The sequence below is a fragment of the Enterobacter sp. ECC-019 genome, assembly GCF_043974075.1.
GTDB classification, from domain to species: domain Bacteria; phylum Pseudomonadota; class Gammaproteobacteria; order Enterobacterales; family Enterobacteriaceae; genus Enterobacter; species Enterobacter asburiae_D.
The window spans coordinates 283,550-339,230 of record NZ_CP143759.1 but is presented as its reverse complement, the minus strand read 5'-3'; the positions used below and the strand labels follow the sequence as shown (position 1 = coordinate 339,230).

Here is a 55,681-nt window from a genome sequence, read left to right as displayed (position 1 = left end):
CCGTGCGTGAGGGCGACGGCCATGGAAACAAGGACATTGACCCGGAAGCTGTGAATGTCAGGTAAAGACGCGGAGAAAAATTTCTGGCAGACTGTCTGTAAAGGCACGATGAGGTCTCTTCTGATTTGTTAGCGCAACCAGTAGATCACACTTCATCGTGCTTTTCATTTTTTTGGGGAACCCTCAGCCCACCGGGAGAGGGTTAGGGCATCAGCCCGCACCCTACTTAAACAGGCATCGCCTCACGCGGAATAATCGCCCCGCGATACTGAATCACCGTGCTGGCCGTCAGGTGCCCACGCTGTGCCGCCGCTTCCGGCGTTCCACCCGTCAGACGTACCGCCAGATAGCCCGCGCTGAATGAATCGCCTGCCGCCGTGGTATCAATCACTTTCTCTTTGGCAAGCTTCACCGCCGGGACGTCAACCAGCGCTTCACCCGACACTGCGACCAGGCAAGAATCCGCACCGCGCTTAATCACCACTTCGCTCACGCCTGACGCCTGCGTGCGTGCAATCACGTCCTCTACCGGTTTCTCACCCCACAGGGCGTCTTCATCGTCGAGCGTCAGGAAGGCGATGTCGGTGCATTGCAGCATCTGTTGGTAGACCTGCTGCGTCTCTTCGCGGCTGGCCCACAGGCGCGGGCGGTAGTTGTTATCGAAAATAACCTTCCCGCCGTTTGCACGGCAGTCGCGCAGCAGCGAGAGCAGCTTTTCTCGGCTGGCGGGGCTTAAAATCGCCAGGCTAATGCCGCTCAGATAGAGATAGTCAAATGTCGCCAGCTCTTCGCAGATGGCCGCGGCCGCGTCGCTCTCCAGCCAGAATTTGGCCGCGGCTTCGTTACGCCAGTAATAAAACGTGCGTTCGCCGGTGCTGTCGGTTTCGATGTAATAAAGCCCCGGGAGGCGGTTTTCCATACGCTGAATCAGCGACGTTTCAACATGTTCACTCTGCCAGGCCTCCAGCATTTGCTGGCTGAAGCTGTCCGTGCCCAGGGCGGTAACGTAGTTCACGGTAAGCGCATCAGGCGCGACCTGACGGGCAATGTAAACCGAGGTGTTTAACGTATCGCCACCAAATCCGCGGCTGACTTCCGCGCCTTTTTGTGACAGCTCAATCATGCATTCGCCAATCACGGCAATTTTTTTGGACATAGTCGTGAACCTGAACAGAAGAATTATCAGCAGTGTGCGCTGAGTGAATTAACCGGTCAACTATATTAAAACAACGTTCCATTCTTTTGTTTGAGCCAGCGCGTGTTCCCGCGCATTTCTGTCATCTTAATTTCATCTTCCCGGTGAATTGAACATAAAGTTCTCAATTGTCGCGCCGATAATCCTGTGACGAGTCCAGAAAGGCTATCCCAACAACAGGACATCTGAAATGAAGTCAGAGCAGGTTATCCAGCGGCTGAGCACTACGCCTGAGGCAAGTATTGAGAACTTGCAGGAGCATCGCTACTGGCTGCAATGTGAGCGTGCGTACACCTATCAGCCGATCTACCGAACAGATGGTCGACTGATGGCAATTGAAATTTTGACCGTCGTTACGCACCCCTCAAACCCGACTCAGCGCATCGCGCCGGACCGCTATTTTGCCGAAGTTGCCGTTCGCCAGCGTCTGGACGTGCTGGAAGAGCAGCTTCGTATGCTGGCGACGAAGCAGTCCTTTTTCGAACGGCACGATATCCTCGCCTCGGTGAATGTCGATGGCCCAACCCTGCTGGCGCTGCGCCAGAATGCGAAATTGCAGGAGCTGATCGCCACTCTTCCGTGGATGCGTTTTGAGCTGGTGGAGCATGTCCGTCTGCCGCAGGATTCCTCGTTTGCGTCGATATGCGAATACGGCCCGCTGTGGCTGGATGACTTTGGCACCGGCATGGCGAATTTTTCCGCACTGAGTGAAGTGCGCTACGACTACATTAAAGTGGCCCGCGATCTGTTCATCATGCTGCGTCAGACCCAGGAAGGGCGGAATCTGTTTACGCTGTTGTTACAGCTGATGAACCGCTATTGCCAGGGCGTGATTGTTGAAGGTGTGGAAACACTGGAAGAGTGGCGCGATGTGCAAAACTCTCCCGCAGCGGCGGCGCAAGGCTATTATCTCTCTCGCCCGGTACCCATGGATCGCCTCGATAACGTTATAACGACCCTCTGATAAGCCCGCTTCCCTTTGTCTGGACTATAGTTTTACAGAACAGGTCATCAGGAAAGGGGATAAAAATGACAAGAACAACCAGGGTAATCTCCTGGACAGCAGGGATTTTCTTGTTGTTGATCGTGGTCGTCGCCATCATTATTGCGACGTTTGACTGGAACCGTCTCAAGCCGACCATCAACCAGAAAGTCTCAACCGAACTGAACCGCCCCTTCGCCATACGTGGTGATTTAGGGGTGGTATGGGAGCGTCAGAAAGAGGAGCCAGGCTGGCGAAGCTGGATCCCCTGGCCACACGTCCATGCCGACGACATCATCCTCGGCAACCCGCCGAATATCCCGGACGTCACAATGATCCACCTGCCGCGCGTTGAAGCCACGCTGGCTCCGCTGGCGCTCCTCACCAGAACGGTCTATCTGCCGTGGATCAAACTTCAGCAGCCCGATGCGCGCCTGATCCGACTCTCAGAAAAAAACAATAACTGGACGTTTAACCTTGCCAGCGACAGCGAAAAAGATCCGAATGCCCAGCCTTCTTCCTGGTCATTCCGTCTCGACAATATTCTTTTCGATCGCGGACGGATCGCCATCGACGATAAGGTCAGCAAGGCGGATGTGGAGATCCTCGTCGATCCGCTGGGCAAACCGCTACCGTTTAGCGAGGTCACGGGCACGAAAGCAAAAGGCGAGGCGGCAAGCGTAGGTGACTATGTCTTCGGCCTGACGGCAAAAGGACGCTACAACAATCAGCCTCTCAGCGGTAAAGGGAAAATAGGCGGCATGCTGGCGCTGCGGAGCGAAGGCACGCCGTTCCCGGTGCAGGCGGATTTCCGTTCCGGTAACACCCGCGTGGCGTTCGTGGGCACGGTCAACGACCCGATGAATATGGGTGGCGTCGACCTTCAGCTTAAATTTGCCGGTGATTCGCTGGGCGAGCTGTATGAACTGACCGGCGTACTGCTGCCGGATACCCCACCGTTCGAAACGGACGGGCATCTGGTTGCCAAAATCGACACCGAAAAATCGTCCGTTTTTGACTACCGGAATTTCAATGGGCGCATCGGCGACAGCGATATTCACGGCACCCTGACCTACACCACCGGGAAACCGCGCCCGAAACTGGAAGGGGATGTTGAGTCCCGTCAACTGCGTCTGGCCGACTTAGGCCCGTTGATAGGTATCGATTCCGGTAAAGGCACGAAGTCAAAAGAGGTGAAGAAAGATCCTCAGCCTGCCGGGAAAGTGCTGCCTTATGACCGTTTTGAGACGGATAAATGGAACGTGATGGATGCGGATGTGCGCTTCAAAGGTGGAAAAATTGAACATGGCAGTACGCTGCCGATCAGCAATCTTTCGACCCATATCCTCCTTAAAAACGCCGATCTGCGCTTGCAGCCGCTGAAGTTTGGCATGGCGGGTGGGACGATCTCCTCGAACATTCACCTGGAAGGCGATAAGAAGCCGATGCAAGGACGGGCGGAGATCCAGGCGCGTCGATTGAAGCTGAAAGCGCTGATGCCGAACGTAGAGTTGATGCAGAAAACCCTGGGTGAAATGAACGGTGATGCCGACATTCGCGGCGTGGGGAACTCGGTGGCAGCACTGCTGGGCAGCGGCAATGGTAACCTGAAGCTGCTGATGAACGACGGGCTGGTGAGCCGAAACCTGATGGAGATCCTGGGGCTGAATGTCGGTAACTACGTCATCGGGCAAATCTTCGGTGATGACGAGGTGCGGGTGAACTGCGCGGCGGCCAATCTGGATCTGGTTAACGGCGTGGCGCGCCCGCAGATTTTTGCCTTCGACACGGAAAACGCGGTGATTAACGTGACCGGGACCGCCAGCATGGCCTCAGAGCAGCTTGATTTGACGATTGACCCGGAAAGTAAGGGGATCCGTATTATCACTCTGCGCTCGCCGCTTTACGTGCGCGGGACCTTCAAAAATCCGCAGGCGGGCGTGAAGCCCGGACCGCTGATTGCGCGTGGTGCAGTAGCTGCGGCGCTTGCGACGCTGGTTACCCCAGCCGCCGCGCTGCTGGCATTGATTTCGCCGTCAGAAGGCGAGGCCAATCAGTGCCGGACTATTTTGTCGCAGATGAAGAAGTAAGGTGCGGCCTGTTTTTGCCGGGTGGCGCTGCGCTTACCCGGCCTTGTATTATCCTTCCGTGCAGAAAGAACCGGCCAGTTCTTTCTGCCATGCAGTCCACATGCCGTACCCGGCCTTAGGCCACGAGCCTGTGTTGTAGATCCCTGCAGTGGACTGCACCTTCTCCACAAGTGACAAACCGGACAGTATCATGGACCGGTTTTCCCGGTAATCCGCATTCACAAGGTTGGTTTCACTATGGAACAGGAACTTCACTTTATTGGTATCGATGTCTCCAAAGCTAAGCTGGATGTCGATGTGTTGCGACCTGATGGCCGTCACCGCAGCAAAAAATTTACTAACACACCTAAAGGTCACGAGGAGCTGCTCAGCTGGCTCCGCAGCCATAATGTGGCTCAGGCACATATCTGCATGGAAGCGACCAGCACCTATATGGAAGACGCAGCAGCATCCCTCAGCGATGCCGGTTTCACCGTATCCATCATCAACCCGGCTCTTGGTAAAGCCTTTGCGCAGAGTGAAGGCCTGCGCAGTAAAACCGATGCCGTTGATGCCCGTATGCTGGCAGAGTTCTGCCGGCAGAAGCGTCCGGTAGCCTGGGAGGCACCTCATCCGCTGGAGCGCGCGTTGCGGGCGCTGGTGCTGCGTCACCAGTCCCTGACAGACATGCACACGCAGGAGCTGAACCGTCGTGAGACGGCGCGGGAGGTGCAGATGCCGAGCATCGATGCGCACCTTCTGTGGCTGGAAGCGGAGCTGAAGCGGCTGGAGAAACAGATAAAGGACCTGACGGATGATGACCCGGACCTGAAGCACCGGCGAAAACTGCTGGACAGCATACCGGGTATCGGTGAAAAGACATCCGCGGTGCTGCTGGCGTATGTGGGGCTGAAGGACAGGTTCGGTCAGGCGCGGCAGTTCGCGGCTTTCGCAGGACTGACACCGCGGCAGCATGAATCAGGAAGCAGCGTACACAGGGCAAGCAGGATGAGTAAGGCTGGCCATGTCTCGCTTCGCAGGGCGCTGTATATGCCCGCGATGGTGGCGCTGTACAAAACGGAGTGGGGAAAAGCGTTCAGGACGCGTCTGGAAAAGAACGGCAAGGGAGCGAAGCTGATAATCGGAGCGATGATGCGTAAGCTGGCGCAGGTGGCGTATGGCGTCCTGAAATCAGGACGCCCGTTCGATGCCACATTGCATCAGGAAAATGCTTGCGTGGCATAACAGTATCTACATTTGAATCGTAGGCCGGCATTAGCTTACAGTGCCTGATGCTTAGTCTCGTGCGTCAGCAGCAGCGCAATCAGCGTCAGCGCCGCCATGGCCGCCAGATAAACTCCCACGTAAAACAGACCATAATTCGCCTGCAGCCAGGTGGCGATATATGGCGCCACAGACGCGCCCAGAATGGACGAGACGTTGTAAGAGAAAGAAGCACCGGTATAACGCACTTCCGTCGGGAACAGCTCAGGCAGTAGCGCGCCCATCGGGCCGAAGGTCAGCCCCATCAGGCTCAGGCCAATCAGCAGATAGGCCATCACCAGCGCCGGGCTTCCTGAACCCAGCAGCGGCGGGAAGACGAACAGGGCAAACAGAATAATCAGCGTGGTGATCGTAATCATGCTTGCACGACGACCGAATTTATCCGCCAGCAGGCCCGCAATCGGTACCATCACACCAAACCCGATCACCGCCATCATCAGCATCCACAGCACTTCGTTACGCGGCAGACCCAGCCCAACCGGCGCGGCGGCGGTACTGAACGTCATGGAGTAGACGGTCATGATGTAGAACAGCGTATAGGTTGCCAGCATGATAAACGTGCCCAGCACGGTCACGCGGACGTGTTTGGTCAGCAGCGTACCCAGCGGCACTTTCACCTGCTTGTTCGCCGCGGCCACTTTCGCGAAAACCGGGGTCTCATGCAGAGAAACGCGCACATACAGGCCAATCAGCACCAGCACGGCTGAGAAGATAAACGGAATACGCCAGCCCCAGTTCATAAACTGTTCATCTGTCAGCAGCCAGGAGAGCAGCAGGAACGTCCCGTTGGCAAAGAAGAAGCCAATCGGTGCGCCAAGCTGCGGGAATGAGCCATACAGCGCGCGCTTGCGCGCCGGGGCGTTCTCGGTGGCCAGCAGCGCCGCGCCACCCCATTCACCGCCCAGGCCCAGACCCTGACCAAAACGCGCCAGCGCCAGCAGGACCGGTGCCAGAATGCCGATGGTTTCATAGGTTGGCAGCAGACCGATGGCCACGGTGGAAATACCCATAGTCAGCAGCGAGGCCACCAGGGTGACTTTGCGGCCAATGCGATCGCCAAAGTGTCCAAACAGCGCAGAGCCAATTGGACGCGCAACAAACGCGATAGCAAAGGTCGCCAGAGACTGCAGCGTGGCCGCCGTCGGATCGCCCTGCGGGAAGAAAATGTGCGGGAAGACGATGACCGCCGCGGTGGCGTAAATATAAAAGTCGAAGAACTCGATGGCGGTGCCAATCAGCGAGGCGACGACAACTTTATTGCGCGAATTTACCGGAACGTTTTCCGTTTCTGAGTCGAGTGTGGTGGCGGTTGCTTGCATAATATTTTCTTATTTTTGTCGAACGAAAGGCCATATTACGCACAGCAAAAGCGACATTTCAATCTGTAACAAAGCCGTGCGCTGGTGATAAAAGCAACAAAAAGCGGATAATTTTCAGGCCAGCCAAAACACGTCTATGAAATGCTTCACAGATTTTAAATATCAGTCAATAAAACTGGTTTTCGGTTAAATAAAAGTTACGGACTGGATTTATATGCTGAAATGATGAATTGGGCTGAAATTTCAGCCCGGGAGTGGGGTTAGCGGTGCGTTTTGCCCGGCATTCGCGGGTCGTCTTTGTACTCGGCAGTGGCAATCCACGCCGCGCAGAACAGGGTTAAACGCGCGAAGAAGTAGAAGAACGCCATCAACCCCAGCACCGAGCCAAACGCCGCGCCGGAAGGGGATTTCACCAGCGACGGTAAGGTGTAAGTCATCACGATTTTGATGGCTTCAAAGCCGATCGCCGCAATCAATGTGCCGCGGATCAGCGCCTTCTTGCGCGGACGATGGCGGGGCAAGCGCCAGAAGATCCAGAAGAACAGCAGGTAGTTGGCGAAGATGGAAATGGCCAGCCCAATGCCGCGCCAGGCGGGCTTCAGCCATTCGATGTAATCAAGGTAAAGCGCGGAGATGATCATCTGCTGCGCCGAGCCCGCCACGGAGGTAATGGAGAGCGTCACGATGAGCGCGACAAGCAGGCCTATCAGCGAAACAAAATCGCGGAGATACTTAACCCAAATTTTCTCCTGGTCCTGCGGCTTACGCTCCCAGACATCGCGCGACTGGGCGCGAATGGCCTCGCGCAGGTTGCCCATCCAGTTCACGCCGGAGTAAAGGGCAATCAGCAAACCGACGATGCCGACGGTGGTACGCTGCTGCACGGCGGTATTGATGGTGCTTTTGAGCGTGCTGGCAAGGGTCGGGTCACTGACGTTATTCAGGATCTTATTGAAGATATCCTGCAGCAGCGTCGGGTGCGACGCAAGCACAAAACCTGCCGCCGCAAACGACACCATCAGGATCGGGATCATCGACAGGAAGGAAAAATAGGTGATAGCAGCACCAAACTGGTTTCCCATGCGGTCATTAAAGCGCTCGGTCGCGCGTATCAGATGCGCAATCATGGGAAACTGCTGAATTCTCGCGGCGATGCCGGTGACGGTCCCCAGCGCTTTACTGGCGGTGCCTGGCGACGTGGCCTCTTCAGGCCCGGTTTCCATCTTTTTGACGGGCTCATACTCTAAATGTTGGGTGGGTCGTTGCGGGTTGTTTTCCGGCATCACGCGCATTTTCCTTTTCGTTGAGCTGGATGTGTTTTTGAATTATAGCTTGCGACTAGTCCACGTAAGCTTTTGTGAGTTCAGTTAGCCACTCCATGAACAGATGGACCCGTCGGGAGAGGTTGCGGCGGTGGGGGTAAATCAGGGAGACAGGCATCGGCTCGGCCCGGTATTGCGGGAGGATCTCAATCAGTTTCTTCGCGCGCAGTAAATCGCGCACCCCAACCCGCGGAACCTGAATAATGCCCAGCCCAGCGAGACAGGCAGCCTGGTAAGTTTCCGTGCTGTTGACGGTTAACACCCCGCCGGTTTTTATCCACTGCGTCGCACTGCCGTTATAAAACTCAAAGCCCTGCGGGCGGGTTCCCAGCATCGCGGCGTAGTGGATCACGGCGTGCGAGCCTAAATCGTCCAGGGTTTCCGGGTAGCCAAATCTCGCCAGATAATCCGGACTGGCGCAGTTAATCACCGACAGCTTGCCCAGCGGGCGGGCGATAAGCCCTGAGTCCTTCAGTGTGCCGACGCGAACGACGCAATCAAACCCTTCACGGATCACATCCACCAGGCGATCGCTGCTGCTGAGTTCCAGTTCAATGCCCGGATAATGCTGCAGAAAAGCAGGCAGTTTGGGGATGACTAAATTTCGAGCAACGCTGACGGGCATATCCACGCGCAGACGGCCGCTGATGCTGGAGGGATCGTGCTGAAACATGCCGTCGAGTTCATCAAGGTTTGCCAGCAGATCTTTTGCCCGCTCGTAATAGACCATGCCGTCCTGCGTCAGGCTGACGCGGCGCGTGGTGCGGTGCAATAGCTGGGTGCCAAGCCGGTTTTCCAGAGCCTGAATTTGTCGTGAAACGCTGCCTTTCGGCAGGGTTAATGTTTCGGCCGCGCGGGAAAAACTCTCCAGTTCCGCGACGCGGACGAATAGCTGCATTGCGTGAATTTTATCCATAGAGAAAACTCATTATTGTTGCTGTTGAAACAGTGAAGCGTTTTAACCCATCTTTATTGATTTTCTATCACCTAATAAGCTCTTTCTCAATCTCCTTAACAGCCAAAATGAGGTTTATGATGAGTGAACGTATCGCATTAGTGACGGGTGGTAGCCGTGGTCTGGGTAAAAACGCTGCGTTAAAGCTGGCGGCAGACGGCACGGGAATCGTCCTGACATACAATCGTAGCCAGCAGGAAGCGCTGGATGTTGTGCATGAAATTCAGCAAAAAGGCGTTAACGCCGCGGCATTACAGCTCAACGTTGGAGATATCACGGGTTTTGATGATTTTGCCCGACAGCTTCAGGAAACCCTTAAGGCCGTCTGGCAGCGTGAAACCTTTGACTATTTATTGAACAATGCCGGGACGGGTTTATATGCGCCCTATACCGACACGACGGAAGCCCAGTTTGATGAGGCGCTGAACATTCATTTCAAAGGACCATTCTTCCTGACCCAGCGCCTGCTGCCGCTGCTTAACGACGGGGGGCGGATCCTCAATGTCTCCAGCGGGCTGGCCCGTTTTACCCAGCCGGGCTCAGGAACCTACGCGGCCATGAAGGGTGCGATGGAAGTGCTGACGCGCTATCAGGCGAAAGAGTTGGGCGCGCGTGGGATCGCCGTCAATATCATTGCGCCGGGCGCGATTGAAACCGACTTTGGCGGCGGACGCGTGCGCGACAATGCAGAGCTGAATCAGCTGCTGGCCTCGCAGACGGCGCTGGGGCGGGTGGGGCTGCCGGACGATATTGGCGATGCCATTGCGGCACTGCTCAGCGACAAACTGGGCTGGATGAATGCGCAACGTATTGAAGTCTCAGGCGGTATGTTCCTGTGATGCACGCGCGTAAGGGGAAGGAACCCCTTAAGTAAATCCTTAATATGAATGTGTCTAGATACGGACAGATATAAAGAACTCGAGGGGATTTGTAACGTCTCCATTCGTTGAGTTTTTTCTTAAATCACCCCTCTGTAGAATCCCCCTTCGCTATTCTCAGAGGGAAAAAAACGATGCGAGTAATCATGTTTGACAGGCAGTCACTCTTTATTCACGGAGCGATACACAGTCTTCAGGCGTTAATTCCGGAAATAGATATGACAGGGACCTGTCAGGCAGACGATTTATGGGCGCAGGTTTCCGCTTCACCGTCAGCTATCGTCATGATCGACGGGAATGTCATCCAGGACGACGGGATCGCTTTGCTGGAAGAGATGCTGCAACGCTTTCCTGCGATACGTGTGATTCTGGTTCTGGCGAAAAAAGAGGCCAGATGGGTTGAGCAATTGCTGCAGCGAAACGTCATGGCCATTATTCCCCGAAACGCCCACCCCGAGCGGTTTTCAGCCGTGCTGGATTCGGTGTCCAGAGGGATGCTCTGTTTTCCCGGAGAGTGGGTCAGCCTGCCGTCGTCCCCTCAGGCGTTATCATCCCTGAGCGAGCGTCAGCGCGACGTGTTGAAATTGCTGGCGGCGGGGGAGTCAAACAAAGAAATTGGGCGTAATCTCAACATCAGTGCGGCCACGGTAAAAGCGCACCTCCAGGCGCTTTTCCGGCGGCTGGACGTGAAAAACAGAACGCAGGCTGCCATGTTCTATACCCGTGCAACGGTCTGAAAAATCGCGTTTGGGAGGGAAGGCATCTCTTCAAAACTGAATATCATCATAACCAGCGCATCATGCTGCTGTTGGGTTAATGGACGTGTCACACTTTCCCGCAGCAGCGTCTCGCAAAGCTGAATATCGTCATGCAGCAAATCTTCTGCCTCGGCAGGCGTGATGGGACCGTGAAAATGTGTCCGATCGCGGATAATGTGGCCATAACCGATAACCCATAATCCGTTTTCGTCACGATATTTCTCCAGAGAAAGACCCTGATGTTTTTTTATTAACGCAATGGCGGCAGAAGATATTTTCAGCGCATGACCTTTCATATTCGTTTCCTCTTAATAGCGACACTGTAGAGGAAACGACGTCCGAGAAATATCCGCCAAATGGCTGTTGATCAGGAATTATTATTCAGGTATTCCTGCTGTAATAAACCAAATAACCAGTCATTTTGCCAGCGTCCCGCGAGGTAATAGCTCTCGCGTAATTCACCTTCCAGGCGGAAGCGGGCTTTTTCCAGAAGGCGTCTTGAGGCGATATTCCCCGCGGTGACGGTAGCGGTGAGTCGACGTATACCACCCTGATGAAAAGCGTAATCGCAAAGCGCGTTCAGGGATTCAACGCCGTAGCCTTTTCCCTGCGCCTCGGGTGCGAAAAGGAAGCCCACTTCGGCGCAATCCTCCTCATGATGAACATACCCGGTAACGCCCAGCGGGACCTGTGAGGCGGCGTCACGTACGACGAGACAAAGCCAGTGGGCGCTGCCCGGTGACCAGGGCGTCAGGCGCGAATCAAACGCCTCGCGGATCGCCGCGACGGGGCGGTCTTCCGCCACAAAGCGCATGACGTCGGGATGCTGCTGTAGCGCCAGAAAAAAGGGCCAGTCTTGTTCCTGCAGAGACGAGCAGGTAAGGCGAGGGGTAATTAAAACTGGCATTCGGATTCTCCTGAAACATTTTAAATGATTTTAGGGTTGTCACTTTATTTCAACAGAAAGTCAGGTATGGTTAACCGCGTATAAATAAAAAGAAAAAAGGGCGTCTCGTGCCCATTCCGGATGTCTTCGTTGTCGCTTAAGGAAAACAATGACTCTCAGCACATCACACCATATTCGCGAACAGTTCGAACACTGTCTGGCGGTCATTCGCCATGCGTCGGTGGAAATTTTGCTACTTCTGAATGTACATGCTTCTGAGGGCAAAGATCCACGCTGGTTCCTGGAACAACTCGATAGCGCGCGATTAGCTCTGGGCGGCTGGGGAGCCGTTGCGAAAAAACTCAACCTGAATGATGCCGAGATGTCGGAGTTTACGCTCCAGCTACGCCTGCTGCAGCAGCGCGTTCCGCAGTATGAAAGCGGACAGGATGTGAGTGAAAACCAGCTTATTGCGGCGATGCGGTTTGTGACCGCGCTGGAACACCTTCGCCTGCAGCAGCCGCTGTTAACCTACAGCACGGAGCTGGCACCGGGAAGCGAACTTCAGCAGCAGCAGGCGCAAAAGCAGGTACGCGCGATTGAGCTCATGATTAAAGGGCTCATCCAGCAGGCCTGGCCCGATCAGGTGCGGCTGAACAATCATCTTAAGACCCTGTTTAACGCTGACCGCGTACGGCGCTGGCTGAAGCTTGGCGAGATCAACGATGTCCTGAGCGGCATGATGTTCAGTGAACTGGCGCAGATGCTGGTGGATAAAAAAGAGTTCAGCCGCTATTACGCTTCGCTGTTCAGCGACCCGTCCATGCTGACGCTGCTGGTTGAACCGCGTAAAACGCTGCAAACCTTCCTCGACGACATTCGGCAAATCCGCAACAGCATCACCGTTCAGAAAACGTTAAGCTCGGCGCAAATTCAGCTGTTGGATAACTACTACGCGCAGATCGCGCGGCCCGTTCAACGCGCGTTTGAAGAGGGGAGAACGCGCGTCAATCCGGCCGGATTCATGGCGGTAGATGCCAGCGAACTGCATACCTTCTGGGAAAAGGCGCAGAAAATGGATCGGGTCACCGGTGGGGATCTGTTTGAAGTTCGTGACACCATTGAAAAGCCAACCCAGCGCGCGGCGCGTAGCCCAGAACAACGCGAGCAGCTTATTTCCGGCGCGTTATGGGGGGCGGTTGGCGTCATGGTGATTGCCATCGTGGCGGGAGGGTTCTGGCTGGTGACCAGCAGCAAACCGCAGCCTGCGACCGCCAGCGCGGCTGAAGTGGCCCCTCCGCAGGAAATGCGCGAGACGCCTTCCTCGCGCGAAACGCTCACGCGCATGGGGGTGACCTGGGACGAGAATAATTTCCGCTCGGCCATTAACCGCAACGATACCCGCGTGACCCAGCTATTTTTGCAGGGCGGCATGGACTGGAAGCTGTCCTGGACCGAAGAGGCGATGTCGGCAGGCTATGACGATGTGCTGGAGCTGATGTTACGCTACCGGCAGAACATGGTGGAAGAGAAGCCGTGCCGTCGCTTCATCAACACGCTCAGCCACGCCATGTCGAACGGCGAGTCTCTGACCTCGGTACGTAAAGAGTATCTCAAAGCGTTCTGCACCGTGCCTGCCGTGGTGAAACGCCAGCAGCACGATCTCGACATGGCCACACGCCGCGCGCAGTCGCAGCCGGATGCCGCTTCGAAAAAATGGCAGTCCATTCAGACTGCCATTTATGAGGTGATTCGCTGATTCTTTCTCCCTCTCCCGGTGGGCTGAGGGATCCCCAGTAATATGGTCATACCACCATGACCATATTACTGTACTCTTTTCCCAGCTTTTTTATCTCGTTACCTATATTCAGCCGCCTCACTTTTCCAGGCTCATGCCGGATGACTTCTTCTGCCAGACTCAGGTAAGACAGGACCCGCCTGTGTCTGATACTGCTTGCCTGATAATGCCTGTGTAAGCACTGCCTTTCTGCCCTGTAACCTGCCAGCCACAGCACCAGACTTGCCATCGCTGCGACCAGATTCAGCACTTCCAGCCGCCCTTTTCCCTGACTCCGGCTCAGCCTCAGACCGAACCCGAAGCGGGGACTTTTGTCGTCCCGGAAGTTCTGTTCTATCTGCATTCTGCGGCTGTACAGCGCCATTATCTGGTGCGGCTCCAGCCCCTCTGCATTACTGAACAGCAGCCAGGGCTCACGGGCGCTACTGCGGTGTTCCCGCTGTGTTTTTGGCATTCCCCCTTTTCCCTGACGCCCTGCGTCAGGGCGCTTATGCAGATAGAACCGGCCGTAACAGGGCGCTCGTGGTTTACGGGACAGGACACCGTAACCCACGCAGACCGGTTGTCCGGTAGCCTCAAGCTCGCTGATTTTCATCCACTTTTTATCTCCGTCCAGCCGGAAGCTGATACAGCCCCTGACCCTGCCGGTGAAGCGCCAGCCCAGCTGGCTGACATGCCGGAACCAGTCTGTCCGGAAGCCTGCATCCGTAATGATGGTAACGGCTTTGTCTTTCGGGATGGCGTCATGCAGGCGGTCAAGGAAGCGGCACTGTACACCGCTGTTCTGCGCCAGCTCTGCGGGGACAACTTCACTCATAAGCGGAAGTGAGCGGCCATTACAGACCAGGCTTGCCCGCAGAAGATGCCAGTTCCTGTCATGCCAGCCGGTCCAGTCGACAGCGATAACACAGAAGGGCATCAGGGAGGTGATGGTATGTGTGAGCAGGTGCTGAATACGGGGAATATCACGGTGAAGGGCGGTATTGCCCAGGGCACGGTCAACACGTTTGATTTTATTTTTAACGTGCGCCCTGCCGGGAAGGGTACGTCCCAGGCTGGTCAGGGTCAGACTGGCACCGTGCGTGAGGGCGACGGCCATGGAAACAAGGACATTGACCCGGAAGCTGTGAATGTCAGGTAAAGACGCGGAGAAAAATTTCTGGCAGACTGTCTGTAAAGGCACGATGAGGTCTCTTCTGATTTGTTAGCGCAACCAGTAGATCACACTTCATCGTGCTTTTCATTTTTTTGGGGAACCCTCAGCCCGGTGGGAGAGGGCCGGGGTGCGGGCATCAGACTGCACTCCCCTTAAGGCTCCCCATACAATCCAATCAGCCGCCGTACCACGCCGTTCGTCCAGCCGAAACCATCCTGCAGCGGATACTCACCACCGCCACCTTCTCGCGGCGTACTGCTGGCGATGTGATACTTCTCAATCAGCTTATGATGCGTCTGATAAAAATGGTTCACCGTATGCAGCCAGCTCCAGGCGATTTCATCCCCCAGCGAATCATTGCCATACTGCTTGAAACCCTGAATTGCCATCCACTGCAGCGGCGCCCAGCCGTTGGGTTTATCCCACTGCTCGCCGGTTTCGTACTCGGTCGCCAGAATTCCGCCCGGGGTCAGCAGCCGCGCTTTGACCGCATCAGACAGGCGCTCGGCCTGCTCGTGCGTCGCCATGCCAACGTACAGCGGCACAATGCTGGCTGCCGAGAACAGCGCCTGTTCCTCGCGCCGCCAGTCGTAATCGCGGTAACAGCCGCTCTCCTCGTCCCACAGATAGCGGTTCACCGCCGCGCGGCGATCGTTGGCTTTCTGGCGGAACGCCTCTGCCGTCTCTTTATCCCCTTTTGACGCCGAGATGTTGGCGATAGCGCTTTCCAGCTTGAACAGGAAGGCATTCAGATCGATGGGGATAAACTGCGTCGTGCGGATGCTGGCGAGCCGCGACGGATCGCGCAGCCAGCGGGACGAGTAATCCCAGCCGGACGCCGCCCCCGCGCGCAGATCGCGATACACCTCATTGGGCGGACGACCCGAGTGGCGGGCAGTTTCCACATCCTCAATCCACGATTCGTCGCGTGGGGTATCACGGTCGTCCCAGTAGCGGTTGAGCAGTGAACCGTCCGGCATGCGCACGGCGCTGCGGTAAGCCTGGTTAAGCAGCAGCGACTCCGCGCCATCCATCCAGAAGGCGTACTCCATTTTGAGGTGATCCAGATAGCGTTTCGCACCGCGCACGCCGTCCTCCTCGAACAGCTCCACCATCAGGGCAAAGACCGGCGGCTGCGAGCGGCTGAGATAATAGGTGCGGTTGCCGTTGGGGATATGCCCGTAGCGTTCAATCAGCCAGGCGAAGTTGTCCGCCATACATTTGAGCAGATCGTTACGGCCACTCTCCGCCAGCCCCAGCATGGAGAAATAGGAATCCCAGTAGTAGGTCTCGCTAAATCGCCCGCCGGGGACGATATAGGCCTGCGGCAGCGCCAGCAGGGAAGACCAGGGAATATGATCCTGCGGCTCGCGCGTCAGCACCGGCCACAGGTTATCAATGTGCTCTTTCAGGGAGAGTCCCGGGTCGGAGACATATTCTGTGCCGTACGTTTCCGGCATCCAGAAGTGGTTCTCTACAAACTGGCGCAGGTCGAAATCCCGGTGGCGTCTGACCTTACGGTAGCGGATCAGGATATCCAGCGGATCCATCTTCGGCGCGCAGTCGGGGAAGGTTTTACTGTCCGCAAACAGCCGGGTCGACTGCACATGCTCGAACAGTTCAAGATAGCGGTCTGCGGGCGTCAACGCATCGGAGGCGGGTAGCCCCTCGATCATTTCGGGTTCCGGCTCCGCCTCAATCATTTCATCCAGTTTCAACTCGCAGGGATCGGTCTCGTAGCGCAGCTCTTCTGCAATCTCGAACTCGATGTTCTCGGTAGCCTGTAGTTTCTGGTTGAACATGGTGATAGGGACCTCCGGTTGTGTGTTCAAAAGACAGGTTTATCCGGGCGTCTTATAAGCGTAGACATTCGCTTCGGTGTTGGCTGAGGGAAATGTGCGGTTGATCACGGTTTAAGTATGGCGTTTTTTGCAGGTGATACTTACTAACTTACTGATTTTTTTAAATATAAAAATGGAAAGAGAACAGGGCTCATCACATACAAATTCGGAGCATTCGTTTGCAACGAAATATGTGAATAAACCCGAATATCATCCGCTGCTCAGAAGCACTGCCTGGCTGAACAGAATGTCGCGCAGCCTGCACTGGCAAGAGATTGAGATGCTTGTCAGCGGGATTAAGCAGACAAGCAGAGCGTATCTTTAAAGTGCTGGAGTAGAAAATCAACGTAAAGCCGTATTTTGGGGAGCTGCTGGCGGTCAGCAAAGGTCAGAATATGCACCGGTTTGGCGAGCGGTTGGTAATCCGGGAGGAGTGGGATTAACCGACCCTGGCGTAAATCTTCTGTTAGTAACACTTCGGGCTGCATAATTATTCCAAGACCATTTAACGCAGCGCTGCGCATGGCCTCACCGTTATTAACGGCCATCACAATATTCACCGGAACTTTAATCCGTTCCCCTTTATTCTGGAGTAACCACTCACTGCCAGCCAGAGGGTGAGCAAAACCCAGGCAACGATGGTTGATTAATTCTTCTGGATGAACAGGCTTACCTGCACTTTCCAGGTAAGCGGGCGCTGCACATATTATCGACTTATAAGCCGCGATCGGGCGTGCAATCAACGAATTCATATGCTCCAGTTCGCCCACTTTAATCATGACATCAATTCCTTCCTCTGCCATATCCATGGCCTTATCACTTAAAACCAAATCCAGAGTGACTTCGGGCCACTGGGAGAGAAAACGCGCGGTGACGGGAGAGAGAGAATGCACACCGAATGAAACAGGGCAGGCTACCTTCAGCCTGCCTCGTGGGTTTTGGTGTAACGCTAATGCGCCTGATTCGGTATCTTCTATATCGGCTAAAATCCTTCGACAGCGCTGATAATAAACGCTACCGAAATCGGTCAGGCTCTGACGGCGCGTGGTGCGATTCAATAAGCGGGTACCAAGAAGTTGCTCCAGCGCCTTAATATGCAATCCAACCATCGTTCCGCTTAATCGCATTTCTTCGGCTACCGCACTAAAACTTCCTCGTTCGACGACGCGGACAAACACCGACATGCTTTCCAGTTTGTTCATGATTATCAAGTTTAAGTTGGTAAAAACTAAATTATAGTGGTGTTTATCAACTCTGGTTAGTGAGTTTTAATATAACCTCACTCACAGAGGAGAATCGTTATGGTGACCAATCCAGAGCTACGCGAACGGGGTTTAGCGATATTTACCGATCTGTTTGGCAATGGTGCAGGCGAGGCATTACGACAGGATATGGCCGATCTGTGCCCAGACTTTACGGATATGTCGATTGAATGGGCAATGGGAGGCATTCTGTCACGCCCCGGGCTGGATACAATAACCCGTGAACTTGTGGTGATCGCATCGTGCGTTACCCTTGGTCATACCGTTCCGCAGCTTCGCGCACATACTCAAGCCGCGCTGAATGCAGGAGCAAGCCGGGAACAAATCATTGAGACAATCCTGCAACTGTTATTTTATGCCGGAGGAGCGGCGGTACGTAACGCGCTGGTGAATATTCGCGATATTCTCAACGCTCCTCCGCAGAGTGGTAAGAGTGATTCCTGACATCAGTGTGTTTGCTGACTATTGAGCCATCCCACTACAAAGCCCTCATCAGTTCACTCCTTTTGGTTGGATGATGAGGCAATTCAGGCCTGGTATGAGCCAGCAACACCTTCATCTCGGGGAAGACCTCAGCGTTATTCTGACCCTGCGGGCTGCTCAGGGCTTTATTGGCTCGATTTTTACCCTGATAGACGTTCCGTTGCGCTGCCCGGAGTCGCTAAACAATGCAACGGACTCAGAAGCCTTCCCGGGTCTAATCCGGCAGACTCACAGAAAAATCAAGGCAGCAGCGGCAGACGGGGCTTACGACACCCGGCTATGTCACGATGAACTGCGGCGTAAGAAAATCAGCGCTCTTATCCCACCCCGAAAAGGGGCAGGGTAAGCGTAGCAACCACCCGGCAAGAAAGGTGGAAATGGCGTGGCTGACAGGCGATATATTATCGCATGGTCACAAACTCTTCCGCGGCCGTCGGGTGGATTGCCACCGTGTTGTCGAAGTCTTTCTTCGTTGCGCCCATCTTCAGCGCCACGGCGAAGCCCTGCAGGATTTCGTCCATGCCGAAGCCGATGCCGTGGATACCGACAATCTTCTCGTCCGGACCCACGCAGACCAGCTTCATGCGGCACGGCTGGCGGTGCGATGTCACAGCGGTGTACATCGCGGTAAACGCCGATTTATACACTTTCACCTGGTCGTCGCCATACTGTTCGCGCGCCTGCGGCTCGGTTAAGCCGACGGTGCCGATTGGCGGGTGGCTGAAGACTACGGTTGGGATAAGGTTGTAATCCAGATGCTCGTCCGGCTTGTTGTTGAACAGGCGCTCGGAGAGACGACGACCCGCCGCAACGGCCACCGGCGTCAGCTCAACCGCTCCGGTATTATCGCCGACCGCATAAATGCCCGGTACGCTGGTGTTCTGGAATTTATCGACGACGATATAGCCTTTTTCGTCGGTTTTCACGCCGGTCACGCCGAGGTTGAAGTTATCGTTCGCCGGTTCACGACCAATCGCCCAGATCAGGCAGTCGACGGTCTGGCTGCGGCCATCTTCCAGTTCCAGGGTCAGGCTACCGTCCGCATTTTTCACTACCGCTTTTGGCACGGCGTTGGTGTGCAGGGTCGGGCCTTCAGCGTTCATCACTTCAACCAGGGTATCGACGATCAGCGGGTCAAAGCTGCGCAGCGGCGCGTGTTTACGCACGAACAGGTGCGCCTCAGCGCCCAGGCCGTTAATCACGCCGGCCAGTTCCACCGCGATATAACCCGCACCAACAACGGCAACGCGCTTAGGCAGGGCAGGCAGTTCGAAGAAACCGTCGGAGTCGATGCCGTATTCCACGCCCGGAATGTTCGGGTGGCTCGGACGGCCGCCGGTGGCGATCAGGATGTGATCGGCGGTGATCGTCTCACCGTTCACTTCGATCGTTTTCGCGTCCACAAAGCGGGCAAAGCCGTGGATGACGTCAACGTTATTTTTACCCAGCACGTTGTCGTACGAGGTGTGAATACGGTCGATGTAGGCGGTACGGCTGGCGATCAGTTTGTCCCAGTCGAAGTGGTTAATGGTGGTATCAAAGCCGTAGTCCGGGCCATACATATGGATAGCTTCACGGATCTGTGCCGCATGCCACATCACTTTCTTCGGTACACAACCCACGTTCACGCAGGTGCCGCCCAGCGCTTTGGCTTCAATCAGCGCGCACTTCTGGCCGTACATGGCCGCACGGTTGATGGAGGCGATGCCGCCGCTGCCGCCGCCGATTGCGATGTAGTCATAATGCTTAGTCATAGCTTTTGTCCTTAATCGTGAATTGCCGCGATTGTATACCTGAAATCAATAGTTTCCACCGATGGCTGCGATTACTCCGGCACGATCCAACTGACGGTGGCGTGGCCTGTACCCGCTGGCACCAGCGTTTTATGCAGCCACGGCAGCACGTTGTTGATCTGCGCTTCGAGCTTCCACGGCGGGTTGATCACAATCATACCGGAGGCTGTCATGCCGCGCTGATCGCTGTCCGGACGTACCGCCAGCTCAATCTGCAGGATTTTGCGGATGCCGGTCGCTTCCAGGTCTTTGATCATGCGTTTGATTTGCGCGCGCAGCACCACCGGGTACCACAGGGCGTATGTCCCGGTGGCGAAGCGTTTGTAGCCTTCGTGGATACCGGTCACCACTGCCTGATAGTCGGTTTTGATTTCGTACGGCGGGTCGATCAGCACCAGGCCGCGACGGGAAACCGGCGGCAGCTTGGCTTTCAGCTGCTGGTATCCGTCGGATTTTTCCACGCGGGCACGGCTGTCTTTCTGGAATTCAGAACGCAGCAGCGGGAAGTCGCTCGGATGCAGCTCGGTCAGCTGGAGGCTGTCCTGCTCGCGCAGCAGCTGGCGTGCAATCAGCGGCGAGCCCGGGTAGTAGCGCAGCTGGCCGTTGCGGTTGAAGTGATTCACCACGCCGATGTACGGCTCCAGCTCGGCAGGCAGATCGTCCTGCTGCCAGATGCGGGCAATCCCTTCCAGATATTCACCGGTACGCTCGGCATGCTCGCCGCTCAGCTGATAACGGCCCGCGCCCGCGTGCGTGTCCAGATAGAGAAACGGCTTCTCTTTCTCTTTGAGCGATTCGATGATCAGGCTCTGAACGGTGTGTTTAAGGACGTCGGCGTGGTTGCCTGCGTGGAAGCTGTGGCGATAACTGAGCATGGGTAATGATATTCCGCTGAATTGACGATTTGCCACAGTTTACAGCAGAACGGCGCAGATTACCCGTAGGCCCGGCAAGCGCAGCGCCACCGGGCGCTTTTCCGCCACGTCTGGCATTGAAATCCTCTACACTTAACCCCATTCTAGATCCCATATGCACAGCGCCGGATGCGCGCTTCATTCACCTATTTCAACAGGACAGCGTTTATGACCAATCCATTACTGACGCCTTTTTCGTTGCCGCCGTTTTCTAAAATCCTCCCTGAGCATGTGGTTCCAGCCGTTACGCAATCGCTGGACAACTGCCGCGCGGCGGTAGAAAGCGTGGTAGCGCAGGGCGCGCCGTACACCTGGGAAAATCTGTGTCAGCCGCTGGCCGAAGTGGACGACGTGCTGGGGCGTATCTTCTCCCCGGTAAGCCACCTGAACTCGGTAAAAAACAGCCCGGAACTGCGCGAAGCCTACGAACAGACCCTGCCGCTGCTCTCTGAGTACAGCACCTGGGTCGGCCAGCACGAAGGGCTGTACAAAGCCTACCGCGACCTGCGCGACGGCGACCATTATGCCGAGCTGAACACGGCGCAGAAAAAATCGGTCGATAACGCCCTGCGTGATTTTGAGCTGTCCGGGATTGGCCTGCCAAAAGAGAAGCAGACCCGCTACGGTGAAATTGCCGCGCGCCTGTCCGAGCTGGGCAACCAGTACAGCAACAACGTGCTCGACGCCACCATGGGCTGGACGAAGCTGATTACCGACGAAGCGGAGCTTGCGGGTATGCCGGAAAGCGCGCTGGCGGCGGCAAAAGCCCAGGCCGAGGCGAAAGAGCAGGACGGTTTCCTGTTAACGCTGGATATCCCGAGCTATCTGCCGGTGATGACCTACTGCGACAACCAGGCCCTGCGCGAAGAGATGTACCGCGCGTACAGCACCCGCGCCTCCGATCAGGGGCCGAATGCCGGTAAGTGGGACAACAGCCCGGTAATGGCGGAAATCCTCGCCCTGCGTCACGAGCTGGCCCAGCTGCTGGGCTTCGAAAACTACGCCGATAAATCCCTCGCCACTAAAATGGCCGAGAACCCGCAGCAGGTGCTCGACTTCCTGACCGATTTGGCGAAACGCGCCCGTCCTCAGGGTGAGAAAGAGCTGGCCCAGCTGCGCGCCTTCGCGAAAGCGGAGTTTGGCGTGGACGAGCTGCAGCCGTGGGATATCGCTTACTACAGCGAAAAACAGAAGCAGCATCTGTACAGCATCAGCGACGAGCAGCTGCGCCCGTACTTCCCGGAAAACAAAGCCGTTAACGGCCTGTTCGAAGTGGTAAAACGCATCTACGGCATCACCGCCAAAGAGCGTACCGACATCGACGTCTGGCACCCGGACGTGCGTTTCTTCGAACTGTATGACGAGAAAAACGAACTGCGCGGCAGCTTCTACCTCGATCTCTACGCGCGTGAGAACAAGCGCGGCGGGGCGTGGATGGACGACTGCGTCGGCCAGATGCGTAAAGCTGACGGCTCCCTGCAGAAGCCGGTCGCCTACCTGACCTGTAACTTTAACCGTCCGGTGAACGGCAAACCGGCGCTGTTCACCCACGATGAAGTGATCACCCTGTTCCACGAATTCGGTCACGGCCTGCACCACATGCTGACCCGCATCGAAACCGCAGGCGTGGCGGGCATCAGCGGCGTGCCGTGGGATGCGGTCGAGCTGCCAAGCCAGTTTATGGAAAACTGGTGCTGGGAGCCGGACGCGCTGGCGTTTATCTCCGGTCACTATGAGACTGGCGAACCGCTGCCGAAAGCGCTGCTGGATAAAATGCTGGCGGCGAAAAACTACCAGGCGGCGATGTTCATCCTGCGTCAGCTGGAGTTCGGCCTGTTCGACTTCCGCCTGCACGCCGAGTTCAGCCCGGAGCAGGGCGCGAAAATCCTTGAAACTCTGGCCGAGATTAAAAAGCAGGTTGCCGTTATTCCAGGGCCAACCTGGGGCCGCTTCCCGCATGCCTTCAGCCACATCTTTGCTGGCGGTTACGCGGCGGGTTACTACAGCTACCTGTGGGCCGACGTGCTGGCGGCAGATGCCTTCTCTCGCTTCGAAGAGGAGGGGATTTTCAACCGCGAAACCGGCCAGTCGTTCCTCGACAACATCCTGACCCGCGGCGGTTCTGAAGAGCCAATGGTGCTGTTCAAACGCTTCCGCGGACGCGAGCCGCAGCTGGATGCGATGCTTGAGCATTACGGGATTAAAGGCTGATTGTTACGTGAAGATCTGCTTAGTAGATGAAACGGGCGCCGGAGACGGCGCCTTATCTGTTCTGGCCGCCCGCTGGGGGCTGGAGCACGATGAAGAAAACCTGATGGCGCTGGTGATGACGCCGGAACACCTGGAGTTACGCAAGCGCGATGAACCGAAGCTCGGCGGGATTTTTGTCGACTTTGTCGGCGGCGCGATGGCGCACCGGCGCAAGTTCGGCGGCGGTCGCGGCGAAGCGGTGGCTAAAGCGGTTGGCATCAAAGGGAACTACCTCCCGGACGTGGTCGATGCCACGGCAGGGTTAGGGCGCGATGCCTTTGTGCTGGCCTCTGTCGGCTGTCACGTGCGGATGCTGGAGCGTAATCCTGTGGTCGCTGCGCTGCTCGACGATGGGTTAGCGCGGGGCTATGCGGACCCGGAAATCGGCCCGTGGCTGCAGGAACGACTACAGCTGATCCACGCCTCCAGCCTGACGGCGCTGACCGACATCACCCCGCGTCCGCAGGTGGTCTATCTCGACCCCATGTTCCCGCATAAGCAGAAAAGCGCGCTGGTGAAGAAAGAGATGCGGGTGTTTCAGTCACTGGTGGGACCGGATTTGGATGCCGATGGCCTGCTGGAGCCGGCTCGTCAGCTTGCCACGAAGCGGGTGGTGGTAAAGCGCCCGGACTATGCGCCGCCGCTGGCGGACGTTGCGACCACTAACGCGGTGACCACCAAAGGACACCGGTTTGATATTTATCCGGGTACGCCGGAATAAAAAAAGCCGGGTGGCGGCTTCGCCTTACCCGGCCTACGTTCAGTGCCATTTGTAGGCCCGGTAAGCGTTAGCGCCACCGGGCTTTTTTGCACTTACTCGTCTTCTTCGTCACGCAGCGGAACAATCAGCATATCTACATGAACGGTGTTAATCAGCTGGCGTGCTGAAGACATCAGCTTGCTCCAGAAGTCCTGATGGTGACCGCAAACCACCAGGTCCATGTCGTATTTCTTGATCGCATCAACCAGCACCTGGCCCAGGTCGCCGCTACCGCTCAGGGTTTCGGTGATTGGATAGCCCGCGTTGGTGGACAGTTCGCTCAGCGCATGGTGAGTCTCTTCGGAGATGCGTTTCTGCATATCGCCAAGATTCACGTCGATCAGACCGGTGTAGAGGTCGGAGTAATTCACGTCAACGTGAATCAGCGAAACTTTCGCGTTGTAGGGACGTGCCATGGATACCGCTTTATCAACCAGCACTTTGCTCTCCGGAGAGAGGTCTACCGCGATGAGAATGTGTTTGTAAGCCATAGTGTTACTCCTTCCTTAAGTTATCGATGACTAAATAGGAAAGCCGTCGTCTGATGCTTTCATTACGGCCCAGTTAAACATATTTTTCAAGCTTTGGTGTTGATAACGATTAACCTTGTGGCAAAAAAATTAACGGATCTCCTACACTATTAAATGAGCCGTTCGGATATTAAAACGCGAACCGGATCGACTTTTAGTCATTCTTTCACTGAACTGTCTGTCAGGGCATTGGGGTGCGGTAGCTCAGGAGCCTTGCTTCGTGGGCGGACGCCGGGGAGGATGTATGATTAGCACCGTCGCATTGTTTTGGGCGTTATGCGTGGTTTGCATAGTGAATATGGCGCGCTACTTCTCATCGTTACGTGCGCTGTTAGTGGTACTTCGTGGTTGCGATCCGTTGCTTTATCAGTATGTGGACGGTGGAGGGTTCTTCACCTCGCATGGACAGCCCAGCAAGCAGATGCGTCTGGTGGGATACATCTACTACCAGCGCTACCGCGATCATCATGATGAAGAGTTTATTCGTCGCTGCGAGCGCCTGCGTCGTCAGTTCATTTTGACCAGCGCCCTGTGCGGGCTGGTCGTGGTCAGTATGATTGCATTGATGATTTGGCACTGAGCATAAAAAAAGCGGGTCAGTTTCCTGACCCGCTTTTTGTCGCCTTCAACCGATTAAATCAGCTTCAGCGAAATCCAGTACAAACCGCCAGACAGCAGGATAGAGGCCGGAAGGGTGAACACCCAGGCCATCAGAATGTTGGTCACGGTTTTGCGCTGCAGACCGCCGCCGTCAACAATCATGGTACCTGCCACGGACGAGGAGAGTACGTGGGTAGTTGAGACCGGCATACCGGTATAGCTTGCCAGACCGATAGAAACCGCCGCCGTCATCTGCGCGGACATACCCTGCGCATAGGTCATGCCTTTCTTACCGATCTTCTCGCCGATGGTGGTCGCCACACGACGCCAGCCAATCATTGTACCGATACCCAGTGCCAGCGCGACGGCCATGATGATCCAGATTGGCGCGTACTCGATGGTGTTGAGCATATCGCCTTTCAGTTTCTTCAGGAGACGCTGGTCGTCAGCATTCACGTCAGGCAGCTTCGCCACTTTATCCGTCACATCAGAAATGCACAGCATGATGCGACGCAGCTGACCACGCTGCTCAACGGTCAGTTTGTCATAGCTTTCGATATTGCCCAGCATGCCTTTCGCACGTTCCAGCGCGTTAATCGCGTTTGCCGGATGGCAGTGGAACTCACCTGGTGCAGTTGTGGCACCGGCTTCCGGAGAAGGGATTAACTGGTCAACGCCGGTCGCCTTCTTCAGCAGTTCGGGATGCTGCTGGAAATAGGTTTCGACGTTGTTGACCGCATCGCGGGTACGGGTGATTTCGTAGCCGGAAGCATTCATGTTGACCACGAATCCAGCCGGTGCGACGCCAATCAGTACCAGCATCACCAGACCAATGCCTTTCTGACCATCGTTCGCGCCGTGTGAGAACGCCACGCCGATAGCGGAAATGATCAGGGCAATACGCGTCCAGAATGGCGGCTTTTTCTTGCCGTCTTTCTTTTCACGCTCTGCCGGCGTCAGGTGAATACGGGAGCGTTTTTTGGTATTGCTCCAGTAACGACGCAGGATGAAGATCAGCCCGCCAGCCACCACCAGACCCACGATAGGGGAGACGATGAGTGAGGCGAAGATCCCCAGTACTTTCGGGATATTTAACGCATCAACAACCGAAGTACCGGTCATGAGGGCGTTCGTTAACCCGATACCGATAATCGCGCCGATGAGTGTGTGAGAACTGGATGCAGGCAGGCCGAAATACCAGGTACCGAGGTTCCAGATAATTGCAGCAAGCAGCATTGAGAACACCATAGCAAGGCCATGGCCAGAACTAACGTTAAGCAGCAGATCCGTTGGCAGCATATGCACAATGGCATACGCAACGCTCAGTCCGCCCAGGAGGACACCAAAGAAGTTAAATACCGCCGCCATAACAACCGCAAGCTGCGATCGCATTGCGCGAGTGTAGATAACCGTCGCTACTGCGTTTGCAGTGTCGTGGAAGCCGTTGATCGCTTCGTAAAACAGTACAAAAACCAGAGCAAGCAATAATAAAAGCCCGGTATGTAAATCCAGGCCGGCAAACAAATGTAGCATAGGACGTTACGCCATTTTGAGGACATGAACGCGGCGCATTATCCAGGACAAATGCACGGCGGGCAAAGTGAAATATAGACTTTTTTTGACATACCACCTGATTTGAGAAAACAGCCAGAAAGGATATTCGTTAAATTTCAAGGAAATGGCTTTGTAATATCTTTTTACGCTGGTGTGACCACAGAGGAAACTTTACAATCCGCGGCAGTTAACAAAGAGGGTTTTGACGTGGAAAGGTTTGATGCCGTGGTAATTGGCGCCGGTGCGGCGGGTATGTTTTGTGCGGCCATGGCCGGACAGGCGGGTCGTCGCGTGCTGCTGCTGGATAACGGTAAAAAGCCAGGCCGTAAGATCCTGATGTCCGGTGGCGGGCGCTGCAACTTTACTAACCTGTATGTTGAACCCGCGGCCTATTTGAGCCAAAACCGTCATTTTTGTAAATCTGCACTGGCGCGTTACACCCAGTGGGATTTTATCGGCCTGGTAGGCAAGCACGGCATCGCGTGGCATGAAAAGACGCTGGGACAGCTGTTCTGCGACGACTCCGCGCAGCAGATTGTCGATATGCTGGTGGCCGAGTGCGAGAAGGGCGGTGTCGTCATGCGCCTGCGCACGGAAGTGCTGGAGGTCATGCGCGACGAGCAGGGCTACACGCTGCAGCTGAACGGTGAAACCGTCAGCGCAGACAGCCTGGTGATCGCCAGCGGCGGCCTGTCCATGCCGGGGCTGGGCGCTTCCCCGTTTGGCTATAAGATTGCCGAACAGTTTGGCCTGAAAGTCTTGCCCACGCGCGCCGGGCTGGTGCCGTTCACGCTGCATAAACCGCTTCTCGAACAGCTTCAGACGCTGTCTGGCGTGTCCGTTCCCTCGGTCATTACCGCCGAAGACGGGACGGTTTTCCGTGAAAATCTGCTCTTTACCCATCGCGGTCTCTCCGGCCCGGCGGTACTGCAAATCTCCAGCTACTGGCAGCCGGGGGAATTCGTCACGGTTAACCTGCTCCCGGACTGCGATCTCGACGCGTTCCTTAACGAGCAGCGTACCGCGCACCCGAATCAAAGCCTGAAAAATACCCTGGCAATGCAGCTGCCAAAACGTCTGGTGGAATGTTTGCAGGTGCTGGGGCAGATCCCCGACGTGTCGCTTAAGCAGCTTAACAGCCGCGAGCAGGAGGTGCTGGTTGAGACGCTGACAGCCTGGCGCGTTCAGCCAAACGGCACCGAAGGCTACCGCACGGCGGAAGTGACGCTGGGCGGGGTGGACACGAATGAGCTCTCGTCCCGCACCATGGAAGCGCGCAACGTGCCGGGGCTCTATTTTATTGGCGAAGTGATGGATGTGACCGGCTGGCTCGGCGGGTACAACTTCCAGTGGGCGTGGGCAAGCGCCTGGGCGTGTGCGCAGGCGCTGGCAGAGAAATAATCACGCAACGCAATTATTGCGCCAACTTTTCCTCTCCGTTCAACTAAGCTTCGACCTGGCGCCCCGCCGCGTTCGCGGGGCCTTATTCCTTTTGGTCGAGCACGCCTCATGCAGCTACTCAGTATTATTATTTTGCTTACCCTCACCGTGGTGATCCATTCGCTGTGGATGTTTGGCGTTTTAAAATTCATTAAATTAGAAGTCGATTCTGCGGTACGCATCGTGTTACGCAACGTCGGTATCGTCATCTCCATGATCTTCGCCCACCTCCTTGAGGCCGGACTGTTTGCTGCGTTTTATTTTGTCATCGGCGCGTTTAATGACTGGAACACCAGCTTCTATTTTTCACTGGTCAGCTACGCGACGGTAGGATACGGCGACGTCACGCTACCCCAGCACTGGCGGCTCATCGGCGGTGTGGAAGGGCTGGTGGGCGCGTTGATGGTGGGCTGGTCCGTGGCGGTTCTGGTGGCGGTGCTGCAGCGTTTGCGCGGCATGAGCGCCTAAAACGGCAGATGCACGATCCCCGTCTGGTAAGGTAAAGTACCCCTCCTTGCGCGGCCCGAAGGCCGCGAATTTGAGGGCGAAGAGGCTGATTAACGGCCCGCCCTTTTCTGTTCCTGGTTTACGCCAGTTTGCATGGTGTTGTGTTTTGTCTGCCAAAAGGGTTTTGTATGTCTGCTGCTCATCTCGGTTTCCCGACGGAAACCGTTGTTGTCTTTGTGGTGATGGCCGTTGGGGCGATGTTTATTGACCTCTTTATGCACCGTCACGATAAACCCGTCTCGCTGAAAAGCGCGGCGATGTGGTCCATTTTCTGGGTCATGATGGCGATGGCCTTCGCCGGATTCCTCTATGTTCACCACGGCGCCGAGATGGCGAGCCTGTTCCTCACCGGCTATGCGCTGGAAGAGGTGCTCTCCGTCGATAACCTGTTTGTGATGATGGCGATCTTCGCCTGGTTCGGCGTGCCGGATAAGTACCGTCACCGCGTGCTTTACTGGGGCGTGCTGGGGGCGATTGTCTTCCGCGGTATCTTTGTGGCTATCGGCACCAGCCTGTTAAGCCTGGGGCCTTACGTAGAAGTGATCTTCGCGCTGGTCGTCGGCTGGACGGCGGTGATGATGCTCAAACGCAATGAAGAGAGTGACGAAGTGGAAGATTACTCGGGTCATCTCGCCTATCGTCTGGTGAAGCGCTTCTATCCTGTCTGGCCGAAAATCAGCAGCAATGCCTTTATTCTGACGCAGAAAGAGGTGGATGCGGAGCTCGAAAAACCGGAAAACCAGGACGTGACGGTGGGACGCGTTAAGAAGGCGAAGCGCTATGCGACGCCGCTGCTGCTTTGCGTGGCCGTCGTCGAGCTCTCTGACGTGATGTTCGCGTTTGACTCCGTGCCGGCCATTATTGCCGTGAGCCGCGAACCGCTGATTATCTACAGCGCCATGATGTTCGCCATTCTCGGCCTGCGTACGCTTTACTTCGTGCTGGAAGCGCTGAAGCAGTATCTGGTGCATCTCGAGAAAGCCGTGGTGCTGCTGCTGTTCTTCGTGGCGTTCAAGCTGGGGTTAAATGCCACCGACCACTTCTGGCATCACGGTTACAGCATTGGCGCGACTTCCAGCCTGTTTGTGGTATTAGGCGTGCTGGCACTGGGAATTATTGCGAGCGTGATGTTCCCGGGGAAACGTGAGGCCTGATACACCGCCCGGTGGCGCTTCGCTTACCGGGCCTACTGTTCGAATGTAGGCCGGGTAAGGCGCAGCCGCCACCCGGCAAAAAGGCTACTTGATGGGTGAATTCCGGCGCTTGCGCGGGTGATGGAAGTGCCGCCAGTGCGGATCCTGCGCCGCCGCCAGCAGCTCGTGGTCGCCGCGGGTATCTCCCCAGGCGCGCAGGTGATAGGCGTTCAGATCGCCATACACTTTTTCCAGCCTTGCCACCTTCTGGGCGCAGCGGCAGTTATTGCCCGTGATGCGCCCCGTCAGCTTGCCGTCTTTCACTTCCAGCTGCGTGCCAATCAGCTTAATGCCGAGCTTATCAGCCCACGGCTGGAGCACCAGCGCCGGGGACGCGGAACAGATGGTCACCTCCGCACCGGAGTTCACCTCAGCCGCCACTGCCAGAACCCCTTCGGGGCGCATCAGCTTGTTCCAGTATTTTTCGCAAAAGGCTTCCGCCTGCTGGCGCAGCCAGTGTTCATCCACGCCCGTCAGGAACGTTTTAATCAGCACTTCCTTCAGCTCATCGCGCGTCAGCTTGCGACGCACGCAGTGGAGCGTGGGCAGCGCCATGCGCACCAGACGACCCGCGAAGTAACGTTTACCGAAGGCAAAACGCAGGAAAGGAATAAAGCTGTCGTGGTGCGTTAATGTCCCGTCAAAGTCAAAGACAGAGAGCACGCTGGATTTTGCCACCGTCTCGTCGGCAATCATATTGGTCATAAATACGTCTTAGCTGAAATACACATTCTGCGGATCAGTTTACCTGCTTTAGCTGGACAGTCCTTATATCGCCACCATTTTTTTTCTCGATCTTGCGATCTCAAAGTGAGTCCATTTTTGGCCTCGATAAGGATTGGTGAAAAAACGAACTGTCTATATTATCGCCACATCGCAAGATATTTCGGGGAACCATTGGGCCCCACAGGTAAGGAAAAACTCACTCACTACTTCTTTCTTGATATGACTCTTAGATCGCTTATTTCAATCCTCACGTTAAGTTTTGCTTCGTTTTCCGCGTTCAGCTTTCAACTTCCAGCGTCGATGCTATCGATGAACAGTGAGCTGGCAGTATCACCGGCGAAATCTGCGCTGCTGCATCAGGAAACAGGTCCGCTGCGCTCGCGCATTCTCGATCAATACCAGAAGTGGAAAGGCACCCAGTACCGGTGGGGCGGAACCACGCATCGCGGGGTGGATTGCTCCGCGCTCGTGCAGCACCTGTTCACCGATGCGGCGCATCTTAATTTGCCGCGCACGACGAGTGAACAGATCCATCGCGGCGTGCAGGTCGCGCAATTTCGTCTGCAGGCGGGGGATTTGGTCTTCTTCCAGACCGGCCCGAACCGCAAGCACGTCGGCGTTTATATTGGCAATAGCCAGTTTATTCATGCCTCAAGCAGCCAGGGGGTAACGGTCTCAACCCTGACTGATGAGTACTGGCAGGCGCACTTCATTACCGCCCGTCGGGTTGCAGGCAGTGCGGCCTAGCGTCAGATGATGTCATCCACGACGCCGCCGTCGACGCGAAGCGCCGCGCCCGAGGTAGCGGAGGCCTGTGGCGAACAGACATAAATCACCATATTGGCCACCTCTTCAACCGTGGCCGCGCGCTGGATAACCGAGCTGGGGCGGTTGGCCATCACAAACTCTTTTGCCAGCTGCTCCAGCGATTTGCCGGTTTTTTCGATTTCATCTTTCATCATCTCTGCGAAACCGTCTGACATCGTCGGGCCTGGCAGTACGCTGTTGACCGTCACGCCGCTTCCCGCCACGAACTTCGCCAGCCCGCGCGCCAGCGAGAGCTGCGCCGTTTTGGTCACGCCGTAGTGGATCATATCCGCCGGGATATTGCAGGCCGACTCGGAGGAGATAAACACCACGCGTCCCCAGCCTTTCTGCACCATACCCGGCAGCAGGGCGCGGGACAGACGCACCCCGGACATCACGTTGGTCTGCCAGTAACGCTCCCAGGTCTCATCGTCGGTGGCATAGAAATCCTGCGGACCGTAAATCCCAGCGTTGTTGACCAGGATATCGACGTTATTGGCCACCTTCAGAAGCGACTCGACCCCTTCCGCCGTGCTGAGATCGGCAATCGCGGCACGCACCTGCACGCCCGGCACCACCTGCTGGAGCTGCTGAATGCCTTTATTCACCGACTCCGTGCTGCGACCATTGACGATCACTTCCGCACCGCTTTCTGCCAGACCTCTGGCAATGGCGAATCCAATCCCGCCAGTTGAGGCGGTCACCAGCGCCACTTTCCCCGCAAAGTCGATTTTCATCATCTGCTCCTTATCGTTTAAACGTTCGGACCTTAAAGCGTAGCAGGTGAGGATGACGGCTCCTGGCTAAAAAGGCGCAACAGCGTCTCAACCTGCTCATCAAGCGGGGCGAGGGAGCGCTTTACAATCAGGTGAAGCGGCGTTGCTCTGCGCGCACCGTGGCTCAGCGGCAGACGTTTCAGTACGCCTTGATCCAATAGGGTCTGGATGCGTTCCTCTGGCAGCCAGCCGTAGCCGACCTGAGAGACGACGGCCTCAATGGCGGCATCGATGGTGGAGAAGGTCCACGACTCACCGGCAGCACGCGAGGCGGGCTGGCTGTCCGCAATCTGGATAAGCGGCCACGGGCGCAGCATCTCATCATTTAGCGGCGCGTCGAGGTGAAAGAGGGGATGCTGGTGATGGGCCACGGCAACAAAGTCGATATTCATCAGCCATTCGCCGAGCCCGGTAATGTCCTGGCGGCGGGTTAAGATCATCACATCGGCTTCGTCGTTAATGGCGTCGGCGCGGGTATTTTCCAGCACCTCGGTGAGTCGTACCTGGGTTTGCGGATACTGCTGCTGGAACTGACGCAGGATGGCGAACAGGCGGCGGCGTGGGAAAATGGAGTCCACGACCAGATCCAACCGCGTGCGCATCCCGTTGCGAAGGGTCGCTGCGCGCGTCTCAACGTACGAAAACGCTTTCAGCAGCGGTTTAACCTGGTTGAGAAGCAGTTCTCCGGCCGGGGTTAACACCGCCCGTCGCCCCTCCGGGACCAGCAGCGCCACGCCCAGCCGCTCCTGCAGCAGCGACAGGTTATAGCTCACCGAGGACTGGCTGCGGTGGGTTTCTTCCGCGGCTTTGGCAAAGCTGCCCGCTTCCACGACTCGTTCCAGTAAAGACCATTGTTCCAGCGTCGTCTTGTGCATGATTTATCTAAAATTTGGATTAATTTGATTAAAACATAGCGTTATTCATTCATTTTTTGAAGGGGTACGATCGTCTCATCAAAACAAAGGAGACATCTTATGAACACCTTCGACAAACACGACTTAAGCGGCTTCGTTGGCAAACACCTTGTTTATACTTACGATAACGGCTGGAACTACGAGATTTATGTAAAAAATGAGACCACGCTTGATTACCGTATTCACAGCGGTCTCGTGGCCAACCGTTGGGTGAAAGATCAGCAGGCTTACATCGTGCGGGTAGGGGAAAGCATCTATAAAATTTCCTGGACCGAGCCAACCGGTACCGACGTCAGCCTGATTGTGAACCTGGGCGACAAACTGTTCCACGGCACCATCTTCTTCCCACGCTGGGTAATGAACAACCCGGAAAAAACCGTCTGCTTCCAGAACGACCATATTCCGCTGATGAATAGCTATCGCGATGCGGGCCCGGCGTATCCAACGGAAGTGATTGATGAGTTTGCCACGATCACCTTCGTGCGCGACTGCGGTGCAAATAATGAAAGCGTTATCGCCTGCGCGGCCAGTGAATTACCGAAAAACTTTCCAGATAACCTGTAATAAGCGCGACAATTAACTAAAAAGAAAAGTTCCCGGCTATTTCATATTATTTTGAAATAGCCGGGATTTTTTTTGTTTGTTGAGGATTGGTTTAAAGCAAATCATTTCAAAATGTTGCGAAAGATCACATTAAAAATATTTAATAGTAATTTAACTTGTTGTTTTTCAACTAACTGCTAGTTGTCTTATAACGTTGCAAACGTTGTCTTAATTTTTCCCTAAGGAAAGAGAGCTACTTTGATATAAGTTTATGGTTCGTTGAAATAAACGGGCTGGCATTTGGTTAATATCAAAAACATGCCATTTATATTGCAAGGAAATTAATAATGAGTGATTTTCTGCCTTTTTCGCGGCCGTCGATGGGCGCTGAGGAAATTGCGGCGCTTCAGGACGTTTTGATGTCGGGCTGGATCACCACGGGGCCTAAGAATCAGGAACTTGAAGAGGCATTCTGTCAACTTACCGGTAATCAGCATGCGATTGCCGTCTGTTCAGCCACCGCAGGTATGCACGTCACGCTGATGGCGCTGGATATTGGCCCGGGCGATGAAGTTATTACCCCTTCCCAGACCTGGGTGTCCACGCTGAATATGATCGTACTGCTGGGCGCCACGCCGGTCATGATCGATGTGGACAAAGATACATTAATGGTGACGCCAGAAGCCGTTGAAGCCGCCATTACCCCACGTACCAAAGCCATTATTCCCGTTCATTATGCCGGCGCGCCGTGTGAAATCGACGCCATTCATGCCATCGGTGAACGTCACGGTATTCCGGTTATTGAAGATGCGGCCCATGCCGCTGGAACCTACTACAAGAACCGTCATGTGGGCTGGAAAGGAACGGCGATTTTTTCCTTCCACGCCATTAAAAATATGACCTGCGCGGAAGGTGGCTTAGTCGTCACGGATAATGCCCAGCTGGCACAGAGGATCCGCAGCCTGAAATTCCATGGTCTGGGCGTAGATGCCTATGACCGCCAGACGCACGGTCGTGCGCCGCAGGCGGAAGTGATCGCGCCGGGCTATAAATACAACCTTGCAGACATCAACGCCGCGCTGGCGCTGGTGCAGTTAGGCAAGCTGAAAGAGGCCAACAGGCGCCGCCAGGAAATTGCTGAACGCTACCTGCGTGAGCTTGCCGATACGCCGTTCCAGCCGCTCACCATTCCGTCATGGCCGCACGTGCACGCCTGGCACCTGTTCATTATTCGCGTTGACGAAGCGCGCTGCGGGATCTCACGCGACAACCTGATGGCGGCGCTGAAAGAGAAAGGCATCGGTACCGGCCTCCACTTCCGCGCGGCGCACACCCAAAAATACTACCGCGAGCGTTTTCCTGATGTATCGCTCCCGAATTCTGAATGGAATAGCGCGCGTATTTGTTCCCTCCCTCTTTTCCCGGATATGACTCATGACGACACAACCCGTGTCATTACCGCACTCCATCAGCTTGCAGGACATTGATATGTTCAGTGCACCGCCCGTACAAAAAGTTTCCGTGGTCATCCCGGTTTATAACGAGCAGGAGAGCCTGCCCGAACTGATCCGCCGTACAACGGCCGCCTGCGACACGATGGGCAAGGCTTACGAAATTCTGCTAGTGGATGACGGCAGTAGCGATAATTCCGCGCTGATGCTGACCGAGGCCGCGCAGGCTGAAGGCAGCCACATTGTGGCCGTGCTGCTCAACCGCAACTACGGCCAGCACTCGGCGATTATGGCGGGGTTTAGCCACGTCACGGGCGATCTGATCATTACCCTGGACGCTGACCTGCAAAACCCGCCGGAAGAGATCCCGCGCCTGGTCGCCAAAGCCGATGAAGGCTATGACGTGGTTGGTACCGTTCGTCAGAACCGTCAGGACAGCCTGTTCCGCAAGCTGGCCTCACGGACCATCAACCGTCTTATCCAGCGCACGACCGGTAAAGCGATGGGCGATTACGGCTGCATGCTGCGCGCCTACCGCCGCCATATTGTCGACGCCATGCTGCATTGCCATGAGCGCAGCACCTTTATTCCGATCCTCGCCAACACCTTTGCCCGTAAGGCAACGGAAATTCCGGTTCTGCACGCCGAGCGCGAGCACGGGGAATCGAAGTACAGCTTTATGCGTCTCATCAACCTGATGTATGACCTCATCACCTGCCTGACCACCACACCGCTGCGTCTGCTGAGCGTGTTCGGCAGCATCATCGCCGTGGCCGGCTTTGCGCTGTCCGTTCTGCTGGTGGTACTGCGACTGGTCTTTGGCCCGCAGTGGGCGGCGGAAGGGGTCTTCATGCTCTTTGCCGTGCTGTTTATGTTCATCGGCGCCCAGTTTGTCGGGATGGGCCTTCTCGGTGAATACATTGGCCGTATCTATAACGATGTTCGCGCGCGTCCGCGCTACTTTATTCAACGTGTTGTCCGTCAGGAACACAAAGCATCTCAAGAGGAAATTCACCCATGAAAGCTGTTGTATTTGCGTATCACGATATGGGGTGCACGGGCACGCTGGCCCTGCTGGAAGCGGGCTATGACATTGCGGCAATCTTTACCCATCCGGACACGGCCGGAGAGAATAACTTTTTCGGCTCCGTGGCGCGTATCGCCGCCGAGCGTGGGATCCCGGTTTACGCGCCGGACGACGTAAACCACCCGCTGTGGGTGGATCGCATCCGCGCGCTCGCGCCTGACGTGATTTTCTCGTTCTACTATCGCAACCTGCTCTCCGACGAGATCTTAGGTCTGGCCGCAAAAGGCGCCTTTAATCTTCACGGCTCTCTGCTGCCAGCCTACCGTGGCCGCGCCCCGCTGAACTGGGTGCTGGTGAACGGTGAAACGGAAACGGGGGTGACGCTGCACCGCATGGTGCGCCGTGCGGACGCGGGCGCTATCGTGGCACAGCAGAAGGTCGCTATTGATGCGGACGAAACGGCGCTGCAGCTGCATCAAAAGCTGAATGCGACGGCACAGACGCTGCTGCGTGATGCCCTTCCCGCCATCCTCAGCGGCACCTTTAGCGAGACCGCGCAGGATGAGAGCAAGGCAAGCTGCTTTGGCCGCCGCGCGCCGGAAGATGGTCGTCTGGACTGGAACAAGCCCGCTCGCCAGCTGCACAACCTGGTGCGCGCCGTGACCGACCCGTGGCCGGGCGCGTACAGCTTTGCTGGCGTAAGCAAATTTATCGTCTGGAAATCCCGCGTGCGTGACGACATCCCTGCCGCCAAACCGGGCACCGTCGTCTCTGTCTCTCCGCTGATTGTGAGCTGCGGCGAGCAGGCGCTGGAGATCGTCACCGGACAAACCGACAACGGCCTGTACGTTCAGGGCACGCAGCTGGCGCAGTCTCTGGGTCTGGTGGCCGGGGCGCTGATCACCAGCGCGCCGGTTGTTGCCATCAAACGCCGTACCCGCGTGCTGATCCTCGGCGTGAACGGTTTTATCGGTAACCACCTGACCGAACGTCTGCTCAAAGACGATAACTACGAAATCTACGGTCTGGATATTGGCTCAGATGCGATCAGTCGTTTCCTCGGCAACCCGCGTTTCCACTTCGTGGAAGGGGACATCAGCATCCATTCCGAGTGGATCGAATACCACATTAAAAAATGCGATGTGGTGCTGCCGCTGGTCGCCATTGCCACCCCGATTGAGTACACCCGTAACCCGCTTCGCGTGTTCGAGCTGGACTTCGAAGAGAACCTGAAGATCATCCGCGACTGCGTGAAATACGACAAGCGCATCATCTTCCCGTCCACGTCTGAAGTGTACGGCATGTGTACCGATAAGAACTTCGATGAAGACACCTCCAACCTGGTGGTCGGACCGATCAACAAACAGCGCTGGATTTACTCCGTATCCAAACAGCTGCTGGACCGTGTGATTTGGGCCTACGGTGAGAAAGAGGGTCTGCGCTTTACCCTGTTCCGTCCGTTCAACTGGATGGGCCCGCGTCTGGATAACCTGAACGCGGCGCGTATCGGCAGCTCCCGTGCGATCACCCAGTTGATCCTGAACCTGGTGGAAGGCTCGCCAATCAAGCTTATCGAAGGCGGGAAACAGAAACGCTGCTTTACGGACATCAGCGACGGTATCGAAGCGCTGTTCCGCATCATCGAAAACAAAGATAACCGCTGCAACGGTGAAATCATCAACATCGGTAATCCGGACAACGAAGCGAGCATTCGCGAGCTGGCAGAGATGCTGCTGGCCAGCTTTGAGCGCCACCCGCTGCGCGATAAATTCCCGCCGTTTGCCGGTTTCCGCGAAGTGGAAAGCAGCAGCTACTACGGCAAAGGGTATCAGGACGTTGAGCACCGTAAGCCAAGCATTCGCAACGCGAAGCGCTGCCTGAACTGGACGCCGACGGTGAAGATGGAGCTGACCATTGACGAAACGCTCGATTTCTTCCTGCGCACCGTGGAGCTGTCGGAACAGGACTCATGAAAAAAGTCGGTTTACGCATTGATGTCGACACCTTCAGGGGAACGCGTGACGGCGTACCCAAACTGCTGGAACTGCTGAGCAAGCACGGTGTGCGTTCCAGCATTTTCTTCAGCGTGGGGCCTGACAACATGGGACGCCATTTATGGCGTCTGGTTAAACCGGCATTTCTGTTCAAAATGCTGCGCTCGCGCGCAGCATCCCTCTACGGCTGGGATATTTTGCTGGCCGGCACCGCCTGGCCCGGCAGACGCATCGGCGCGGGTAATGAAGCCGTTATCCGTGAGGCGGCCCGGCTACATGAGGTAGGCCTGCATGCCTGGGATCACCATGCCTGGCAAGCCTGGGCCGGCGTCTGGGACATCCCGCGCCTGTCCCGTGAGGTCGAGCGGGGGATGCTGGAGCTGGAGGCCATTACCGGCCAGCCCGTGCGCTGCTCCGCCGTGGCGGGATGGCGTGCGGATCAGCGCGTCGTGAAAGCCAAAGAAACCTTCGCGTTTCGCTACAACAGCGATTGCCGCGGAACCGGGCCATTTTTGCCGCTGTTAGGCGAAAATCGCTACGGTACGGTGCAAATTCCGGTCACGCTTCCCACATGGGATGAAGTGGTCGGGCGCGAGGTGAAGGCTGATGAGTTCAATCGCTACATTCTGGATCGCATCCATCGTGACGCCGGTACGCCGGTGTATACCATCCATGCCGAAGTGGAAGGGATTGCGTATCAGCATGATTTCGACGAACTGCTGACGATGGCCGCTCAGGAGGGCATTGAATTCTGCCCGTTGAGCGAGCTGCTGCCGGACGACCTCAGCACCCTGCCTGTGGGCAAAGTCGTACGTAATGAACTGGCTGGCCGGGAAGGCTGGCTTGGCTATCAACAAACCGTGAGTCCGGTCCCATGAAAACAGCCCGTTATGGCTTAGCGCTTCTCGCACTGTTTATCGTTTACTACCTCATTCCGGTCGATATCCGTCTGCTCTGGCAGCCTGATGAAACGCGCTATGCGGAAATCAGCCGCGAAATGCTGGCATCCGGAGACTGGGTTGTCCCGCATTTTATGGGGCTGCGTTATTTTGAAAAACCGATTGCTGGTTACTGGATCAACAGCATCGGGCAGTTGTTGTTCGGGCATACGAACCTCGCCGTGCGCGCCGGGTCCATATTCTCCACCGGGATAGCGGCGCTGCTGGTCATCTGGATGGCCTGGCGTCTCTGGCAAGATAAGCGGACAGCCATTTTCTCCGGTCTTATCTTCCTGACCCTGTTCCTGGTGTATGGCATCGGTACGTATGCGGTGCTGGATCCTATCATCACCCTGTGGCTGGTGGCGGCGATGTGCAGCTTCTGGCTGGCGTCACAGGCTCAAACCGTTGCCGGAAAAGCGGGTGGCTATGTGCTGCTTGGGCTGGCCTGCGGAATGGGGGTGATGACTAAAGGCTTCCTGGCGCTGGCCGTACCGGTGATTGGCGTGCTGCCGTGGGTGATCGCCCAGAAGCGCTGGAAAGAGGTGCTGATTTTTGGCTGGCTCGCGATCCTGAGCTGCGTGCTGATTGTTCTGCCATGGGGGCTGGCTATTGCGCAGCGTGAGCCTGACTTCTGGCGTTACTTCTTCTGGGTTGAGCATATTCAGCGTTTTGCCCAGAGCGACGCGCAGCACAAAGCCCCGTTCTGGTACTACATACCGTTCCTGATTGCGGGCAGCCTGCCGTGGCTTGCGCTTTTGCCCGGCGCGTTTCGTCTCGGCTGGAATGACCGACAAAACGCGGGTGGCGGGTTCTATCTGCTGGGTTGGGTGGTGATGCCGCTGCTGTTCTTCAGCATCGCCAAAGGCAAGCTGCCGACCTATATCCTGCCCTGCTTTGCCCCGCTGGCAATCCTGATGGCCCGCTATGCCTGCCTCGCGGCGGAGAAAGGCGCCAGAACGTTACGCATTAACGGCGGGATTAACGTGGCGTTTGGCGTTATCGGCGTGGTGGCGGCGCTGGTGGTCTCGCCGTGGGGACTGTCGAAGCATCCGGTCTGGACGTCGGTTGAACTGTATAAAGTCTTCTGTGCGGTGGTGGCGTTCCTCATCTGGGCGGCGGTTGGCTGGTTTACGCTCAGGCAGAGTCAGCAGCGCTGGTGGCTGGCTGCACTGTGCCCTGCAGGGCTGGCGCTGCTGATTGGTTTCGCCATTCCTAACCTGGTGGTGGATTCCAAACAGCCGCAGTCGCTGGTCGATACCGTGCGCGAGCCGCTGCAGGAGAGTCGATTCGTGCTGGCCAATAACGTTGGCGTGGCCGCAGGCCTGGCGTGGGAGCTGAAGCGCAGTGACATTACGCTGTTCGATCAGAGCGGCGAACTGCGTTACGGGCTGGATTATCCTGATGCGAAAGATCGTTATGTCGATAAAGATGACTTCGCACAGTGGCTGGCGGAGCACCGTCAGCAGGGACGCGTATCGCTGGTGATGCTGCTGTCAAAACACGACGATATTTCACAGGAGAATTTACCGCAGCCGGACAATCTCTATATCCAGGGGCGTCTGGCCTTGCTGGAGTATCTGCCGAAGTGATGACCTGGATCTGGCTGATACTGGCAAGCTTGCTCAGCTGCACGGGGCAGCTGTGCCAGAAACAAGCCACCCGTCCGGCGAAAGCCGGGCGGCGTGGGGCGCATATCGCGCTGTGGCTGGGTCTGGCACTGCTGGCGCTGGGAAGTGGGATGCTGGTCTGGCTGGTGGTGCTGCAACGCCTGCCTGTCGGCATCGCCTATCCTATGCTGAGCCTCAATTTTGTCTGGGTGACTCTGGCGGCGAAGGCATTCTGGCGTGAAAACGTCGCTCCGCATCACTGGCTGGGGGTGGGGCTCATCATCATTGGGATTATTGTACTGGGAGGGAGCCTGTGAAAGGAGCGTTCTGGGCCTTATGCAGCGTGCTGTTAGTCAGCGCGGCGCAGCTGTTGCTGCGCGAGGCCATGCAGGCATTGCCACCGGTCAGTGAGGTCCAGGTGTTTATTTCCGCGCTGTGGCACTTCTCGTCCGGCACGGGTGCACTGCTGCTGGGGTTAATGGGGTATGTGGCTTCTATGGGCTGCTGGTATCTGGCGCTGCACCGTATGGCGCTCAGCAAAGCCTATGCCCTGCTGAGCCTCAGCTATATTCTGGTGTGGGGCGCCGCGATCCTGCTGCCGGGCTGGGAGGAGCGGTTCTCCTGGCACGGGCTGGTGGGCGTCGGGTTGATTATTCTGGGCGTGTTAGTGATTTTTCTGCCCCGAACGTCCCAACGTGAATAATCGACTCGTTGGTCAGGGTATAAGGGGTCGATGTGCAGACGGCAAGGCTCAGCGAGCCGACCTGTAGCTGACTGACCGCGTGTGTCTGCGCCGTGCTGTCGATGCTGACAATCTGCCAGGCACTGCCACCACGTTGTTTCACAATCGCTTCTTTCCGCGTCCAGATACGCCAGAACGCGGAAAGCCGTTCCTCGGGCGCTTCACGCTCCAGCTCATCATGCTCGGTCATGCTGAATACCGCATTAGCCAGCGCCTGCCAGTTCTTCCTCGGGCGAATCACTTCGATATCGCAGCCGACTTCACCTTCATCACTCATCAGCAGGGCGATATCGTCACCGCTATGGCTCAGGTTGAACCACAGCGGATCCCCCTTCGCAAAGGCCGGTTTGCCCTGCTCGCCGTAAATGATGTCGGGGAGCGGGTGAGGGGATAGCGTTCTGGCGAGCAGCGTCCTCCCGGCCAGCCAGGAGGCATTGCGAGCACCCTGAGGTGCCCTGTCTGCGAGCGTTGACGCCAGCGGGTCCGCGCAAAGAGTGGAGATTTTTCCCAGTACAAACTGGTACATAGTTACGCCCAGCGTTTAATGATAATCGAGGTATTGATGCCGCCAAACGCGAAGTTATTGCTCTGCAGATACTCGCAGTCAATCTGACGGGCTTCTCCCATAATATAATCTAAAGCACCGCATTGCTCATCCGGCTGCGTTAAATTGAGCGTTGGGGCAAACCAGCCTTCACGCATCATCTGCAAACTCATCCATGCTTCCAGCGCGCCGCAGGCCCCTAACGTATGGCCAAAATAGCTCTTCAGCGAGGAAACCGGCACCTTGTCACCATAGATAGCCGCGGTGGCCAGGCTTTCGGCGATATCACCGCGATCGGTGGCGGTACCGTGCGCGGAGATATACCCCATATCCAGGGCGCTTAATCCCGCCATGGCCAGCGACTGCTCCATGCAAATCTGCATGGTTTCACGCTGAGGCTGGGTGATATGGGCCGCGTCACAGTTAGTGGCAAAGCCCACGATTTCACCGTAGATCGTGGCCCCGCGCGCTTTGGCATGCTCCAGCTCTTCGAGTATCAGGGTACCCGCACCTTCCCCAATCACCAGACCATCGCGCTGCGTATCAAATGGCGACGGGGTGTGTTTAGGCGCGTCATTGCGCTGGCTGGTGGCGAACAGTGTATCAAATACCGCCGCTTCAGACGGGCACAGCTCCTCAGCGCCCCCGGCAACCATGACGGTCTGATAGCCGTGGCGAATCGCCTCCCAGGCGTAGCCAATCGCCTGGCTGCCGGAGGTACAGGCGCTCGACGTCGGGATGACGCGGCCGCGTAGCCCAAAGAACAGACCGGTATTCACCGCGGTCGTGTGCGGCATCATCTGCACGTAGGTTGTCCCGGTGATGTTATTGGTGTGCTTTTCGGTGAGCATGGTCGCGAATTCGCTGACCGGTCCGGTACTGCCCGTGGATGAGCCATAGGCGATACCGGTTTGCCCATTGGTGAGCACCGCTTCGCCAATCAATCCCGCCTGCTCCAGCGCCAGCTCGGTTGCGCGGGTCGACATCAGCGACACGCGGCCCATGGCGCGAATACGCTTGCGGGTATAATGTTCCGGCAGCGTGAAATCATCGATCGGCGCGCCCAGCAGGGTGTGCAGGCCATCATACACCTGCCATTCCGGCATTTTACGCACCGCGTTTTCATACGCCAGCAGCCTGCTGGAAACGGATTGCCAGTTTTCGCCAAAGGCGGTCACGCCGCCCATGCCCGTAATCACCACGCGACGCGTCATAGCATTCCTCCGTTAATGGAAATGACCTGGCGGGTGACGTACCCCGCAATATCTGACATCAGATAGCTTGCCAGCCCGGCGACCTCCTCAGCCTGGCCCATACGTTTCATGGGAATGATGGACATCGCTTCTTTCAGTGCGGCCTCTTCCATCTCAATCATGCCGGTATCAATCAGCCCCGGGGCAATGCAGTTCACGGTGATTTTGCGTTTTGCCAGCTCGATCGCCAACGCTTTGGTGGCGCCGATAATGCCCGCTTTTGCCGCGCTGTAGTTCACCTGACCCCGGTTGCCCATCACGCCGGACACGGACGATAAGGTGATAATGCGCCCCCCTTTACGGGTGCCAATCATCGGCATAACGCAAGGATGAATGACGTTATAAAAACTGTCGAGGTTGGTGTGGATAACGCTGTCCCAGTCGTCTTCACTCAGTGCCGGAAAGGCGCCATCGCGGGCGATCCCGGCGTTACTGACCACGCCATACCACGCGCCATGGGCTTCAATTTCCTGCTCCAGCACCTCGCGACACTGTTCGCGGTTGCCCACATCAAAGGCGAGTAAACGGCCGTTGCCACCCGCCTGCGTGATGGCGTCCAGCGTCTCCTGCGCGCCTGCGGCATCACGATGGTAATGCACGCCTACGGTAAACCCGTCGGCGGCAAGCTGGCGGGCGATGGCGCGCCCTATGCCTTTGCTGGCCCCTGTGACCAGAACGGAACGACTCATGCGTTAGATCCCTGATTAAAAAGCGATGTTAATTCTTCTGCGCTCGGCTGGAAGGTATTGACCCGGCCCGTGGCCAGCGTCTCTTCATCTGCGGAAATCGCGCATTCAAAACTGCCGAAGCGTTCGTCCTGCATCAGCAGTTTGACGGTGATGTCCAGCGTCAGACCCTGCGAAAAACGCCCGCTGGCGCAGATCAGCTCGCGCGCGCCGAGCACCATGCCCAGCGCGATATGATCCTGTCCGTGCTGCTGGCGATGCCAGCCCGACCAGACGCCGACGGTCTGCGCCATCAGCTCGAGCGCGTACCAGCCCGGCAGGTCGCCATCGGCATTCAGAAACGGTGCCAGGACGCTTTGCCTGTTGACCGCAACGCGGCAAACCGCCGTGTCGTCCGTGACGCACTCAACGGACTCCAGCAGCATCATTGGCGCATCGTGCGGCAAATAGTCGACGGGTGATAAGTAGCTCATGACGCTCTCCCCAGCAGAATGCTGGCGTTGTTGCCGCCAAACGCGAACGAGTTAGACAAAATGACCGGTTTTTTCAGAGCGGCACTCTTGTGCAGCAGGCCGCACGGCGCCAGCGTGTCGTCCGGTGCGTAGCGGGCGAAGTCCTGCGGCGGCAAGGGCAGATCGCGCGTCAGAATTAGCCAGCTCAGAGCCGCTTCGGTAATACCGGCAGCGCCCAGAGTATGGCCGGTAAGGTGTTTGGTTGAGCTGCAGGGCACGTTTTCCCCGAAGAGATTGTGAACGACCTGCGATTCAATCTGATCGTTGAGCGGCGTGGCCGTGCCGTGCAGGTTGATGTAGCCGATATCCTCCGGCTGCATACCCGCTTCGTTAAGCGCCTGAGTGATAGCCCTTATCGCCCCTTCGCCCTGCGGATGTGGAGCGGAAATATGGTACGCATCGCTGGATTCGCCCGTCCCGAGCAGCGCCACGTCGGCGGGCTCACGGCTCAGCACCATCAGCGCGGCGGCTTCACCGATGGTGATCCCCCGACGATCGCGACCAAACGGCTCGCAGAGCGTAGGGGAGAAGGATTCAAGGCTGTTAAAACCGTTGACGGGCATTCGGCTCAGGGTATCGGCCCCGCCGACAATAGCGATATCCACCAGCCCGGCTTCGATCAGACGTTTGCCGCCGATCATCGCCCGCGCGCTGGAAGAGCAGGCCGTCGAGATCGTATAGGCCGGGCCTTCGAGCTGAAGCCAGTTGGCAAGGAAGCGGGACGGATCGCCAAGCTCCTGCTGCGGATACTGCCAGCGCGTGCTGGTCTCGCCGTCGGTCATGCGCCTAACGTGCTCATCGCCTTCATCCAGACCGGAGGTACTGGTTCCCAGCACCACGGCCACGCGGTCGCGACCAACGCGGGCGATGGCCTCGTCGACGGTCGACTGAATCTGTGCCAGCGCGGCCAGCAGCAGCTGGTTGTTGCGGGTGCGGTGTGCGGAGAAGGTGTCCGGGATGGTCGGCAGATCGCCTTCCACGCCGCCCAGTACGGCTTCGGGTGAGCCCTGCAGCCAGCCGGTCCGGACGTGCATCCCCGGCGCCACGCCTGCCGTCAGGTTCGCGGCAATCTCGTCAGGCGAGTTGCCCAGCGCGTTGACCATGCCAACAGCGGAAATATAAATCATCTCAGTCACCCAGATATTGAATGGTGATGTGGTATTTGAACACGTGCTGCTCGATGCTGATCGGCTCGCGCTTGCCTTTGCGGTGCAGGTAGACAATCTCCGTCACCAGCTTGCCGCTGGCGTTGCGCAGCTCGCGTCGATCGCCATTGTCCGTTAACGTCCAGCCCTTCGGCAACTGCGGCTGCCAGGCGCTAATTGGCCAGTGGCTGAGCATCACGTCGGCCAGCACCTGGCTGGCGGGGGGCAGCTGCGGCACGACGATCGACTGCTCGGTATGAATACCGGTCTCATCGTACGTCGCCAGGAACAGGCGAATGCCCACGGAAGAGAGCCCGGCCAGCGTCACTTTATGCGCATCCGCGTTGAGCATTACCAGCAGAGACTGCGTTTGTCCGTTAAAGCTGCCGGTCAGCAGCTGTTGGGAACTGACAGCCGGGCTAATGCCGGGTGGCGGGAGCGTAACTTTAGTTCCCGGCTGGAGCCAGGCCTGGGGACGCGTCTCTTTGGTATCGGTCGAATGGCTGCAGCCCGCCAGCAGCAGCGCCGCAGCCAGCGCGGCGGCGCGGTAAAAAGCGTTCATTTACGTTTTCTCTCTTTCTTATCCGGCATCGCCAGCGGAGCCAGCAGGAAGGCGGTAAAAATACCGCTCACCAGCACGATACCAAAGCTGCTGATGGCCTGGGTGGCGCTGAAGACGAGCATGCCCAGCGTGAGGAGCGTGGTCATCATGGCCAGCGTAATCGCCAGCATTGAGGTCAGCGGCGTACCGCGCGGGTTGCTGAAAAACAGCGTGTAGTTAATGCCAATGCCGAGTACCAGAACCAGCGCCAGCAGTGAAAACAGGTTCACCGGGTGACCCGTTGCGGCCAGGACCGCCAGCCCGCAGCTCAGCGACAGCACGGACGGCACCAGGCTTATCAGCCCTTTACGCCAGCCGAGGCGCAGCATTGCCCCGCAGGCAATCACCGCCAGCGCGGCAAACAGTAGCCCCGTCAGCAGCGTGCGATAGAGGGCAAACAGGCCGTCAAAGCTGGCTTTGCGATCGACCCAGACGACGCCGTCATGGCGCGCGGCCAGTGCACCGAGGTACGCGCTGTTTTTCGCGCCGTCCACCGGCACCAGCACGCCGCTTTCCTCGTCGGGCAGGGTCAGCCAGAGCAGACGCCAGCCTTCGCTGGCCGGGCTTTTAAGCCACGCGTCCACGCTGACCGGCATGGCGTCGAGATTCGGGGATACGGTATTAAGCCCGGCGCTTTTCAGCACGTTCGTTACCGCAGGGGCAGCATCGCGCAGCATTGTAAGGTCGCTTTTCTGGCGGGCCAGCGAGTTCAGCGGCAGAGTACGCCAGCGGGCAATCTCTCCCGCTTTTTGCGCCTGTGCCAGCGCCGGGGTAAAGGCTTCCAGCCGCTCCAGCGTTTGCTGAGGCGAGGCGCCATGGACCACAAACCATTTCTGATCGACGCTCTGTCCGGTCAGGGCGGTAATGGCCTTCTCCTGCGCCAGAATATCCTTCGGCAGAGCCTGCAGCTGGGCGATGTCGTCGTCCACCCTCAGGGTGCTCATCCCCACGGCGGAGAGCAGCGCCAGCGCGACGGGCAAACCAACGGACAGTTTTTTATTGCGTCGCCAGGCGGCCAGCCAGCGCAGCATGATAACCATCAGTGGAACCGGGCGCACCGGTAAACCCCGGCACAGCCACGGATGCCAGAAAATCACCGTCAGGCAGGAGGCGCTCAGCCCCACGGCGGCGAACACCGCCATCTGGCGGATCCCGGGGAAGGGGGCCAGCATCATAATCAGGTAGGCGGCAACGGTCGTCAACAGCGCCAGCAGCAGCGCATTGCGTACTTTCGCCAGGCTTTGCCAGGGGGAATGCTCCGCGCCGTGCACCATCCGTTCGGTCAGGTAGTAGAGCGTGTAGTCGGCTGAAATACCGATGATGCTCATGCTCATTACCAGCGTCATCAGGTGCAGTTCGCCAAAGAGCAGCAGCGTTACCACCGTGCCCGCCAGCGCGCCGATGGCAATCGAGAGCACGCTCAGCAGCAGAGGGCGCAGAGAGCGGAACACCGCCACGATGAGCAGGAACACGCCAAGCAGGGTGGCGATGCCCAGCGTCGAGACGTCGCGTTTGGCCTGCTGGCTGGCGTAATCGCTGTAGAACACGGTCCCGCGCGAAAGCAGCTGTGCCTGAGGGTAACGGGCTTTTAGCGTCTCCTGCAGCGCGTTAAGCGTCGTCACGAGCCGGTGGGTCTGCTGCATATCAAATGACGAGCCCGCCAGCTCGCCGTGAAGCAGATACCAGTAGTTTCCCGCCTCATCTTGTGTGACCAGCCAGCCGTCCATCAGCCGCAGCTTCTGGCCGTTTTGCGCCAGAGCGAGCTGGGAGCCGCGCATCAGCATCAGGGGATCGTTTTGCAACTCTTTGCCGCTGACGCCGGAAAAGGCCGAATAGAGCTGAGATAAAATCCACTGCGCCTGCGCTTCTCCGCCGTTTTGCAGGCGGGCGCGGGTGGCGGGATCGATCAGGCCGTTGCGGTGCTGCCAGAAGAATTCTCCCCAGGCCTTTTGCCCGGCGGCGTCCATCGGGCCTTTGACCTCGCTGAGCGCGTCGCTGCTTTGCAGCAGCGCCAGCCACTGCTGCGCCACGCGCGGATCCGGCTCTTTGCCGGGGCTAACCAGCCAGACCAGCTGGCGGTCGAGACGCTGCATAAATCCGTCGTTGAGCGCCGGCGGGATCTCCCCCAGCGTCTGTTTCGGCAGCATGGCCAGCACGCTGCTGTTCAGACGCGCGCCGGGCAGCAGCGACAGCAGCACGCCCAGCAGAATCAGGCATAGCGTGGCCCACAGCAGCGCCGGGCGCAGGGATTTACGGTGCGGCAAAGCGTTGGCGTTCGTCATCGGTCAGGCTGGCGGGCGTCAGTTGGTGGCGTGAAAGGGCGATATCGGTCCGGTCGCCCTGTTTGTCGTTCAGACGAATCGTCTCCAGATAGGTCGCGCCACCCAGATCGAGGGTGGCGAAAATCTTGTCCAGCGGCGTCGTTTTTGGCGTGAGCACCAGCGACCAGCGGCCCGCGCCCAGGTCTTTAAAATCGATGAGGAAGTTCTCTTCGAGCACCTTGCGGTCGGCCTGGAACAGGGCCCGCAGAAGATGGTTGAACTGGAACATCTGCGGATTATTGTCGGCAGTGATGGTCTGCGGCGGCTGGCCGTTAATTGCCTGAACCATCCGCTTGTCATCGAGCAGGAGCGTCATCGGAAACGGCGCTTTTTGATCCCACAGCAGGCCGCTGTCGCGGGCGATCAGCATCTCGCCCTGCGAGCGCAGCGGCTGCGGCATATCTTTTATCGTGCGAACCTGTTCGAAGTGCGCGCGCACGACAGGCTGCTCGGTGAAGCGCTGCTGCAGTTCATCCAGCGTCACGGCGCTGACCAGCGGGCTGACGATCAGCACCAGCAAAGGCAACCATTTCATGGCGTCACTCCCATTCGTTCAAACAGTATTGTCGGGCTCACAAAGCACATTTCGCGGGTAGCTTCTTCTACCGCTACCTGGATGGTGTAACCGGTCGTGGTGCGTTTGCCGGTCTGCGCATCGAAAATTTGATAGGCAATGCGCAGGCGGTTTTCATACTCTTCAACGTGCGCGCGGACGCGAATACGCTGCTCAAAGGTCACCGCATCGCGGTATTTCACCCGGGTATCGACGACGGGCCAGACGTAGCCGGAGGCCTTCATCTGGCGATAGCCATAGTCAAACTGATTGAGCAGCGCCTCGCGGGCGATCTCAAAGTAGCGGAAATAGTTACCGTGCCAGACCACGCCCATCATATCGACGTCGTGGAACGGAACGGTGATCTCGACTTCAGTCGTAAAGCGGGGATCGGTCAGCACCCTTTACTCCTTCTCTCTGGACTCTGGCAGATGCCAGAAATCGAAAAAATTAAACCAGTCGAGCGGCGACATGAGGGCGTAATGCTCCAGCCGCTGCGCGTAGCGATCGACGGTATCCTGCAGCGCCTGCTGGCGTTCACCGCGCGGCAGGCGCAGCGGGTCGGCAAACGGTTCGCAGTGCAGGGTGAGCTTCCCCTGCTGGCGCAGGGCAAAAATCAGCAGCACCGGGCAGCGCAGGATGGAGGCCAGGATAAACGGCCCCTGTGGGAACGGCGCAGGCTGGCCCATGAACGGACTCCAGATCACGCGCCACTCGCCGCCACGCTGCGGATTCACCGCGATGCGATCGCCCACAATGGCGACCCACTCTCCGCGCTCAAGCTTCTCTTTGATGGCAATCGCGGTGTCCGGGCCGATGTCGGTAACCGACATTAAATTCACGCTGGCCTGGGGCGCCATTTCGCTCATAATTTGCTTAAAGCGCTGGGCGTTCTCGCTGAAGACCAGGGCGTTGATGATCTTGCTGTCTTTCAGCTGAGCCAGCGCCCGGCAGGCTTCTACGTCGCCAAGGTGCGAGGCGAGCAGGAGCTTGCCCTGCGGCGCCGCGATATCTAGCGCTTCGCTCGCGCCGGGGGCAAAGACCACGTCGCGATCAAACTTCAGCTCACCGCGCCAGCTGGCGACTTTATCCAGCATCGCGTTGCCGAAGCGCATAAAATGGAAAAAGCTGTTGAGCCTTGAGGGAACAGGCATGTTCCGCTGACGCAGCTCGTGCTTCACACTCCCTATCCACTGCCGCGATGCCTGCCGCGCCGGACGCGCGATAAGCCAGTACACGCCGATCACCGGCCACAGCAGCACGGTAAAGGCCCGTCGCCCCAGTAGTTCCCAGACGCGCAGCATCAGGCGCATCCCCCACAGACCCTTGACCTCGTCCAGTTGCGCCCAGTGCTGGCGGCGTCGACGGAAAAGCAGGCCGGGCATGCGGGGCAGCATGCCGAAGAACAGCCGGGTATGCATCAGGGAGATCCGCACGTTATCTTTTAACGCATCGAAGTGGGACAACCCGTCCTTCGGATAGGTGACGCGGGTAGGCAGAAAGACGCTGGTGTTGCCCTGCCAGTAGAGACGGACCATCACTTCGGTGTCAAAGTCCATGCGTTTACCGAGCGGCTCACGCGCTGCCAGCCGCAGCGTGGGCGCGACCGGGTAAACCCGAAAGCCGCACATGCTGTCTTTAAGCTGCAGGGATAAGGTCTCAATCCACACCCAGACGTGGGTTACCCAGCGCCCGTAGAGTCGCGAGCGTGGAATGGAATCATCGTAAATGGGCTGGCCGGAAATCAGCGCGTCCGGGTAGCGCTCTGCCAGCGCCAGCAGTTTGGGAATATCTTCGATGGCGTGTTGACCGTCCGCGTCCACCTGCACGGCGTGGGTATAGCCCGCGCGCGCGCACGCCTCCAGCCCCCTGATGACCGCGGCACCTTTCCCGGCGTTTTCCGCCAGGCGGACCAGCATCATCTGCGGCAGCTCCGCCGCCAGGCGTTCGAGCTCCTGACGGGTGATCGCTTCGCTGCCGTCATCCACTACCAGGCACGGCAGGCCGAACGGTGCAAGACGTGACAGCACGCTGGCGATCATGGCGCCGTGGTTGTAGCACGGGATCAGCACGCAGGGGCGAAAGATCACGGACATAGACGGATTTTTCCGCTGCTGGCGGTATGGCGTTCCGCCCCGACGTGACGCTGGTAGCTGAAGGTCAGCATCTGACGTTCGGCATGCCACTCAAGCACCAGCGTCACCGTGGTTTCCGGCAGCAGAGGCGCCTGGAACTTCACGTTTTGAATGCTGTGAAAGCGGTAGCCCGGTGCCAGTAAGGTCGTTGCGTAGTGCATCACCCAGTCAAGCTGCGCAACGCCGGGCAGCAGCGGTTGTACGGCAAAATGGCCCTGAAACCAGAACAGCGCCGCGTCGAGATGCAAAATGATTTCCAGCTTCTCCGGCTGTGTCTGGTGGCGCTCAATTTCATGAATTTTCATGAAATAACTCCTCTATCTGCGCATAGACACGCTTGTTCATACTGTTTACCGGCATTTCATCGACAATGCGCCAGTAGCGTGGAACGGCGACCGGCTCAAGCCACGGCAGCAGGGCGCGACGCCAGGCGAACTCCTGCGCTTTTTTATCCTGCATATACCCGCGCTGACGAACCGCTTCGTCCAGCACCAGCAGCGCGCCAATCCCCTGACGGCCTCCGCGCGTGACCGGCAGTACAGCCGCTTCGCAAATCCCGTCGAGCTCCAGCAGGCGACGTTCGATCTCGTTAAGCGAGATGCGCTTTTCTTCAATTTTGACCACTCGTCCGCGACGACCGGCGATGCTGAACAACCCCGCGCTGTCGAAGTGGAGGATATCGTCCAGCTGGAGTCCTTCTTCCTCATGGATCAGTGGCGACGTGACGCGACAGGCGTCATCTTCCTGATGGAAGATAACGCCGGGGAACGCGAGCCACGGGACGTTATCCTGCTGGCGATGGCGCCAGGCGAGGATCCCGGTTTCGGTACTGCCATAAATTTCGTCCGGCCAGATGTTAAGCCAGCCCGCGGTGGTGGAGACGTCACACCAGGGCAGCATTCCGCCTGCTGAAATCAGCATCCTGACGGGCGGCGCGGCCAGCTCGGTATCCAGGCGCTTCAGAAACGCCGGGCTGCTGATGAACAGATAATGCCGGTCATGAGGAAGAGCGGCCAGCTGCTCTGCGTAGTAGAGCATCGCGGCATGCAGCGGCAGGCCCAGCGCCATCGGCAAGACGATGCGGAATGTCAGACCGTACAGATGTTGCGGTACGACCGAGGCGACAACGCTACAGCCGGCCAGACGCTCGCCGAAGCGGTCAGCCAGCAGATAGGCTTCGCGATCCAGACTGACGATGTGCTTAATCACCCGGCGCGGGGTACCCGTGGAGCCGGAGGTGAACAGCTCTACGAAGCGGCTTTCGTCAATCTCCGGCAGGGGTACCCAGTGGCTAGTCGTCTGATGGCTGGAGGCCACCACAAGCAGCTTCCCATGGAAACCGAGAGTCCGATCGCTCAGAACGCCGCTAAACAACGCCTGCTGTTCTTCAAGCTGCGAGACGCGGCTATGGCCGGGAATGACCGGCGTTTTACCGGCGTGCAGCGAGGCCAGCAGCGCAACAATAAACAAGTAGCTGTTTTCAAAGCACAGCGCCCAGCGCTCGCCATCCTGCTGACGCAGGGTATCGACCAGTAAGGTCACGTCGTGGCGCAGCTGGCCCAGCGTCCAGGTACGATCGTCAAGCCAGGCAACGGGCGTATCGTCAGGGCGCGGCGCGTTTAACCACTGGCCCAGCGGAAGGGGGTTAGTCATTGTGCATCTCTTTTCTTATCACCCGCTGGCGCACCAGCCACTCTGTCGCCATCAGCGTTCCCATCAGGATGTAGGCCACCATACCGTTCCACAGCGTCCACAGATGCATGTCGCCGTGGAGGACGGTGAACAGCGCCATCACGCCGTTACCGATGAAAAAGCCGCACCAGACGAGGGTCACCTTGCGGGTATAGCGGACGCCCTCCGGGGGCAAATTTGGTTCGCGCAGGCGCGCCATTCGTTCGACAAGCGGCATCGTGGTCCACAGCGAACCCCCGAACACGGCCAGCATCACCAGGTTGACGACCACCGGGTAGAGCAGCAGCCACTGGTGGGTTTTCAGCAGATAGCTGGCCGCGCAGAGCGCGATACCCGCCAGCGCCACGCACTGCACCACATACCGCATCGGGCCAGCGTTCCGCTGCGCCTGACGCAGCCGCAGCAGCAATACCAGCGCCATCACCGGTAACAGCCACTGCAGGCTGTTGTGCGTCAGCCCAAATCCAATCAGGAAGGGCCACGCCAGCAGCATCAGCCCCGTCAGCAGTGGGATGACCGGGAACGTCCGTCCACCACGCACAGTGTCTTACTCTTCGCGCAGAAGCTGTTCGACGGCGTCAACCACATCCTGAACGGTACGAACCGATTTAAAGGTTTCCGGCTTGATTTTCTTGCCCGTTTTTTTCTGCAGATGAACAATCATGTCCACCGCATCAATGCTGTCCAGCTCCAGATCTTCGTAAAGACGGGCTTCGGGCGAAATATCCTGCGGGTCGATTTCAAAGAGCCTGGTCAGAAGGCCACAGACTTCCTGATAAATGGTTTCTTGTTCGGTCATCGTTCACATCTCAGGCGCGTTGAGCGTTAATAAAGGACGCCAGCGTGGCGACGGAAAAGAAGTGCTGGCGCATCTCTTCGCTTTCGGCGGAAAGCACCACGCCATACTGGTTTTTCACGGCCAGACCCAGTTCCAGCGCGTCGATAGAGTCGAGACCCAGCCCATCGCCAAACAGCGCGGCATCGGTATCAATATCCTCTGCGGTGAGCTCGTCCAGATTCAGCGTGGTGATAATAAGGTTCTTAATTTCAAGATAAAGCGCTTGCATCATTAATTCCTGACAAAGATTGAAGGCCTGATGTTAATCGATGCTGTAGATGCCGGTTTAACTGCCTTGCCGCCAGCGCCGGTTCTTGTTCATTCGCATCGTAAAATTCGTCGATGTTCACGCGGTCACGGACATCCACGGTGAAGACAGGTTTTTCTGGCGGTACATCATACCAGCGACTTTTTTTATCCAGCAGGTGCTCGCTGCAGTGGATCAGCACCACCCGCAGATCGCTGTTACAGCGCACGGCGATATTTGCCGCGCCGCGCTGGAGGGAGATAGCCTCGCCAAACCGGGTACGCGTGCCTTCCGGGAAGATTAACAGCGTGTCGCCCTGAGCCAGACGCTGCTGGCTGGCCGCGAGCAGGGGCTCGGCTTCGCTGTTAATCAGGTAATCCGCCGCGCGGATAACGCCGCTGACAAAGGGGTTGCGCAGCAGCGCGCTCTTCACCAGACAGTCAGTTTCCGGCATCACCGACGCCAGAATCACGTAGTCAATTAACGTGGGGTGGTTAGCCACCACCAGACAACCCCGATCGCTGCGCAGCGCGTCAAGATTGTGAATGCGATAGTCCAGTACTCCGAGGCTGCGAGCCACAGTCAGGAAGAAGCGGAAGCTGGCCGCAATGCTGCGACGCGCCAGGCGACGACGGCTGGCGCGGTCGCGCTGGACGATCAGCAGCAGGTTGAACCAGACCAGCGACAGCAGCAGCCCGCCCACGCCAAACAGCGCGAAGCAGAAGCCGGTCATCAGCAGACGCCATAACCAGTTGATACGGGTAGCCAGGCGGTTCATGCGCGCATCCATTGCCACAGCAAGCGTTCGCCGGGCACCACAAACTGATGTTCCTCGCTGAGATAGCGTTGCAGGAACATCAGACTTTGCGGCAGGGCAGGTTCTTCACCCGTGCTGCCGCTGCGGGTTTCACACTGCAAGCCGTTGCCGGATTCAATCACCAGCGCCAGCGCGTACGGCCAGGTGGGCATCTGCGGCGGTAACGCCGGATGGTAAAATTCCGGCAGCGCGCCGTCAAAATCAACCAGCAGAACGCGGGAATAGCCCGCCTGCAGCAGGCTCAGCACTTCACATAAGGCCTGCTGGAAGGTGTCCAGCCCGGCAGAAATGGATGACGAGACGATGGCCTGGCGTGCGGTAATCGTGAGATTTCCCACCGCAGAATTGTGCACGGACATGGCGAAGTCGGTGGGGGAAACGGACTGCCCGGTCGCCAGAGCATGCAGAATACGGTAGTTGCGCTCCAGCTCGCCGTGGCGGCTGGCATAGACGACGGCATCAATGGCGTGCTTTTGCAGCATGGCAAGACCAATGTCCACCGCCAGCTTACTGCCTGAATTGAGGCGGCGCGCGGTCATCATGGGTAAAGCGGTCAGCCGGGGAAGCGGGGCCGCTGGGTCAACGGCCAGCTGCAGGCGCGACCACGCCTGCCACTCTGTGGCATCGCTGAGTCCTGGCGCTCTCGCCTGCCAGTCGATAATGTTCAGTGAAAATTTCATCTACGCGCGTCCGCGAAAAAAAACCGTATTCAAAGGGCAGGCTGGGCCACCCGGGCAGCTAAGCTGCTCTATTGTTCACGTTTGGTGCATATCAGCAGGGTATGACCGACCCCAAGGTTGTCCAGCCGCTGTTCAACGCTGAAACCTGCGCTCTCCAGGTAGCAATAAAACTTCTCTACGCTGTAAAACCGGCTATTACCATTCGCCATACAGGTGAAATAGAGCGAGGTGGCATTCAGGCTGAAAGAGGCCGCTTCAAACTTCTGGGCATCCCAGAAAAGCTCCATAATGCACAAACGTGCGCCTGGCTTCATGACCTGTGCGACGCGCGTCAGCATGGCGACAATCTGATCCGGAGAGAAACAATCCAGGAACTGGCTCATCCACCAGACGTCGGCGT

General features: G+C 57.3%; 57 protein-coding genes and 1 pseudogene (2 of these 58 cut by a window edge). 23 read left to right on the top strand and 35 right to left on the bottom strand.

Annotation, left to right across the window (positions count from 1 at the left end):
• Both V1566_RS01735 and V1566_RS01730 read right to left on the bottom strand, forming a co-directional pair.
• On the bottom strand, positions 1 to 107 hold the 5' end (the start) of the coding sequence (locus V1566_RS01735; protein WP_395303820.1) for an IS4 family transposase. 1,069 nt of this gene lie to the left of the window's left edge; the window shows 107 of its 1,176 coding nt (coding positions 1–107); it begins with the start codon at positions 105 to 107; the stop codon falls past the left edge of the window.
• 119 nt (positions 108 to 226) lie between these two features.
• Entirely contained in the window at positions 227 to 1,156 is a 930-nt protein-coding gene (locus V1566_RS01730) for a sugar kinase (protein ID WP_395304902.1), read from the bottom strand.
• Between the two features lie 229 nt (positions 1,157 to 1,385).
• On the opposite strand from V1566_RS01730, the gene pdeH reads away from it, so the two are divergent.
• The 3 genes from pdeH to V1566_RS01715 all read left to right on the top strand — a co-directional run bounded on the left by pdeH (position 1,386) and on the right by V1566_RS01715 (position 5,491).
• On the top strand, positions 1,386 to 2,159 hold the full coding sequence (pdeH, locus tag V1566_RS01725; protein WP_252034910.1) for a cyclic-guanylate-specific phosphodiesterase: 774 nt from the start codon (positions 1,386 to 1,388) through the stop codon (positions 2,157 to 2,159).
• 65 nt (positions 2,160 to 2,224) lie between these two features.
• Complete coding sequence (locus tag V1566_RS01720; RefSeq protein WP_395304901.1) at positions 2,225 to 4,267, top strand: AsmA family protein; 2,043 nt, start codon at positions 2,225 to 2,227, stop codon at positions 4,265 to 4,267.
• A gap of 237 nt (positions 4,268 to 4,504) precedes the next feature.
• Complete coding sequence (locus tag V1566_RS01715; protein WP_395303481.1) at positions 4,505 to 5,491, top strand: IS110 family transposase; 987 nt, start codon at positions 4,505 to 4,507, stop codon at positions 5,489 to 5,491.
• A gap of 35 nt (positions 5,492 to 5,526) precedes the next feature.
• Here V1566_RS01715 and V1566_RS01710 read toward each other — a convergent pair whose 3' ends face one another.
• The 3 genes from V1566_RS01710 to V1566_RS01700 form a co-directional block, all read right to left on the bottom strand.
• Positions 5,527 to 6,849, bottom strand: coding sequence for an MFS transporter (locus tag V1566_RS01710; RefSeq protein ID WP_395304900.1), 1,323 nt, complete (start codon positions 6,847 to 6,849; stop codon positions 5,527 to 5,529).
• Between the two features lie 260 nt (positions 6,850 to 7,109).
• Positions 7,110 to 8,132 (bottom strand): inner membrane protein YhjD, encoded by a 1,023-nt coding sequence (gene yhjD, locus V1566_RS01705; RefSeq protein WP_395305942.1) that lies wholly within the window; start codon positions 8,130 to 8,132, stop codon positions 7,110 to 7,112.
• A gap of 55 nt (positions 8,133 to 8,187) precedes the next feature.
• A complete protein-coding gene (locus tag V1566_RS01700; protein WP_395304899.1) occupies positions 8,188 to 9,087 on the bottom strand; it encodes a LysR family transcriptional regulator in 900 nt (299 codons plus the stop codon).
• Between the two features lie 119 nt (positions 9,088 to 9,206).
• Between V1566_RS01700 and V1566_RS01695 the strand changes: the two genes are divergently transcribed.
• Both V1566_RS01695 and V1566_RS01690 read left to right on the top strand, forming a co-directional pair.
• Positions 9,207 to 9,965 (top strand): SDR family NAD(P)-dependent oxidoreductase, encoded by a 759-nt coding sequence (locus V1566_RS01695; protein WP_395305941.1) that lies wholly within the window; start codon positions 9,207 to 9,209, stop codon positions 9,963 to 9,965.
• A 173-nt stretch (positions 9,966 to 10,138) separates the two neighbouring features.
• The gene (locus tag V1566_RS01690; RefSeq protein WP_395304898.1) at positions 10,139 to 10,741 is read left to right on the top strand and encodes a DNA-binding response regulator; all 603 of its coding nucleotides are present in this window, start codon (positions 10,139 to 10,141) and stop codon (positions 10,739 to 10,741) included.
• On the opposite strand, the gene V1566_RS01685 is transcribed toward V1566_RS01690, so the two are convergent.
• Together V1566_RS01685 and V1566_RS01680 are read right to left on the bottom strand one after the other, a co-directional pair.
• Positions 10,720 to 11,058, bottom strand: coding sequence for a lysozyme (locus tag V1566_RS01685; protein WP_395304897.1), 339 nt, complete (start codon positions 11,056 to 11,058; stop codon positions 10,720 to 10,722). The genes V1566_RS01690 and V1566_RS01685 overlap by 22 nt on opposite strands.
• Before the next feature lie 71 nt (positions 11,059 to 11,129).
• Complete coding sequence (locus V1566_RS01680; RefSeq protein WP_395304896.1) at positions 11,130 to 11,669, bottom strand: GNAT family N-acetyltransferase; 540 nt, start codon at positions 11,667 to 11,669, stop codon at positions 11,130 to 11,132.
• 148 nt (positions 11,670 to 11,817) lie between these two features.
• On the opposite strand from V1566_RS01680, the gene V1566_RS01675 reads away from it, so the two are divergent.
• Positions 11,818 to 13,407: an STY4199 family HEPN domain-containing protein gene (locus V1566_RS01675; protein WP_395304895.1), complete on the top strand. Its 1,590-nt coding sequence runs from the start codon at positions 11,818 to 11,820 to the stop codon at positions 13,405 to 13,407.
• Positions 13,408 to 13,453: 46 nt separating this feature from the next.
• On the opposite strand, the gene V1566_RS01670 is transcribed toward V1566_RS01675, so the two are convergent.
• The 3 genes from V1566_RS01670 to V1566_RS01660 form a co-directional block, all read right to left on the bottom strand.
• Entirely contained in the window at positions 13,454 to 14,629 is a 1,176-nt protein-coding gene (locus V1566_RS01670; RefSeq protein ID WP_395303820.1) for an IS4 family transposase, read from the bottom strand.
• A 125-nt stretch (positions 14,630 to 14,754) separates the two neighbouring features.
• On the bottom strand, positions 14,755 to 16,404 hold the full coding sequence (locus tag V1566_RS01665; RefSeq protein WP_395304894.1) for an alpha,alpha-trehalase: 1,650 nt from the start codon (positions 16,402 to 16,404) through the stop codon (positions 14,755 to 14,757).
• A gap of 335 nt (positions 16,405 to 16,739) precedes the next feature.
• Entirely contained in the window at positions 16,740 to 17,645 is a 906-nt protein-coding gene (locus tag V1566_RS01660; RefSeq protein ID WP_395304893.1) for a LysR family transcriptional regulator, read from the bottom strand.
• 99 nt (positions 17,646 to 17,744) lie between these two features.
• Between V1566_RS01660 and V1566_RS01655 the strand changes: the two genes are divergently transcribed.
• Positions 17,745 to 18,149: a carboxymuconolactone decarboxylase family protein gene (locus tag V1566_RS01655; RefSeq protein WP_395304892.1), complete on the top strand. Its 405-nt coding sequence runs from the start codon at positions 17,745 to 17,747 to the stop codon at positions 18,147 to 18,149.
• A 57-nt stretch (positions 18,150 to 18,206) separates the two neighbouring features.
• A pseudogene (locus V1566_RS01650) lies at positions 18,207 to 18,531 on the top strand (transposase); the annotation flags it as partial.
• 58 nt (positions 18,532 to 18,589) lie between these two features.
• On the opposite strand, the gene gorA reads toward V1566_RS01650, so the two are convergent.
• Both gorA and V1566_RS01640 read right to left on the bottom strand, forming a co-directional pair.
• Complete coding sequence (gene gorA / locus V1566_RS01645; RefSeq protein ID WP_395304891.1) at positions 18,590 to 19,942, bottom strand: glutathione-disulfide reductase; 1,353 nt, start codon at positions 19,940 to 19,942, stop codon at positions 18,590 to 18,592.
• Positions 19,943 to 20,013: 71 nt separating this feature from the next.
• Complete coding sequence (locus V1566_RS01640; protein ID WP_181594004.1) at positions 20,014 to 20,856, bottom strand: 23S rRNA (adenine(2030)-N(6))-methyltransferase RlmJ; 843 nt, start codon at positions 20,854 to 20,856, stop codon at positions 20,014 to 20,016.
• 207 nt (positions 20,857 to 21,063) lie between these two features.
• Between V1566_RS01640 and prlC the strand changes: the two genes are divergently transcribed.
• Complete coding sequence (gene prlC, locus V1566_RS01635) at positions 21,064 to 23,106, top strand: oligopeptidase A (protein WP_029740253.1); 2,043 nt, start codon at positions 21,064 to 21,066, stop codon at positions 23,104 to 23,106.
• Between the two features lie 7 nt (positions 23,107 to 23,113).
• Positions 23,114 to 23,866 (top strand): 16S rRNA (guanine(1516)-N(2))-methyltransferase RsmJ, encoded by a 753-nt coding sequence (gene rsmJ / locus V1566_RS01630; RefSeq protein ID WP_395304890.1) that lies wholly within the window; start codon positions 23,114 to 23,116, stop codon positions 23,864 to 23,866.
• Positions 23,867 to 23,958: 92 nt separating this feature from the next.
• On the opposite strand, the gene uspA is transcribed toward rsmJ, so the two are convergent.
• A complete protein-coding gene (gene uspA / locus V1566_RS01625) occupies positions 23,959 to 24,396 on the bottom strand; it encodes a universal stress protein UspA (protein ID WP_003861223.1) in 438 nt (145 codons plus the stop codon).
• Positions 24,397 to 24,679: 283 nt separating this feature from the next.
• Here uspA and uspB point away from each other — a divergent pair, with 283 nt between their 5' ends.
• Positions 24,680 to 25,015 (top strand): universal stress protein UspB, encoded by a 336-nt coding sequence (uspB, locus tag V1566_RS01620; RefSeq protein WP_003861224.1) that lies wholly within the window; start codon positions 24,680 to 24,682, stop codon positions 25,013 to 25,015.
• Positions 25,016 to 25,068: 53 nt separating this feature from the next.
• On the opposite strand, the gene pitA is transcribed toward uspB, so the two are convergent.
• Positions 25,069 to 26,568: an inorganic phosphate transporter PitA gene (pitA, locus tag V1566_RS01615; RefSeq protein WP_008503116.1), complete on the bottom strand. Its 1,500-nt coding sequence runs from the start codon at positions 26,566 to 26,568 to the stop codon at positions 25,069 to 25,071.
• 228 nt (positions 26,569 to 26,796) lie between these two features.
• Here pitA and V1566_RS01610 point away from each other — a divergent pair, with 228 nt between their 5' ends.
• From V1566_RS01610 to V1566_RS01600, 3 genes are all read left to right on the top strand, one after another.
• Positions 26,797 to 27,990 carry an NAD(P)/FAD-dependent oxidoreductase gene (locus V1566_RS01610; protein ID WP_395304889.1) on the top strand — a complete coding sequence of 398 codons (1,194 nt, stop codon included), beginning with the start codon at positions 26,797 to 26,799 and terminating at the stop codon, positions 27,988 to 27,990.
• Between the two features lie 108 nt (positions 27,991 to 28,098).
• The gene (locus V1566_RS01605; protein WP_395304888.1) at positions 28,099 to 28,497 is read left to right on the top strand and encodes a potassium channel family protein; all 399 of its coding nucleotides are present in this window, start codon (positions 28,099 to 28,101) and stop codon (positions 28,495 to 28,497) included.
• A gap of 167 nt (positions 28,498 to 28,664) precedes the next feature.
• Positions 28,665 to 29,690, top strand: a complete 1,026-nt coding sequence (locus V1566_RS01600) for a TerC/Alx family metal homeostasis membrane protein (RefSeq protein WP_332985954.1) — start codon at positions 28,665 to 28,667, stop codon at positions 29,688 to 29,690.
• An 84-nt stretch (positions 29,691 to 29,774) separates the two neighbouring features.
• Here V1566_RS01600 and V1566_RS01595 read toward each other — a convergent pair whose 3' ends face one another.
• Positions 29,775 to 30,434: an HAD family hydrolase gene (locus tag V1566_RS01595; RefSeq protein WP_023333743.1), complete on the bottom strand. Its 660-nt coding sequence runs from the start codon at positions 30,432 to 30,434 to the stop codon at positions 29,775 to 29,777.
• 240 nt (positions 30,435 to 30,674) lie between these two features.
• On the opposite strand from V1566_RS01595, the gene V1566_RS01590 reads away from it, so the two are divergent.
• Entirely contained in the window at positions 30,675 to 31,202 is a 528-nt protein-coding gene (locus tag V1566_RS01590; protein WP_395304887.1) for an NlpC/P60 family protein, read from the top strand.
• Positions 31,203 to 31,204: 2 nt separating this feature from the next.
• On the opposite strand, the gene V1566_RS01585 is transcribed toward V1566_RS01590, so the two are convergent.
• The gene (locus tag V1566_RS01585) at positions 31,205 to 31,999 is read right to left on the bottom strand and encodes an SDR family NAD(P)-dependent oxidoreductase (protein WP_047646797.1); all 795 of its coding nucleotides are present in this window, start codon (positions 31,997 to 31,999) and stop codon (positions 31,205 to 31,207) included.
• 32 nt (positions 32,000 to 32,031) lie between these two features.
• On the bottom strand, positions 32,032 to 32,913 hold the full coding sequence (locus tag V1566_RS01580) for a LysR family transcriptional regulator (protein WP_395304886.1): 882 nt from the start codon (positions 32,911 to 32,913) through the stop codon (positions 32,032 to 32,034).
• A gap of 99 nt (positions 32,914 to 33,012) precedes the next feature.
• On the opposite strand from V1566_RS01580, the gene V1566_RS01575 reads away from it, so the two are divergent.
• The 8 genes from V1566_RS01575 to arnF all read left to right on the top strand — a co-directional run bounded on the left by V1566_RS01575 (position 33,013) and on the right by arnF (position 41,218).
• Positions 33,013 to 33,516: a phenolic acid decarboxylase gene (locus tag V1566_RS01575; RefSeq protein ID WP_008503103.1), complete on the top strand. Its 504-nt coding sequence runs from the start codon at positions 33,013 to 33,015 to the stop codon at positions 33,514 to 33,516.
• A 326-nt stretch (positions 33,517 to 33,842) separates the two neighbouring features.
• Complete coding sequence (gene arnB / locus V1566_RS01570) at positions 33,843 to 34,982, top strand: UDP-4-amino-4-deoxy-L-arabinose aminotransferase (RefSeq protein ID WP_023309541.1); 1,140 nt, start codon at positions 33,843 to 33,845, stop codon at positions 34,980 to 34,982.
• A gap of 1 nt (position 34,983) precedes the next feature.
• Positions 34,984 to 35,967 (top strand): undecaprenyl-phosphate 4-deoxy-4-formamido-L-arabinose transferase, encoded by a 984-nt coding sequence (arnC, locus tag V1566_RS01565; protein WP_023333737.1) that lies wholly within the window; start codon positions 34,984 to 34,986, stop codon positions 35,965 to 35,967.
• On the top strand, positions 35,964 to 37,946 hold the full coding sequence (gene arnA, locus V1566_RS01560) for a bifunctional UDP-4-amino-4-deoxy-L-arabinose formyltransferase/UDP-glucuronic acid oxidase ArnA (RefSeq protein WP_395304885.1): 1,983 nt from the start codon (positions 35,964 to 35,966) through the stop codon (positions 37,944 to 37,946). Before arnC ends, arnA begins: the two co-directional genes overlap by 4 nt.
• On the top strand, positions 37,943 to 38,845 hold the full coding sequence (gene arnD, locus V1566_RS01555; RefSeq protein ID WP_395304884.1) for a 4-deoxy-4-formamido-L-arabinose-phosphoundecaprenol deformylase: 903 nt from the start codon (positions 37,943 to 37,945) through the stop codon (positions 38,843 to 38,845). Before arnA ends, arnD begins: the two co-directional genes overlap by 4 nt.
• On the top strand, positions 38,842 to 40,497 hold the full coding sequence (gene arnT / locus V1566_RS01550; RefSeq protein WP_395304883.1) for a lipid IV(A) 4-amino-4-deoxy-L-arabinosyltransferase: 1,656 nt from the start codon (positions 38,842 to 38,844) through the stop codon (positions 40,495 to 40,497). Before arnD ends, arnT begins: the two co-directional genes overlap by 4 nt.
• Complete coding sequence (arnE, locus tag V1566_RS01545) at positions 40,497 to 40,832, top strand: 4-amino-4-deoxy-L-arabinose-phosphoundecaprenol flippase subunit ArnE (protein ID WP_395305940.1); 336 nt, start codon at positions 40,497 to 40,499, stop codon at positions 40,830 to 40,832. Before arnT ends, arnE begins: the two co-directional genes overlap by 1 nt.
• Entirely contained in the window at positions 40,829 to 41,218 is a 390-nt protein-coding gene (gene arnF, locus V1566_RS01540) for a 4-amino-4-deoxy-L-arabinose-phosphoundecaprenol flippase subunit ArnF (protein WP_395304882.1), read from the top strand. Before arnE ends, arnF begins: the two co-directional genes overlap by 4 nt.
• Here the strand turns inward: arnF and acpT are convergent.
• The 18 genes from acpT to V1566_RS01450 all read right to left on the bottom strand — a co-directional run.
• The gene (acpT, locus tag V1566_RS01535) at positions 41,166 to 41,783 is read right to left on the bottom strand and encodes a 4'-phosphopantetheinyl transferase AcpT (protein ID WP_395304881.1); all 618 of its coding nucleotides are present in this window, start codon (positions 41,781 to 41,783) and stop codon (positions 41,166 to 41,168) included. The genes arnF and acpT overlap by 53 nt on opposite strands.
• Positions 41,784 to 41,785: 2 nt before the next feature.
• Positions 41,786 to 43,015: a beta-ketoacyl-ACP synthase gene (locus V1566_RS01530; protein WP_395304880.1), complete on the bottom strand. Its 1,230-nt coding sequence runs from the start codon at positions 43,013 to 43,015 to the stop codon at positions 41,786 to 41,788.
• Entirely contained in the window at positions 43,012 to 43,743 is a 732-nt protein-coding gene (locus V1566_RS01525) for a 3-ketoacyl-ACP reductase FabG2 (protein WP_121426150.1), read from the bottom strand. The genes V1566_RS01530 and V1566_RS01525 overlap by 4 nt, the downstream gene beginning before the upstream one ends.
• Positions 43,740 to 44,213 (bottom strand): 3-hydroxy-fatty acyl-ACP dehydratase, encoded by a 474-nt coding sequence (locus tag V1566_RS01520; RefSeq protein WP_395304879.1) that lies wholly within the window; start codon positions 44,211 to 44,213, stop codon positions 43,740 to 43,742. Before V1566_RS01520 ends, V1566_RS01525 begins: the two co-directional genes overlap by 4 nt.
• The gene (locus V1566_RS01515) at positions 44,210 to 45,379 is read right to left on the bottom strand and encodes a beta-ketoacyl-[acyl-carrier-protein] synthase family protein (RefSeq protein ID WP_395304878.1); all 1,170 of its coding nucleotides are present in this window, start codon (positions 45,377 to 45,379) and stop codon (positions 44,210 to 44,212) included. The genes V1566_RS01520 and V1566_RS01515 overlap by 4 nt, the downstream gene beginning before the upstream one ends.
• A 1-nt stretch (position 45,380) precedes the next feature.
• Positions 45,381 to 45,959, bottom strand: coding sequence for a DUF3261 domain-containing protein (locus tag V1566_RS01510; protein WP_395304877.1), 579 nt, complete (start codon positions 45,957 to 45,959; stop codon positions 45,381 to 45,383).
• Complete coding sequence (locus V1566_RS01505) at positions 45,956 to 48,280, bottom strand: MMPL family transporter (protein WP_395304876.1); 2,325 nt, start codon at positions 48,278 to 48,280, stop codon at positions 45,956 to 45,958. Before V1566_RS01505 ends, V1566_RS01510 begins: the two co-directional genes overlap by 4 nt.
• Positions 48,249 to 48,854, bottom strand: a complete 606-nt coding sequence (locus tag V1566_RS01500; protein WP_395304875.1) for an outer membrane lipoprotein carrier protein LolA — start codon at positions 48,852 to 48,854, stop codon at positions 48,249 to 48,251. The genes V1566_RS01505 and V1566_RS01500 overlap by 32 nt, the downstream gene beginning before the upstream one ends.
• Positions 48,851 to 49,273: a thioesterase family protein gene (locus tag V1566_RS01495; RefSeq protein WP_126786774.1), complete on the bottom strand. Its 423-nt coding sequence runs from the start codon at positions 49,271 to 49,273 to the stop codon at positions 48,851 to 48,853. The genes V1566_RS01500 and V1566_RS01495 overlap by 4 nt, the downstream gene beginning before the upstream one ends.
• Positions 49,274 to 49,276: 3 nt before the next feature.
• The gene (locus V1566_RS01490) at positions 49,277 to 50,968 is read right to left on the bottom strand and encodes a glycosyltransferase (protein WP_395304874.1); all 1,692 of its coding nucleotides are present in this window, start codon (positions 50,966 to 50,968) and stop codon (positions 49,277 to 49,279) included.
• Positions 50,959 to 51,312, bottom strand: a complete 354-nt coding sequence (locus V1566_RS01485) for a hydroxymyristoyl-ACP dehydratase (protein ID WP_395304873.1) — start codon at positions 51,310 to 51,312, stop codon at positions 50,959 to 50,961. The genes V1566_RS01490 and V1566_RS01485 overlap by 10 nt, the downstream gene beginning before the upstream one ends.
• Entirely contained in the window at positions 51,299 to 52,660 is a 1,362-nt protein-coding gene (locus tag V1566_RS01480; protein WP_395304872.1) for an AMP-dependent synthetase, read from the bottom strand. Before V1566_RS01480 ends, V1566_RS01485 begins: the two co-directional genes overlap by 14 nt.
• Positions 52,653 to 53,192 carry a hypothetical protein gene (locus V1566_RS01475; RefSeq protein WP_395305939.1) on the bottom strand — a complete coding sequence of 180 codons (540 nt, stop codon included), beginning with the start codon at positions 53,190 to 53,192 and terminating at the stop codon, positions 52,653 to 52,655. Before V1566_RS01475 ends, V1566_RS01480 begins: the two co-directional genes overlap by 8 nt.
• Positions 53,193 to 53,246: 54 nt before the next feature.
• Positions 53,247 to 53,498, bottom strand: coding sequence for an acyl carrier protein (locus V1566_RS01470; RefSeq protein ID WP_395304871.1), 252 nt, complete (start codon positions 53,496 to 53,498; stop codon positions 53,247 to 53,249).
• Positions 53,499 to 53,508: 10 nt separating this feature from the next.
• On the bottom strand, positions 53,509 to 53,766 hold the full coding sequence (locus tag V1566_RS01465; RefSeq protein ID WP_008503081.1) for a phosphopantetheine-binding protein: 258 nt from the start codon (positions 53,764 to 53,766) through the stop codon (positions 53,509 to 53,511).
• Positions 53,747 to 54,562, bottom strand: a complete 816-nt coding sequence (locus tag V1566_RS01460; RefSeq protein WP_395304870.1) for a lysophospholipid acyltransferase family protein — start codon at positions 54,560 to 54,562, stop codon at positions 53,747 to 53,749. Before V1566_RS01460 ends, V1566_RS01465 begins: the two co-directional genes overlap by 20 nt.
• A complete protein-coding gene (locus V1566_RS01455; protein WP_395304869.1) occupies positions 54,559 to 55,281 on the bottom strand; it encodes a beta-ketoacyl synthase chain length factor in 723 nt (240 codons plus the stop codon). The genes V1566_RS01460 and V1566_RS01455 overlap by 4 nt, the downstream gene beginning before the upstream one ends.
• A gap of 68 nt (positions 55,282 to 55,349) precedes the next feature.
• A protein-coding gene (locus V1566_RS01450; protein WP_395304868.1) for a class I SAM-dependent methyltransferase crosses the window boundary here: on the bottom strand, positions 55,350 to 55,681 show its 3' portion. It continues 733 nt past the right edge of the window; the window shows 332 of its 1,065 coding nt (coding positions 734–1,065); its start codon lies beyond the right edge, outside the window — the gene reads right to left on this strand; the stop codon is at positions 55,350 to 55,352.

Coding starts and splice junctions, on each gene's coding strand:
- V1566_RS01505 (WP_395304876.1), bottom strand. CDS start 48,280: ATGACGAACGCCAACGCTTTGCCGCACCGTAAATCCCTGCGCCCGGCG.
- V1566_RS01585 (WP_047646797.1), bottom strand. CDS start 31,999: ATGAAAATCGACTTTGCGGGGAAAGTGGCGCTGGTGACCGCCTCAACT.
- V1566_RS01510 (WP_395304877.1), bottom strand. CDS start 45,959: ATGAACGCTTTTTACCGCGCCGCCGCGCTGGCTGCGGCGCTGCTGCTG.
- V1566_RS01595 (WP_023333743.1), bottom strand. CDS start 30,434: ATGACCAATATGATTGCCGACGAGACGGTGGCAAAATCCAGCGTGCTC.
- yhjD (WP_395305942.1), bottom strand. CDS start 8,132: ATGCCGGAAAACAACCCGCAACGACCCACCCAACATTTAGAGTATGAG.
- V1566_RS01680 (WP_395304896.1), bottom strand. CDS start 11,669: ATGCCAGTTTTAATTACCCCTCGCCTTACCTGCTCGTCTCTGCAGGAA.
- pdeH (WP_252034910.1), top strand. CDS start 1,386: ATGAAGTCAGAGCAGGTTATCCAGCGGCTGAGCACTACGCCTGAGGCA.
- V1566_RS01490 (WP_395304874.1), bottom strand. CDS start 50,968: ATGTCCGTGATCTTTCGCCCCTGCGTGCTGATCCCGTGCTACAACCAC.
- arnB (WP_023309541.1), top strand. CDS start 33,843: ATGAGTGATTTTCTGCCTTTTTCGCGGCCGTCGATGGGCGCTGAGGAA.
- acpT (WP_395304881.1), bottom strand. CDS start 41,783: ATGTACCAGTTTGTACTGGGAAAAATCTCCACTCTTTGCGCGGACCCG.
- V1566_RS01465 (WP_008503081.1), bottom strand. CDS start 53,766: ATGCAAGCGCTTTATCTTGAAATTAAGAACCTTATTATCACCACGCTG.
- V1566_RS01600 (WP_332985954.1), top strand. CDS start 28,665: ATGTCTGCTGCTCATCTCGGTTTCCCGACGGAAACCGTTGTTGTCTTT.
- V1566_RS01655 (WP_395304892.1), top strand. CDS start 17,745: ATGGTGACCAATCCAGAGCTACGCGAACGGGGTTTAGCGATATTTACC.
- V1566_RS01675 (WP_395304895.1), top strand. CDS start 11,818: ATGACTCTCAGCACATCACACCATATTCGCGAACAGTTCGAACACTGT.
- V1566_RS01520 (WP_395304879.1), bottom strand. CDS start 44,213: ATGAGCTACTTATCACCCGTCGACTATTTGCCGCACGATGCGCCAATG.
- arnE (WP_395305940.1), top strand. CDS start 40,497: ATGACCTGGATCTGGCTGATACTGGCAAGCTTGCTCAGCTGCACGGGG.
- V1566_RS01700 (WP_395304899.1), bottom strand. CDS start 9,087: ATGGATAAAATTCACGCAATGCAGCTATTCGTCCGCGTCGCGGAACTG.
- arnD (WP_395304884.1), top strand. CDS start 37,943: ATGAAAAAAGTCGGTTTACGCATTGATGTCGACACCTTCAGGGGAACG.
- V1566_RS01515 (WP_395304878.1), bottom strand. CDS start 45,379: ATGATTTATATTTCCGCTGTTGGCATGGTCAACGCGCTGGGCAACTCG.
- V1566_RS01470 (WP_395304871.1), bottom strand. CDS start 53,498: ATGACCGAACAAGAAACCATTTATCAGGAAGTCTGTGGCCTTCTGACC.
- V1566_RS01500 (WP_395304875.1), bottom strand. CDS start 48,854: ATGAAATGGTTGCCTTTGCTGGTGCTGATCGTCAGCCCGCTGGTCAGC.
- V1566_RS01605 (WP_395304888.1), top strand. CDS start 28,099: ATGCAGCTACTCAGTATTATTATTTTGCTTACCCTCACCGTGGTGATC.
- prlC (WP_029740253.1), top strand. CDS start 21,064: ATGACCAATCCATTACTGACGCCTTTTTCGTTGCCGCCGTTTTCTAAA.
- V1566_RS01720 (WP_395304901.1), top strand. CDS start 2,225: ATGACAAGAACAACCAGGGTAATCTCCTGGACAGCAGGGATTTTCTTG.
- V1566_RS01460 (WP_395304870.1), bottom strand. CDS start 54,562: ATGAACCGCCTGGCTACCCGTATCAACTGGTTATGGCGTCTGCTGATG.
- V1566_RS01575 (WP_008503103.1), top strand. CDS start 33,013: ATGAACACCTTCGACAAACACGACTTAAGCGGCTTCGTTGGCAAACAC.
- V1566_RS01590 (WP_395304887.1), top strand. CDS start 30,675: ATGACTCTTAGATCGCTTATTTCAATCCTCACGTTAAGTTTTGCTTCG.
- V1566_RS01525 (WP_121426150.1), bottom strand. CDS start 43,743: ATGAGTCGTTCCGTTCTGGTCACAGGGGCCAGCAAAGGCATAGGGCGC.
- V1566_RS01730 (WP_395304902.1), bottom strand. CDS start 1,156: ATGTCCAAAAAAATTGCCGTGATTGGCGAATGCATGATTGAGCTGTCA.
- V1566_RS01710 (WP_395304900.1), bottom strand. CDS start 6,849: ATGCAAGCAACCGCCACCACACTCGACTCAGAAACGGAAAACGTTCCG.
- arnA (WP_395304885.1), top strand. CDS start 35,964: ATGAAAGCTGTTGTATTTGCGTATCACGATATGGGGTGCACGGGCACG.
- V1566_RS01530 (WP_395304880.1), bottom strand. CDS start 43,015: ATGACGCGTCGCGTGGTGATTACGGGCATGGGCGGCGTGACCGCCTTT.
- V1566_RS01690 (WP_395304898.1), top strand. CDS start 10,139: ATGCGAGTAATCATGTTTGACAGGCAGTCACTCTTTATTCACGGAGCG.
- V1566_RS01485 (WP_395304873.1), bottom strand. CDS start 51,312: ATGAAAATTCATGAAATTGAGCGCCACCAGACACAGCCGGAGAAGCTG.
- V1566_RS01580 (WP_395304886.1), bottom strand. CDS start 32,913: ATGCACAAGACGACGCTGGAACAATGGTCTTTACTGGAACGAGTCGTG.
- uspA (WP_003861223.1), bottom strand. CDS start 24,396: ATGGCTTACAAACACATTCTCATCGCGGTAGACCTCTCTCCGGAGAGC.
- V1566_RS01695 (WP_395305941.1), top strand. CDS start 9,207: ATGAGTGAACGTATCGCATTAGTGACGGGTGGTAGCCGTGGTCTGGGT.
- V1566_RS01640 (WP_181594004.1), bottom strand. CDS start 20,856: ATGCTCAGTTATCGCCACAGCTTCCACGCAGGCAACCACGCCGACGTC.
- V1566_RS01685 (WP_395304897.1), bottom strand. CDS start 11,058: ATGAAAGGTCATGCGCTGAAAATATCTTCTGCCGCCATTGCGTTAATA.
- V1566_RS01715 (WP_395303481.1), top strand. CDS start 4,505: ATGGAACAGGAACTTCACTTTATTGGTATCGATGTCTCCAAAGCTAAG.
- gorA (WP_395304891.1), bottom strand. CDS start 19,942: ATGACTAAGCATTATGACTACATCGCAATCGGCGGCGGCAGCGGCGGC.
- V1566_RS01480 (WP_395304872.1), bottom strand. CDS start 52,660: ATGACTAACCCCCTTCCGCTGGGCCAGTGGTTAAACGCGCCGCGCCCT.
- V1566_RS01660 (WP_395304893.1), bottom strand. CDS start 17,645: ATGAACAAACTGGAAAGCATGTCGGTGTTTGTCCGCGTCGTCGAACGA.
- arnT (WP_395304883.1), top strand. CDS start 38,842: ATGAAAACAGCCCGTTATGGCTTAGCGCTTCTCGCACTGTTTATCGTT.
- V1566_RS01475 (WP_395305939.1), bottom strand. CDS start 53,192: ATGCTGCTGGCGTGGCCCTTCCTGATTGGATTTGGGCTGACGCACAAC.
- uspB (WP_003861224.1), top strand. CDS start 24,680: ATGATTAGCACCGTCGCATTGTTTTGGGCGTTATGCGTGGTTTGCATA.
- pitA (WP_008503116.1), bottom strand. CDS start 26,568: ATGCTACATTTGTTTGCCGGCCTGGATTTACATACCGGGCTTTTATTA.
- V1566_RS01455 (WP_395304869.1), bottom strand. CDS start 55,281: ATGAAATTTTCACTGAACATTATCGACTGGCAGGCGAGAGCGCCAGGA.
- arnC (WP_023333737.1), top strand. CDS start 34,984: ATGTTCAGTGCACCGCCCGTACAAAAAGTTTCCGTGGTCATCCCGGTT.
- V1566_RS01665 (WP_395304894.1), bottom strand. CDS start 16,404: ATGTTCAACCAGAAACTACAGGCTACCGAGAACATCGAGTTCGAGATT.